Raw genomic sequence first — 53420 nt, 5'->3', positions numbered from 1 at the left:
TCGGCGAGCATCAGCAGATGCTCGATCACGAGATCCGTCGCCGCCTGCCCCGGGTAGATCGCCGCGGCGATCAGCTCCGGCACCAGCTCGCACCGGCCCAGAGGGTCCGTCGCCGTCGTCCACAACCCGACCGCGGTCGGTTTCGCCTCGTGCGGTGCGCGCAGGTACCCCGGCCACCGCATATCCTCCGCGCTGATCCGCCGCTGCACGCTCCTCGTTGACACCCTGATCGCTTCCCTTCGCGAATCCCTCGAACACCAGATCGATCGCGAGCTGTAGGTGCTCGTCGTCGACCTCGAAACACTCCGTCCACCCGCGGCCCTGGAACAGGATCTGGCGGGCCTCGATCTCGGAGCGGAACGCCTGCGGGAACCAGCGCCGCAGGATCCGCAGCGCCTCCGTCTCCCACGACGCGTCCGTGCCCCGCGCGAGAACGACCACCTGGCCGCCCGAGATCGCCATCTCCTGCACGCGGGCGAACCGCCAGGCGCGGCCGACCTTCAGCACGTGACGGCCCTCGCCGCGCTCATCCGCCCAGACGACGACATACGTCATCGCGAACTTCGGCATCGCGCTCATGCGAGCGCCTCCTCGTCCACGAGCAGCTCGCGGATATTCCCGAGGAGCTCCATGACCTCAGCGTTCGTCCACTTCAGGTCAGGTCGGTTGTCTTCGTTCGCATAGACGGTCTGATCGATGAAGCCGATCGTCGCGTCGCGCTGCGCGTCGGCGCGGCCCTTTGACCCGGCCCAGTCGACGACGGATGCCGCGATATCGGCAATGCGGACGACGACGCCGATTGGATGAACATCCTCGTGCTCGACTCCGACACGGTCGGCCTGCCGCTTGATCGCCACGCACAGGTTCACGAGATCGCCGTAGTCGCTCATCGCATGCCTCCGAACAGCGCGTGTGCGCGCCACTTCATCCACTCGTCGCCGTACACCGCGCAACCCATCTCCATCGCGACCGCCGACGAGATCCGCACGCGCAGCATCCCCTCGAACCGGTACCAGGAGAACTCGTGCGGGAAGTACACCGGCACCCGGTCCGGCGAGGTCACCCACTTGCGGACCTTCCAGCCGTAAGCGAGCGCACGGTCCTGCAGCTCGCGCTCGCACGCCTCGTTGCAGACCAAACACAGAGTCAGGCCATCGACCGGCGACGGAACGAGCTTCGACCCGCCCATGCCCACAGCGCGGCGATGCTGGAACGACAGCCCCTCGACCGCCGCGCACGCTGCGCACCGGTAGCCGTCACGCAGGTAGACGCCGCGGCGCGTGGTCTCGGTCGGGCCGGTCATGCTGCCACCTCGCACCCCTGATTAGCCGCCGAATTCGCGCCTAGCGTTGGATCAGCGAGGCGAACCACGCCTCCAACTGAAGGAGTAGGAATGCCCCGATTCATCCGAACACCCGACGCAGGACTCAATGACCAGTCGCACTCTTGGCTGCACTCAGACGGGTCGATCACGCCTGCGACAGACGAAGAGATCGATCGCATCATCGGCGACGAGCCCACGCTCGGCTGATCCGTCCGCCCGGTCACGCCGCCACCGCCAACAGGAACTCAGCGACCGCGTGACCGAGGTCGCGCGCGGCGGGCGGCGTGACCGCGTTCCCGGCCTGCTTGACCTTGTCGCGCTTCGAGCCGAGCAGCAGGTAGTCACTGGCGAAGCCCATACCCGCCTGGATCTCGTGCGGCTCGAGCATCCGGAACCCGGCGTCATCGACGTCGAGGCTGATCGGCTCCGACGGCTCGATGAGCGACTGATGCCCGGCCGTCGTGAGCGCGCGGATCGGCTCGGTCACCGGCGTCGACATCTGCCCCTGATCGCCGCGAGCGGTGTTGTTCCGCATCACGAGCGCGTGGTGGTTGCCCTCCGCGCTGACCGTGTCGATCGGGTGCGATGCCGGCTTCGCGACGCCGTGATTCCGCAGGGGCACCAGCAGCCCGGTCTCGTTGCGTGTCGACTGCGTGCGCATCGGGTCGGCGACGGATGCCGCGCTCTTCCCCTCGCGCCCTTCGACGGGGATCAGCAGAGACGCGTGGTTGCCGCCTGCGACCAGCGACGGCAGCGCATCGGACACCGGCCGCGACCGGGAGTCGTCCGCGCCGCTGAGGTTGTTCACGATGAGCGCGTGGTTCGCGCCGTCTGCGACGACCGTCGGGAGCGCCTCGTCGAGCGTCTGGGTGCGCTCGCGCTGTCGGAACTGCGCGAGGAACGCGGGCGGCATCGCCAGCCCGTGCTCGGCGGAGCCCAACTGCACCGGGAGCGGTTCGTCGGTGCCGCCCACGCGCAGGTAGTTCGATCCCGTCGTGACGCCGTCGTACGTATTCCCGGCGGCCTTCGCGATGATCGGCGCCCAGTACCGTTCGATGCCGCGACGGATCCGCTCGCGCGTCTTCTCGGCGAGCGGCTTCGCCCGGTCTCCGATGCGCGGCGCGGGGAGCGACCAGTCGATGATCGACTCAGCGGCGAGCCAGCCCGGCTCGATGACATGGAAGCACTTCGGGCACCGGTAGAGGTACTGCGCCCGGTAGCGGCCCCACTGCTCGGCCTTCTTGAACGCCTGGACCGCCTGCACCTCGCCGTGCTCGGGGCACACCGCCATCGGGCGGGTCCACTTCCCGACGTTCGGGCCGGGCAGATCCTTCGTCGCGAGATCCTCCCGCCACATCACGATGTACATGCGGTCGCGGGACTGCGGCGCGGGGAGGCCGCCGATCTGCGCGTGCATGCTGTTCAGCCAGACGAACTGCATCCGGTAGCCGAGGGACTTCATCGCCATCTGCCACGCCTCGAACTGGTCCCACCGGTACGCGTCGACGACGTTCTCGAGGATGATCGCCATGTACCGGTGGTGCTCAGCGAACCGCGGGATGTCCCACATCGTCGCGCGTGACCGGTTCGCGGCCTCATCCGGGAGCGGGCGGGTGCCGTCGATCTCGAACAGCGCCTGATCCTGCTGACGCTGCCGCTTGATGCCCTTCGCGATCGAGTGGTTCGTGCACTCCGGCGACCCCCAGAGCACGTGAGTGCGCGGGAAGTACGCCGGGTTCACCTGCGAGATGTCCGCCTGCGAGTGATCCGTCTCGGGGTGATTCACCTGGTGCGACTCGATCGCGAGCGCCCAGTGATTCGCCGCGATGACGACGCGGTATCCGGCCTCGACAAGACCGCTGCTCGATCCGCCTGCACCGCAGAACAGGTCGGTGACGGTGAGCCCGTTCCACGGCACCTCCGGGTGCTTGTAGCCCGAGGCTGCATCCACGCTCATGCCGACACCTCCTCGTGCCAGAGGAAGTCTCCGAGAGGCCGGTTTGACCAGACGACCTCGACGACGTCGCGATCGATAGCGTTGTCCGATCTCGCCGAGATCTGGACCTGGTACCAGTCGGCGAACAGCTCGTCGTAGAGCTCGGAGGCGTAGCCTGAGAGCATCACGGTCGCAGCGCACGCGCGCAGCGATCCCGCCATGTCACGGTGGTCGCTCTCTGTCATCTCGTGCGTGTATCGCGCGCCCCGACGTGAGGAATGCACGTAGGGCGGATCGACGTACAGCAGGTTGTCCTCGTGCGCGCCGTACTTGTCGATCACCTCGAGCGCGGGACGGCACTCGAGCGAGACGTTCTGCAACCGCTCCGCGGCGGGAAGGAGCCGGCTCCGGTAGGCGCGCATATAGGTCGAGAACGATCCGTTCGTGCCGCGCGGATCGACGTAGAACCGCCATCCTGTTCGCTTCATCGTCCGCGAGCGTCCCTGAGTGAGAAGCACCCACACCTGACGAGCGAGCTCGAGGTCGGTCTCGCCGTCCAAAGCGGCCGCTCCTTCGAGCTCGGCACGGCTGTGTGGCGTGAACTCGGCGACGTGGAGCAGCTCCTCCGGGCTGTCGCGCAGCACACGCCAGAAAGTCATCAGGCGGCTGTCGAGGTCGTTGACCACTTCGATCTTCGACTCCGGCTTCGCGAGCAGAACCGACAGCGACCCGGCGTAAGGCTCGATGTATCCCATGTGCGAGGGCATCAACGCGACCAGCTGCTCCGCGATCTGCTGCTTCGCACCGAAGTACTGAACCGGCGACTTCATCGGACGTCCTCCTCATCGTTCGACGCGGAGGGCTGAATGACGGCGGTCGCCCGGAGCACACTCGACTCCCAGAAGTCGATGAGCACCGGGCCCGGGCGGCCCGTGGTCTCCGAGACCGTGTACGCGATCGTGGGGGTCTCGGTGTGCGCGGTCTGCAGGGCGCGGGCGTCGGCGATGAAGTCGAGCACCAGCGGCGACGGCTCGCCGACGGGCGCCATGCGGATGCCGTCGACGACGCGCGACGTGCTCGGGTATGCGTCCGCGATCAGCGGGGCGTCGAAGCGGGCCGAGGGTGCGTTGTCGTCGTCCCACTCGCGGTAGATCACCGACACCCAGCCGGCGTGCGGGCTGTCCTCGCGGATCGCGGGGACGGTGAACTCGAGGATCGCGACCGGTTCGATCAGCGAGTCCTTCTTCGGCACGAACGTGCGGACGTTCTTCTTCGCCCAGACGAGCGCGTCGTGCGGGATGACGACGTCGACCGGATCGATCGGCGCGCGCAGCGCGAGGTGCATCTGGTGGATGCGGTACTTGTCGGTGGCCTCGGCGATCGCCGAGAGCCCGTCGGCGGCGAGGTGCGCATGGCAGATGACGCCATACGCCTCGTTCGTCGCGGTCGCGGCGAGGAGTCCCTCGGCGAGCCACCGCATATCGGGCACCGAGATCTTCAGCTCACGGGTGACCGTGAGATCCTCGGCGTTGATCGTGATCGTGCTCATCGGTTCTCTCCTCCCACGCGCTTGGCGATCGACTGCAGCAGGGACACGTCCCGCTCGATCGCCTCGGCGAAGTCCTTCGCGTATTCGAATGCGAGCCAGGCGTCGTCGTGCGCGTCCATGGCGTCGATGAGACGCTGGTCGGTGCCGTACGCGAGCTCGCGGAGTTCGGTCATGGTGTAGCGGGGTCCGTACTCGTCGCGGAGCTTCTTCAGCGCCATGCCGAGTGCGACCTTCTTCGACCGCTCGGCGCGCTGCAGCTTGCGCCGGTAGTCGTCGAGGGCGGCGGGTGCCGAGAGGTTCTTCGCGCGGGCCATGGCGAGCGCACCGGCGATCTGCACCGGTGTCGGCGCCCACTGCGCGAGCAGCTCCTCGTCGAGCATCGCGATGTCCAGGGGGACGATGTCGAACCCGGGCGCGGTGTGCACGACCGTGCCCGTCATCGGGTCGGCGTGGATCGTGTCGTCGGTCATCGCTTCCCGCCCTTCTTGCGTGCGGCCTTGCGGCGCGCGGCACGGTTCCCGGCGGGCGCGAGGAAGTCGTTCGGCTGGGCAGGCTTCGCTTCGGTGCTGCGGATCGCGCCGGTCGCAGTGCGCGGTGCGGGCGCGACATCCGCGCCCGGTTCGTCGACCGGCTCCCAGGCGCCCGCCTCGATCTCGGCGAGCCGGGTCCGCAGGGCACGCTCGCGCGGCACCGTGACCGCGCGGGCCGTCTTCATCTCTGCGTGCAGCTCGTGCACGGCATCCGTGGTCGCGGCCGCCGCGATCTCGGCCTCCCATTCGCGCTGCAGCGCGGGTGCCATGGGCGCGTCGATCTGCTCGTCGGGTTCGCGGCGGTCGCCGATCGCGTCGCGGTAAGCGCGGCGCAGCACAGAGCGGTCGGCGTACGCGCCGAAAAGCTTCGTCGGCTTCGCCATCCACAGCGCACGCCAGGAGTCCTCGGCGGGCAGGGACTCCGCCCACACGACGTAGCGTTCAGTCGGGATGCCGTCGCGGAGCACGGTCGCGCGGGCGATCGCGGGCGGGTGCTCATCGATCCAGAACTTCACCCACGTCTCGCCGTCGGCCGAGAACTCGGTCGGGAGGATCTGCACGGTCGCGCCGGTGCTGATCGCGAGGCGCTCGTACTCGGCGAGGGTCTGCGCGACGTCGTCGATGTTCGGGGTGCTCATGGCTGGTCCTTCACGGGGATGAGTTCGAAGTCGTGGGAGTCGGTGGGCACGACGCGGTACCGGCCGCGCTCGAGGGGCTCGCCGTCGGCGAGGTGCTGGTGCACGTCGCAGTCGAAGAGGTCGCCGGTGAGGCGCTCGACGAGCGGATGCTGCAGGGTGAACGTGTCGCCCTCGGCGCGCACGATGTGATCGTGACCGTCGGTCAGGTCGACGAGCACGGCGATCGCGACCGCCGCGGAGTCCTTCGCGATCGCGGTGCGCTCCGCGGGTGAGATGTACTTCCGGTTCGCGGTGAGGTTCTTCCGCATGCCCTCGGCGAGCAGCGCCTCGATGACGTCGAGCTTGCTCATGACGCTGCACCCTTCGTCGCGGTGATCGTGAGACGCACCTGGTCGCGGTGGTACAGGGCCGCGGCGGCCTTCTCCGCGGCCTTCACCCGGGTGCGCATGTCGACGACCTCGGCGTACGACGCGGGCTCGGCATCCGCCCACGCGGCCTCGTCGAGCACCGGCAGCTTCGTGAGGGCGAACGCGGCCCGCTGACCGGCGCCCTTCGCGCCGCGCTCGTCGGCCTCGTCGAGCGCGTATGCGCGGATGATCTTGTCTGCGGCGGCCTCCGCGGCGGCGGCCGCGGTCTTCATCGCCCGGGCACGCGCCCAGTCAGCGAGGGCGTCGTCGACGTCGGCGGGCAGGTCGTCGATCTCCGGGGCGCCGGCCTCACGCCATGCCATGAACTTCTCCGCCTCGCCGATCAGCACTCCGATGCGGTGCTCGTCACGCGGCACCCACACGAAGCGGGGATCGTCGAGCGTCGGGGTTCCGTCCTCGCCCATGACCTCCCACACGTACAGCCACCAGTTCGTCTCGGTGACGGCCATGCCGATCTGCATCTGGTCGTAGTGCTCGGCGGGGATGTCGTCGCGGCCGCCCCACGTGTGGTCGTGGGACTTCACCTCGACACCGAACGGGCCGTGCGCCATGTCCCATCCGAGACCGTCCGGCGTCGCGAGCAGCCACGTCAGCTCGGGGTGGCCGATGAGCGCGATGTTCGCCGCGCACAGGGCGACGTTCTCCGACGCCCAGTCGATGAGGAAGTCCTCGCGCTCGTGGCCGCGGCGCGTGTGGGCGTTGCCCCGGAACGTCGCGCCGTTGAGCTTGTCGTCGAGGATCCGCAGCTGTGCGCCGCGACCGGCGTGCGCGATCGTGTGCGCCTCGGATGCGGTGACGCCGGCGGCGCGGGCGGCGCGGCCCTCGTCGGAGCCGAGCGAGTCCTCGGCGACGATGCGCAGCGGGCGGTCGATGATCTCGAGCATGGTCAATCCCTCCCAGGGGTGAACGCGGCGACGAAGATCGCCAGGCTGATGAGGACGGCGAGGTCCGCGCCGTTCCAGACGGGTGCGGCGGCGGGGATGCCGCAGGTGATCGCGAGGCCGACGCCCACGAGCAGCAGCACCCACCTCCATGGCGCGAGCGGCCAGATGCCGCGCCGCGCCGGGATCACGCGGATGCTGTCGGTGATGACGCTGACGTGCGTCGATGCCGTGCGCGGTTCGGGAACTTCCACCACATCTGCGGTGTCGTCGGTATCCTGTGTCTGAGGCATGTGCTTGCCTTTCTCTTGATGGGGCGTCCGGTGCAACGGACGCCCCTCTTCTCGTTGTGGGGGTCAGACGAGCGCGCCGAGGCGCACCCGAAGTCGTTCGATGCCGTGGATCGTGACGCGCACCTGCGGGGCATCGAGCACCAGCTCCCCTGTGCGGGGGTGGTGGTGAGACTGCGGCTTCTCCGCGAGATAGCCGGAGTCGACCGCGGACTGCTTCGCCTTCCACTTCCCGGCCGGGCTGCGGAAGATCCAGCCGAGGTCGGCGAGCTGCGCGAACAAGCGCTGGCGGCCGGTCTCGACGCCGGCACGGGCGAGGATCTTCGCAGCATCCGCGACCTCGTAATCCCCCGCGGCCGACGCGAGCTCGTCCCACGCCTCCGCGCGCGGCGTCAGCGCCTCGATCTCCTGATGCGCCTCAGCGATCGCGGTGTTCGCCTCGATCACCGCACGGGCGAGCAGCTGCTCCCGCGTCTCCGGCACGACGTACGAACCAGTGCGGCGGATGCTCGGCAGCACCTCGTGCGTCACCCACCGCTGGAACTGCTTGATCGCATCCCGATACGTCGGGGCCACCCGGCCGGACTGGCGCTGGATGATGACGCGGAACACGCCTCCCTCGGAGATCACGCGCATCATCTGCTCGCCGCCAGGGGTACGCACCAGATGCGTACCCGTCTCGTCCTCGTCGAGCGTGCGCACCATGTCGTGCGCATCGCGATAACCGAGCACCTCGGCGACGTCCGAGGCGACGAACCAGGGCTCGCCGTTGATCACGACAGTGCGGATGTCGCGGCCCTCGTACCGGAACACCTCGAGCGCGCTCATCGATCGCGCCCCACGCCGTCGAGGTGGTCAAGGCGAGACAGCCCGTTCGGGTGATCCTCGCCGATCTCCTGCGCGAGGTTGCCGAACATCGGTCGCCGCTTCGGTGCGTCCGGCGCGGCGGGGGGAACCGCACCGGACGCGGCACCCGGCGCGCCGAAGGAGGTCACACCGGGCGCGGCTCCTACGATCGGGGCAGAGTTCGCATGCGTTGCAGCGCATGCGGCACCGACCGAAGGAGAGACATGAACGCGCTGCCCAGCAACAGCAGCATCACCATCGACGGCATCACCATCACGTCGAACGCATCCGCGATTCTCATCTGGGAGCACGTCATCCGCCGGGCGATCAACGCCGGCCACTCCAAGTGGCTCCGCTTCCGCGACGGAGACGGCAATCGCGGCGTGCTGATCCACGCCAGGTCCGCGGTCTCTTCGTACATCAGCTACGCGGACGCGGTTGTCGATGGCGAGAATTTCCTGAGCGACGATCTTCCCGACTGGAACCTCGCATCCTGGGTCGACGAGTACATCGACCCGACCGATCGCCTGTGGTCGCTCATCCAGTCGATCGGCATTGACCAGCAGATCGCCGCGAGGAAAGCCGCCAGCGAACGCCCGGACTGACATCGGCTCGGTCGGGGCATCCGTCCCCGTGGTGCCCCGACCCGCCATGCCCGATTCCCCAGCGGACTTCCCGGCACCCCATCGACCGGAACCGTCCAGTGCGCGATCGCACAGCATCCACACGATCAACCCGGATACTCCGGCTGCCGTGATCCAGTCCATATGTCCGCCAGCGGTCCACCCGAAAGCGAACGCCGCAACGACCAGTCCAACCCACTTCGCGATGACGACGATGTGCTTCATGACTGCTCCCTCGTCGTGACGAGCGTCGAGCGCACGTAGGCGTCGACATCTGAGCGGGCGTACACGACCGTCTTCGCTGACGGCTTCGCGTAGCGCGGTCCCTTCCCTGCGTCGCGCATGCGCTGCAACAGCGTGACCGTCATCCCGGGGATGACCTCGCACACCTGAGCTGGCGAGAGCCATTCGGCGGGCGACACCGTGGCTCGGGTCTTCATCGGCGTCACGTTGCTCATGACGCCACCGCCAGAACTTCTCGCGTCGCACGGTTTAGCAGCTCGGTGTAGCTCAGGCCGAGGAACGCCGATGTGATGATCAGTTCCACCGTGTTGAACGGCGTCTCACCGTTCAGGCGGCGTCCCACCGTTCCCTGTGATAGACCAAGCGCTCCGGCGAGATCGGTCGCAGAAAGCCGCTTCCTTGCCAGTTCGGCGCGAACTTCATCCGCGAGGTTTCGTACAACCGCCGCGGCACGCTGCTCGACTGCTTGAATTTCCATGCAGTTAACGTCGCATGAAGATCCATGCACTGTCAACTTTCACAGACAACTTGTGCAAAATTCATGCAGACGACAGAATGGTGCCCGTGTCAGAAATTGAGTTCGCAGAACGGTTCGCCGATGCCCTCGTCTCCGAGATCAAGGCCGAGATGGGGCGACAGTCTCTCTCCTCGCGCGCTCTCGGCCGCCTGATCGGGAAGTCCTCCCAGTACATGTCCGACCGCCTCGACGGCGGAAACGTCAAGACCGGACGACGCGTCACACTGAACATCTGGGATCTCGCGGCGATCTCGGGCGCGCTCGGTCTCACTGAGGTGGAGCTCATCAGCCGCGCTGAAGCCGTCGCCAACGGTAGCGACAACGTGATCACCGGAAAGTTCGGTGTCGGTGCTACCACGGAAGATAGGCGAGCGGTCGCGAAGAAGAAGTCGCGCGACCCCGGAGGGGATGAGGGGGACTTCTGATGCAGTCCAAGATTCTGAAGCTGTACGAGATGCTCGATGCTCTCGGCGTGAGCGTGGAGTTCGTCGACCTGCCGCCTGACGATGACGGCGAGTACGACCACGACACACGCGTGCTGAAGGTCCAGCATGATCTGCTATTTCGTCGGTACGTCAGCACTCTCGCGCACGAGACGTGCCACGCCATCTACGGGGATGTGAAATCGAAGTTCGGCCCGGTGAACGCCAAGCAGGAGCGCCGCGCGGACGAGTGGGCGGCTCTGTTCCTGATCGGACTCGACGACTACCGGCGGGAGGAAGGCCGACACGATGGGCATGTCGATGCGATGGCGATCGCGCTCAACGTCACTGTCGACCTCATCGACGCGTTCCGCCGGATCCTGCTGCGCGTCGGAGACACCGTGTATGTCGCCCCGAAGATGGGCGCCGGCGAGTTCCACGCCCGCGTCGAGGTCGCGTGATGGCGGGTTCCATCACGGCGTACGAGACCGCCGCGGGGAAGCGCTACAGGGTCCGCTACCGCAAGCCCGACAAGTCCCAGACCGACAAGCGCGGATTCCGCACGAAGAAGGAAGCCGAGCTCTTCCTCGCCGACGTCACCATCTCGAAAGCCAAGGGCGAGTACATCGACCCCATCGAGAGCCGCAAGACGCTCGGCGCGTTCGAATCGAAATGGCGGGCCGAGCGACTGGCACCGCTGAAGCCCTCATCCCGGCATGCGATGGACACCGCCTGGCGCGTCCACGTGCAGCCGAAGTGGGGCACACGCACGATCTCGACGATCAAGCAGTCCGAGATCGCCGAGTGGGTCGCCGAGCTCAACAAGACGAAGAAGCCGCAGACCGTCCGACGAATCGTGTTCGTCCTCTCAGGCGTGCTCGCGATCGCCGCGCGCGAGAAGGCGATCCCGCGAAATCCTGCAGCCGGAGTCGCGCTACCCGCAAAACGACCGAAGGCGCCACGGTACCTCTCGCACGCTCAGGTGGCCGCGCTCGTCGAACACGCCGGCGACCATGCTCTCCTGCTCGACTTCCTCGCCTACTCGGGCCTCCGGTGGGGTGAAGCCGTCGCCCTGCGAGTCCGACACCTGAATATGCTGCGAAAGCGCGTCAACGTCGAAGACAACGCCGTGATCGTGAAGGGCGTCTATGAGATTGGCACACCCAAGTCGGGTCAGTCTCGCGTCGTGCCTATGCCTCCGCACCTGGTGAAGCAGATCGCGAAGGCGTGCGAAGGGAAGGGTCCAGACGGTTTCGTGTTCGGCGATGGCATCGTGGCGATGCCGCACCCGCACGCGACCAGCGGGTGGTTCGCGCGCGCCGTGAAAGCTGCGCAGGCCGTCGACAACTCGATCCCGACCGTTACGCCCCACGACCTCCGCCACACGGCAGCGTCCCTCGCGGTGTCGTCGGGCGCGAACGTGAAAGTCGTGCAGCGGATGCTCGGTCATGCGTCCGCTGCGATGACCCTCGACGTCTATGCCGACCTCTTCGACGGAGATCTCGACGCCGTCGCGCAGGCGATGAGCGCCGCACGGAAGGCAGCCATCTCCTAGCAAGTGTGGGCAAAACGTGGGCAGACATAGAGAAGACCCCCGGCGAACCGCTCGAGATGAGCGATCCGCCGGGGGTCTTTCCGTTTCGAGAATTGCGCCTCTGACCAGCTATTTCTAGAAGTCCCAGTCGTCGTCTTCCGTGGCCTCGGCCTTGCCGATCACGTACGACGAGCCCGACCCCGAGAAGAAGTCGTGGTTCTCGTCGGCGTTCGGCGAGAGCGCCGACAGGATCGCCGGGTTCACGTTGGTGACCGTCGACGGGAACATCGCCTCGTAGCCGAGGTTCATCAGAGCCTTGTTGGCGTTGTAGTGCAGGAACTTCTTGACGTCCTCGGTGAGGCCGACGCCGTCGTAGAGGTCCTGCGTGTACTGCACCTCGTTCTCGTACAGTTCGTACAGCAGCGAGAAGGTGTAGTCCTTCAGCTCGTCGCGCTTGGCCTGGTCGAGAGTCTCGAGCCCGCGCTGGAACTTGTAGCCGATGTAGTAGCCGTGCACAGCCTCATCGCGGATGATGAGGCGGATGAGGTCGGCGGTGTTGGTGAGCTTGGCGCGGCTCGACCAGTGCATCGGCAGGTAGAAGCCCGAGTAGAACAGGAAGCTCTCCAGCAGGGTCGAGGCGACCTTGCGCTTGAGCGGCTCGTCTCCGCGGTAGTAGTCCATGACGATCTGAGCCTTCTTCTGAAGGTTCGGGTTCTCCACGGACCAGCGGAACGCCTCGTCGATCTCCTTGGTCGAGCACAGCGTCGAGAAGATCGACGAGTAGCTCTTCGCGTGCACCGACTCCATGAACGCGATGTTCGTGTAGACCGCCTCCTCGTGCGGGGTGATCGCATCGGGGATGAGCGACACGGCGCCGACGGTTCCCTGGATGGTGTCGAGGAGCGTCAGGCCCGTGAACACGCGCATCGTGAGCGTCTGCTCGTCAGGGGTGAGCGTGTTCCACGACTGGATGTCGTTCGACAGCGGCACCTTCTCGGGCAGCCAGAAGTTGTTCACCAGACGGTTCCAGACCTCGAGGTCCTTGTCGTCCTGAATGCGGTTCCAGTTGATCGCCTGCACGCTGTCGACCAGCTTGAGGGGTTCGTGAGGTGTCATTCTTCGTCGTTTCTCGGGGAGGGAAAGGTCACAGCATGCAGGAGACGCACTCGGTCATGTCGGTGCCCTCCAGTGCCAGCTGACGCAGACGGATGTAGTAGATCGTCTTGATGCCCTTGCGCCATGCGTAGATCTGCGCCTTGTTGATGTCGCGCGTGGTGGCGGTGTCCTTGAAGAACAGCGTCAGCGACAGGCCCTGGTCGACGTGCTGCGTCGCCGCGGCATAGGTGTCGATGACCTTCTCGTAGCCGATCTCGTACGCGTCCTGGTAGTACTCCAGGTTGTCGTTCGTCATGAACGCCGCCGGGTAGTAGACGCGGCCGAGCTTGCCTTCCTTGCGGATCTCGATCTTCGACGCGATCGGGTGAATCGACGACGTCGAGTTGTTGATGTACGAGATCGAGCCGGTCGGGGGGACCGCCTGCAGGTTCTGGTTGTAGATGCCGTGCTTCTGGACGGACTCCTTCAGCTCGACCCAGTCGGCCTGCGTCGGGATGAAGTGACCGGCGAACATCTCCTTGACCTTGTCGGTCGCGGGAGCCCACTCCTGCTCGATGTACTTGTCGAAGAACGCACCCGACGCGTAGGTGGAGTCCTCGAAGCCGTCGAAGGCCACTCCGCGCTCGATCGCGAGCTTGTTCGACGCGCGCAGCGCGTGGAACAGCACGGTGTAGAAGTAGATGTTCGTGAAGTCGATGCCCTCTTCGGAGCCGTAGTAGACGTGCTCGCGAGCGAGGTAGCCGTGCAGGTTCATCTGGCCGAGGCCGATCGCGTGCGAGCGGTCGTTGCCGTCCTCGATCGACCGCACCGACGAGATGTGGCTCTGGTTGCTCACCGCGGTGAGTCCGCGGATCGCCGTCTCGACCGTGGCGCCCAGGTTCCCGCCGTCCATCGCCAGCGCGATGTTCATCGAGCCGAGGTTGCAGGAGATGTCCTTGCCGATCTCCTTGTACGAGAGGTCCTCGTTGTACGTGGTCGGCGTGTTCACCTGCAGGATCTCGCTGCAGAGGTTGGACATGTTGATGCGGCCCTTGATCGGGTTGGCCTTGTTCACCGTGTCCTCGAACATGATGTACGGGTAGCCCGACTCGAACTGGATCTCGGCGATGGTCTGGAAGAACTCGCGCGCGTTGATCTTGGTCTTCTTGATGCGCGGGTCGTCGACCATCTCGCGGTACTTCTCGGTGACCGAGATGTCGCCGAACGGCACGCCGTAGACCTTCTCGACGTCGTACGGCGAGAACAGGTACATGTCCTCGTCGTTCTTGGCGAGCTCGAACGTGATGTCAGGCACCACGACGCCCAGCGACAGGGTCTTGATGCGGATCTTCTCGTCGGCGTTCTCGCGCTTGGTATCGAGGAAGCGCATGATGTCGGGGTGGTGGGCGTTGAGGTACACCGCGCCGGCGCCCTGACGCGCACCCAGCTGGTTCGCGTAGCTGAAGCTGTCTTCGAGCAGCTTCATCACGGGGATGATGCCGCTGGACTGGTTCTCGATCTGCTTGATCGGAGCGCCCGACTCGCGGATGTTCGACAGCAGCAGGGCCACGCCGCCGCCGCGCTTGGAGAGCTGCAGGGCGGAGTTGATGCCGCGGGCGATCGACTCCATGTTGTCTTCGATGCGCAGGAGGAAGCAGCTGACGAGCTCGCCGCGCTGCGCCTTGCCTGCGTTGAGGAAGGTCGGCGTCGCGGGCTGGAAGCGACCGGAGATGATCTCGTCGACGAGGTTGATCGCGACCTGCTCATCGCCATCGGCGAGCGCCAGGGCGGTCATCACGACGCGGTCCTCGAAGCGCTCCAGGTAGCGCTTGCCGTCGAAGGTCTTCAGCGTGTAGCTGGTGTAGTACTTGAACGCGCCGAGGAAGGTCTCGAAGCGGAACTTCTTCGAGTACGCCAGGTCGTTGAGCTTCTGGATGAAGTCGAACGAGTACTTCTCGAGGACGGCGCCCTCGTAGTACTCCTTCTCGACGAGGTAGTCCAGGCGCTCCTTGAGCGAGTGGAAGAACACCGTGTTCTGGTTCACGTGCTGCAGGAAGTACTCCCGCGCCGCCCGCTTGTCTGCGTCGAACTGGATCTTGCCGTTCGCGTCGTACAGGTTGAGCATCGCGTTGAGGGCGTGATAATCCATGCCTTCGTACGCGGGGTTCGCCTTGAACGCCACCGTCTCGGTCACTGAAGCTGCCACCGTCTTTCCAATCCGTCGGTCACGCGATCGACATCGTCCTGTGTGCCGAAGATCTCGAGCCGATACAAGTGAGGCACGTGGCACTTGCGGCTGATGATGTCACCGGCGAGACAGAACGACTCGCCGAAGTTGGTGTTGCCCGCGGAGATGACCCCGCGGATGTGACGCCGGTTGTTCTCGTCGTTGAGGAACCGGATCACCTGCTTGGGCACGGCGCCGCGTTCGACACCGCGCCCCTCACCCCCGCCATAGGTGGGAGTGACGAGCACGAAGGGCTCGTCTATGACGAGGGGCCCTTCTTGAGAGTGGAGCGGGATGCGACGGGCGGGAAGCCCGAGCTTCTCGACGAAGCGCGCCGTGTTGCCCGACACGCTCGAGAAGTAGACCAGGAGCGGCGCTGCGGTCGCGACCGCGCTCATAGCTCTCTCCTTGGGTTCCTGAGCCTTCCGAAGGGCCTTAGGCGAGGCGGGAAGCCAGCTCGGCGATCTTGTCGGGACGGAAGCCCGACCAGTGGTCCTCGTCGGTGACGACGACCGGCGCCTGCATGTAGCCCAGCGCCTTGACCTGCTCGAGGGCCGTCGGGTCCTCCGACAGGTCGTGGATCTCGTACTCGATGCCCTTGGCATCCAGCGCACGATAGGTCGCGTTGCACTGAACGCAGGAAGGCTTCGTGTAGACCGTGATCGACATCGTGATTCCCCTCAGATCTCTGGCTCGATCCCTTGATCGAGCGGGTTTCTCCGGCAGACCCCCGCCGGGAGTTCAATACTACATATAGGTACGGACATTGGAAGTGACCACAAGGGGTAGTAGTTACATCCGTGTAGTTTTCCACCGCTCTCCACTGTTACAACACAGGTTCTCCACCGTTTCTTCCACAGGTCGACGGCAGTCGAACCGACCGTCGAAACGCGGAATGACGCGGCTCGGAACACCCCTTCCCTGATCCATCCACAGGGTGCACGCTACGCCCGGCATCCGACATCGGATTTTCTGTGGAATCGCACCTTCGGCGTGTCGCGGCGTGTCGTCCACGAGCCGCCTGGGCGACTGTCGCGGCCTCCCGGTAGCGTGGTCTCGTGGCGGGATACAGAGAGCTTCTTCGCACGCCGGGAGTCGGGCGCATGATCGCCGCACAGCTGACCGCGCGATTCCCCAACGGCATGAGTTCGCTCGCCATCCTGCTGCACGTCGAGCAGCAGACGGGGTCGTACGCCGCAGCCGGTCTCGTGCTGGCCGCGACCAGCGTCGGCCAGGCCGTCGCCGGCCCGCTCACGAGCCGCTGGATGGGCGCCTGGGGCATGCGCCGCGTGCTCACCCTCACCCTCAGCGTGTGCGTGATCGCCGTGCTGGGTCTGGCCCTGCTTCCGCTGACGCTTCCGGGTTACATGGTCCTGGGATGCGTCGCCGGTCTCTCCACTCCCCCGATCCAGGCCGCGGTGCGCACGATCTATCCCAAGCTCGTGAACTCCTCCCAGCTCACTCCGCTCTTCTCGCTCGACGCGTCGCTGCAGGAGATCATCTGGATCCTGGCGCCGGTGCTGATCACTCTGGTCTCCACGCAGATCGGCACGGTGGAGGGTCTGCTGCTGGTGGCGATCATCCTCGTCGCGGGAGGGGCGTGGTTCATCCTCTCCCCGGAGGTCGGCAGGGTCCGCATCCCGCGCAGCCGCAACGCGCTCGGCAAGGTCGTGCTCAAGCCGCCGGTGCTGCTGGCCACCGTGATCGGCTTCCTGCTCATCGGAGCCTGCGCGGCCGTCGAGGTCGGCGTCGTCGCGTCCTTCGAGCACGGCAGCCTCGCGGCAGGCCTCGTGCTCGCTGTCTTCTCAGTAGGCAGCCTCGCCGGCGGCCTGGCGTTCGGGCACATCCCGATCGGGCCGTGGGCGATGGCGCGGCGCCTGGTGATCGTGACGGTGGGCCTCGCCCTGACGATGGTCATGCTGAACGCGTACTGGCTGGGCGGCACGCTCGTGCTCGCCGGCATCGGCATCGCCCCTGCTCTTGCCGTGCTGTTCGCGATCACCTCCGCGAGCGTGAAGTTCAGCGAGACCGCCGAGGCGTTCGGCTGGGCCGGCACAGGGCAGCTCATCGGCGCCGCCGCGGGATCCGCCGTCGCCGGCTTCCTCGTCGACGTCGGCGACTGGCGCGGCGCGTACCTCGCCGCGACCGTCTTCGCAGGCGTCGGACTCATCGTCTCGATCGTGTTCGTCCGGGCGTTCCCCGATCTTCGAGGTCGCGATGCGAGCCCCACGCCCGACACCGAGCCGCTCGCCGTCACCCCGTCATAGGCTGAGCACATGCCTGCGCCGCTCACGCTCCCCCGTCTGTCCTGGGGCGACCCCGCATCCGCTCGCCACGCACTCCTCGTGCACGGCCTCGGCTCCTCAGCCGCACTGATGTGGCGCCTGGGCGACGCACTCGCGAGTGCGGGATGGCATGCGACCGCGATCGACCTGCGCGGCCATGGCGATGCCCCGCGCGCGCTCGACTACACGCTCGCCGCATACGGCGCAGACCTGGCCGCGACCCTTCCCGACGCCGGCGGCACCTGGGATGCGGTGATCGGTCATTCGCTGGGCGGCGCCTCCAGCATCCTCGCGGCAGCCTCCGTCCACGAGTGGACGAAGAAGCTCGTGCTCATCGATCCCGCGATCGTGCTCGAAGGGCGCGACGCGAAGGCGATCCGCAGAAGTCAGCAGCGCGCCTTCGACGACAACCGCCTCGAGGTGATCCGCGAGGAGCATCCGCACTGGCACCCGCAGGACATCGAGCTCAAGGCGGATGCCGTGCACCGCACGAGCCGGTGGGCCGTCGAGCAGACGAGCGCGCAGAACCAGTCGTGGGACGTGCGAGCCGAGGCGGCACGACTCACCGTCCCCACCCATGTGATCGGCGCCGATCCTGCGATCTTCAGCCTGTTCACCGGAGAGACGGCGGCCGAGATCGTCGAGGGCAACCCGCGCATCACGATGAGCGTGGTCGAGGGCGCGGGGCATTCGGTTCACCGCGACCGCCCGGATGAGTCCATCCGTCACCTGCTGGAGGCCCTGTCGTGAGCGATTTCGATCCCGCTCTGTTCCTTCCGGATGAGCTGCTCGGGCGCATCCGCGATCGCGCTCCGGTGCACGACCGAGAGAACACCTTCCCGCAGCAGGACCTCGACGAGCTCCGAGAGGCCGGGTACCTGTCGATCCTGGTTCCGAAGGAGCGCGGAGGGGCGGGACTCGGGCTCGAGCAGGCCGCGATCCTGCAGCAGCGTCTGGCCACGGCCGCACCCGCGACCGCACTGGCCATCAACATGCACCTGGTCTGGACCGGGGTCGCGAAGGTCTTCTCCGACCGCGGCGTTCCCGGCCTGGAGTTCGTGCAGGACGGCGCCGTGGCCGGCGAGGTGTTCGCCTTCGGCATCAGCGAGGGCGGCAATGACCTGGTGCTCTTCGGCAGCGACACCTCGGCTGTGCCGACCGGAGACGGCGGATACGCCTTCACCGGCACCAAGATCTTCACCTCGCTCGCGCCCGTCTGGACGAAGCTCGGTCTGCACGGGCTCGACACGACGAGTGCGGATGCTCCGAAGCTCGTGTTCGCGTTCATCGAGCGGACGGATGCCGTCGTCACGGGTGTCGACTGGGACACGCTCGGCATGAGGGCCACGCAGTCTCGCACCACGCGGCTGAACGGCGCGGTGGCGGAGGCCGCGCACGTCGTGCGCCGGATCGATCCGGGGCCCAATCCCGACCCGATCGTGTTCGGCATCTTCAGCGTGTTCGAGATTCTCCTCGCCTCCGTCTACACGGGCATCGCTCGTCGCGCTCTCGACCTCGCAGTGCAGACCGTCCGCCAGCGCACCTCCAAGAAGACGGGACTCGCATACAGCCAGGACCCCGACATCCGCTGGCGGATCGCCGACATGGCCCTCGCCTATGACGCGCTTCCTCCGCAGATCGCGGCACTCGCGCGCGACGTCGACGATCAGGCCGACAACGGGCCGCGCTGGTTCACGCTGCTCTCCGGCGTCAAGCACCGCGCGATCACGATGGCGAAGCACGTCGTCGACCAGGCCATGCTGACGGCCGGCGGCGGGTCCTACTTCTCGGCCAACGAGCTCTCGCGCCTGTATCGCGACGTGCTCGCGGGCGCCTTCCACCCTTCGGATCCGGAGTCGGCGCACGCGACGGCGGCGAGCGCCTGGCTCGGTCCGCTCGACTCCTGACGGCTGCGCTCGGCCATCACTTCGAGTCGAAGTCGAAGGCCTTCAGCAGTTCGAGCACTGCCTTGTCGCGCTCCTCGCCACCCTCTTCGAACATGTGCGTGACGTGCGTGCGCAGGTGATTCTCCAGCAGGAGCCGGTTCAGAGACTCGAGTGAGCGCTGGATCGCGCGGGACTGCGTGATGATGTCCATGCAGTACTCCTCGTTCTCGATCATCCGCGCGACGCCGCGCATCTGACCCTCGAGGATGCTCGTGCGGTGCAGCGCGCGCTTCTTGATGTCTTCGATCACGATTCCGAGCGTAGTCCCGCGTCGTCGACCGAGCGCCGAACTGCGATACCGCGCGTCATGGCCGGCTGCTCTTGGCGATCCCGGCGCTTCTCTCGTCTACATCGTTGGAGAATATCTCTTGCCCCATTGTTCTACATCGTTGTAGATTCGCTGTGACGGCTCGATGTCGAGCCGCGATCTCCGTCCGATGTCGAACAGGAGCACCATGCCCCGCACGGCCCGCATCTCGATCGCCCTGGCAGCAGCCGCAGCACTGACCATGGGATGCCTGACAGCATCCCCCGCCTGGGCGAAGCCCCCGTCCTCCGCACCCGCACCGCCCGACTTCAACGACGTCTCGGTGCACGACCCCTCGATCGTCACCTCGGGCGACACCATCTGGGCGTTCGGCTCTCACGGCGCCTCGGCCCACACCACCGACCTCATCGACTGGCAGCAGTACACCGTCGATCTGTCGCAGAACCCCGACAACGCGCTCTTCGACGACATCTACACCGAACTCGCCGACACCTTCGACTGGGCGCAGACCTCGACCCTGTGGGCGGCCGACGTCATCCAGCTCCCCGACGGCCGCTACGCGATGTACTACAACGCGTGCGAGGGCTCCTCACCGCGCTCGGCCCTCGGCATCGCCACCAGTGATGCCGTCGACGGTCCCTACGAGAACCAGGGCATCCTGCTCAAGAGCGGAATGTCCGGCGAGTCGGAGAACTCGGGCGAGGTGTACGACGCGCACGTCCATCCGAACACCGTCGACCCCGACGCCTTCTACGACGCCGACGGCAACATGTGGATGGTCTACGGCTCCTACTCCGGCGGCATCTTCATCCTGAAGCTCGACCCGACCACTGGTGAGCCGCTCCCGGGTCAGGGATACGGAAAGCACCTCGTCGGCGGCAACCACAGCCGCATCGAAGCGCCCACCATCCAGTACAACCCCGCGACCGGCTACTACTACCTCTATCTGTCGTTCGGGGGCCTCGACGCCTCGGGCGGATACAACGTACGCGTCGCCCGGTCCACCTCGCCCGACGGCCCCTACCTCGACGCCGACGGCAACGATATGGCCGATGTCAAGGCCGACCCCTCGCTTCCGCTCTTCGACGACGCCTCCGTGCAGCCCTACGGCGTCAAGCTCATGGGCAGCTATCTCTTCGATCGTGAGCTGGGCGACCCGGGAACAGGCACCGGAATCGGCTACAACTCCCCCGGTCATAATTCCTGGTACCAGGACCCCGAGACCGGGCGCATGTTCCTCGTCTTCCACGCCCGCTTCCCCGGCAGCGGCGAGCACCACGAGGTCCGCGTGCACCAGATCTACATGAATGCGGACGGCTGGCCCGTGATCTCTCCGCAGCGCTACGCGGGAGAGACCGCCGGCAAGATCGTGCGCGACGACGTGGTCGGATCGTGGCAGCTCGTGAACATGGGCAAGGACATCACCGCCGTGCCCGCGGCATCCACCGATATCTCCTTGACCCGCAACGGCCGGATCACGGGAGACTCCACCGGCACGTGGAAGCTCACCGGCCAGCACGACGCGACGCTCACGATCGACGGCGAGACGTACAAGGGCGAGTTCGTGCCGGTCTGGGACCTGGCTCTCGAGAAGTGGTCGACCGGCTTCACCGCCCTCTCCCCGCATGGCGTCGCGGTGTGGGGCCGGCTGGTCCCGACGATCAGCCCAGCGGATGCCGTCACCGCCGTCGCTTCCGCGATCGATCTCGGTGACACCTCCGCGGTCACCGCCGACCTGAACCTCCCCACCGAGGGGACCAGCGGCACCACGATCTCCTGGGCGACGTCGGATGCCGGCGTCGTCACCTCCGCAGGGGTCGTCACCCGCCCCGCCATCGGATCCTCGGATGCCCATGCCACGCTCACCGCGACGATACGCAACGCCGATGCCACGAAGTCACTCGCGTTCGACGTGACCGTTCTCGCGCGCGCACCCGGGGTGATCTCGGGTACCTGGTCGTTCGAGAACGACCTGTCCGATGCGACAGGTCAGCACCCTGCCGCCACCGCGACCGGCCCCAGGCTCGACGCCGCCGGCGGCACGATCTCCTACGCCGACGACGGAGTGAGGGGCAGCGCTCTTCACCTCGACGGTTCGTCGGGCGTCCGCTTGCCGAACGAGCTCATCCACGGCTCCGAGTACACCGTGAGCGTGTGGTTGCGCCCTGAGCACCTGACCGCCTACACGAGCGCGTTCTTCGGCGCCGCCGGCCCCGAGTCGTGGGTGAGTCTCGTGCCACAGGGCCACAGCGGGGTCGGCGGGTCGACCATGGTCTGGTCGGGGACCGCCTGGTACGACGCGGGGACGGGCATGTCCATGCCCCTCGACCGGTGGTCGCACGTCGCATTCGTCGTCGACCACGGCGCCGTGTCGGTGTTCATCGACGGTGTCAAGAAGTTCCAGGGCAGCGGCTTCCCCGATGTGCTCAGTGCTCCCGGCGCGCAGTTCGGCATCGGCGTGAACTGGTGGGACACGCCGTTCCAGGGCGACGTCGATGAGCTGAGCGTGTGGAGCTCCGCGCTCTCACCGGAGGACATCGCCGGTCTGGCCGCCCGCTGACGGCGACCCCGGTGGCCCGCGCACGCCGCGCGCGCCACCGGGACGCGGCACCCGGCGTGAAAGGATGTCCCCATGCCGCGAACGCCCACGACGCTGCTCTCCCCCGCCGACCAGGAGCGCCGACGCGCACTCCGGCGCATGAAGGCGGTCGCCCTCGGCGCCCTGATCTTCATGGCACTCGCATTCGTCACCGCCTTCGCACTGCAGCAGCGCGTCGAGTGGCTGGCCTATGTGCGGGCGGCAGCCGAGGGCGGCATGGTCGGGGCGCTGGCCGACTGGTTCGCGGTGACCGCGCTGTTCCGGCATCCGCTCGGCATCCCGATCCCGCACACCGCGATCATCCCGACCCGCAAGGACGAGATCGGCCGCACCCTCGGCGAGTTCGTGGAGACCAACTTCCTCGAAGCCTCGGTCGTGCGCACGAAGCTGTCGAGCACTCCGATCGCCCAGCGCGCCGGCGAGTGGCTGAAGCAGCCTGCCCATGCCGAGCGCGTCGGAAGCGAAGGGGCGACGATCGCCACCGCCGTGCTCAACGCGCTCAGCGACGACGACGTGCAGGGCCTCATCACCGACCTCGCGCGCGAGCACCTGGTCGCCCCCGAGTGGGGAACGCCAGCCGGAGTCTGGCTCGAGCGGATCGTGCAGGCCGACGCGCATCACGGTGCGGTCGATCTCGCCGTCGACAGCATCGCGACGTGGTTGGATGCCAATGCCGTCGCCTTCTCCGGCCTCATCTCCCGCCGCCTGCCGTCGTGGGTGCCCAAGCTCGCGCACCGCTTCGTCGACGACACCGCCTACAACGAGGCCGTGCGCTTCATCCGCGCCGTGCAGTCCGACCCCCGCCATCCGGCCCGCCTCGCGATCGACGGCTACCTCGCCCGCCTGGCCGACAACCTGCAGCACGACCCCGCCACGCGCGCCAAGCTCGAGAACGCCAAGGCGACGCTGTTCGACAGCCCGCGAGTCGGAGCCCTCGCCGCCGAGGCATGGAACACGGCGAAGAACGGGCTGCTGACAGCCCTCGCCGACCCGCAGAGCGGGTTGCGCCGACGCATGGCACAGGCCCTCCAGGAGGTCGGCGAAAGGCTGACGACGGATGCCGCGCTGCAGCACCGCGTCGACACCTGGGTGTCGGATGCCGCGGTCTTCGTGGTCGACCGCTACCGCCACGACATCGCGTCGATCATCACAGACACGGTCGAGCGCTGGGATCCCGCCGAGACCACCGAGAAGATCGAGCTCATGGTCGGCCGCGATCTGCAGTACATCCGTCTGAACGGCACCGTGGTGGGCGCTCTGGCCGGGCTCGCGATCTTCACGATCGCACATGCGCTGATCCCCGGCGTCTAGAACGTGAGCCGATCCGTCGGCGGCACCGTGGCGGCGTCAGGCGGAACCTGCCCCGCGAGCCACCGCGCCAGGACCCCCTGAGGGACGTCCTCCTTGGTGAGCGCGAACGCGTAGTGGTCGCGCCAATCACCGTCGATGTGGATGTACCGCCGCCGCAGGCCCTCGTAGCGGAAACCGAGCTTCTGCACGACCCGCAGGCTCGCGGCGTTCTCGGGGCGGATGCAGATCTCCATGCGGTGCAGACCGTACTCCACGAAGCAGGCGTCGGTGGCGAGGGCCACAGCGGTCGGCGTGATGCCCTTTCCGGCGAACCGCTCGCTCACCCAGTACCCGATCGTCGCCGAGCACAGAGAGCCGCGCGCGACTCCCCACACGTTCAGCTGCCCCGCCACTTCGCCGTCGTACTCCATCACGAACGGGTAGCCGGCGCCCTCACGGTACTGCTGAAGGAGACGGCGGATGCTGACCCTCATGTCGAAGGAGACCGTGCCATAGGGAACCGTTGCCTCCCACGGCTGCAGCCATGAGCGGTTGGCGAGAAGCTCCGTCTGCAGCGCGCGCGCATCGCGCGTGCGCACCAGCCGCAGCTCGATCGGCCCGTGTCGCATTCCCGTCTGATCCATCGCGGTGACTCCGACCTCCGCGTCCGCCTAGAGGCGCTCCGCGAACTCCTTCAGCCAGGGACGCAGCTCAGGGCCGAGATCATCCCGGTCGGTCGCGAGCTGCACGATCGCCTTGATGTAGTCGACGCGGTCTCCGGTGTCGTAGCGGCGACCGCGGAAGATCACGCCCATCACACCGGGGCCGTCCTCGGACTCGGCCAGAACCTGCAGCGCGTCGGTCAGCTGGATCTCGCCGCCCTTGCCGGGTCCGGTCTGCTCGAGCACCTCGAAGATCGACGGCGGCAGCACGTAGCGGCCGATCACGGCGAGGTTGGAGGGCGCGTCCTCAGGGGCGGGCTTCTCGACGAGGCCGGTCACGCGCACGGCATCCGATCCCTCGATCGCCTCCACGGCGGCGGCACCGTACATCTGGATGCTGGCAGGGTCGACCTCCATGAGGGCGATCACCGCCGCGCCGGTCTCCTCGTGCACCGCGATCATCTCGGTCAGCAGCGGATCGCGCTCGTCGATCAGGTCGTCTCCGAGCAGCACGGCGAAGGACCCGTCTCCGACGTGCGCCTTCGCGCGCAGCACGGCGTGGCCGAGCCCCTTGGGCTCGCCTTGGCGAACGAAGTGGATGTCGGCGAGATCACTCGACTTCACGACCCGCTCGAGCTTTCCGGTGTCGCCCTTCTCCATCAGCTTCACCTCGAGCTCCGGCACCGAGTCGAAGTGATTCGAGATCGCGTTCTTGTTGCGGCCCAGGATCACCAGGATGTCGTGGATGCCGGCATCGGCCGCCTCCTCGACCACGTACTGGATGGCCGGCTTGTCGACGACGGGCAGCATCTCCTTCGGCATGGCCTTGGTCGCAGGAAGGAATCTCGTGCCGAGGCCTGCGGCGGGGATCACGGCCTTGATACGGTGCGCACCCATGAACTCAGCCTAGTGCGCGGCTCCCCCGTAGACTCGGAACCATGTCGAACGACGTCGAGCACGCGAAACGGGCGCTGCGCGCCGAGCTGCGCGAGCGCCGGCAGCTGCTGAGCGATGCCCAGCGCGAGACCGCGGCGGCGGCGATCGGAGCTCGCCTGGATGCACTCGTCGACTCGATCGGCGCGCGGTCCATCTCGTGCTTCCTGTCGACCACGACCGAGCCGGGCACCCGCGACTTCGTCGCGAGAGCGGCGGGCCGCGGCATCCGCGTGCTGCTGCCGATCACCCGCGCCGACGGCCTGCTCGACTGGGCCGTCGCCACCGACGACGGCGAGATCGCCGAGGGCCTTCACGGCCTGCCCGAGCCCACGGGCGAGGTGCTCAGCCCGATGGCCGTGAACGACGTCGACCTCATGATCATCCCGGCCGCTGCCGTCGACCGCACCGGAATGCGCATGGGATGGGGTCGCGGATACTTCGACAAGACCATCGGCTCCATGCAGAAGTGCCCTCCGGTGTACGCGGTGATCTATGATTCCGAGGTACTCGACTCTCTGCCCCGGGAGGTGCACGACCAGCCGGTGACCGGCGTCGTGACCCCGACGCAGACTCTGAACCTGTCGCAGACGCGACACTGACCACGAGGACTCCGATGCCCACCTATGCCTATGCCTGCACATCGTGCGGCCACCAGTTCGACGCCGTTCAGAGCTTCTCCGACGACGCTCTCACCATCTGCCCCGAATGCGGCGGCGCCCTGCGCAAGCAGTACGGCTCGATCGGGGTGACCTTCAACGGCTCCGGCTTCTATCGCACCGACTCGCGCGCGAGAACTGGCGGATCGGCGGATGCTTCGGCATCATCGAAGTCGGAATCGTCGACAGGAGCCAAAAAGGCCCCCGCCTCGGCTCCGGCCTCTTCCTGAGGTCTCGATCTGTTTGGGGGAGTTTCTGTGATTCAGGGATTCAAAGAGTTCATTCTCAAAGGCAACGTCATCGACCTGGCCGTCGCGGTCGTCATCGGCGGTGCGTTCACCGCCATCGTCAACGCCGTGGTCGCCAGCATCATCAACCCGCTGGTCGCCCTGTTCTTCCAGGCCGACGCGGCCGGCAAGTTCGGCCCGACCATCACCGGCATCTACGGGCAGAAGGTGACGTTCCCGCTCGGCGACCTCATCACCGCGATCATCAGCTTCCTCGCTGTCGCGCTCGTCGTGTATTTCGCCTTCGTGATGCCGATGAACGCCTACAAGGCGCGCAAGGCCGCCAAGAACCCGATCGCCGAGGAGGCCGCCGAGGCCACCGAGGGCGAACTGCTCGCGGAGATCCGCGATCTGCTGAAGCAGCAGCGCAGCGCCTGATCTGCGATGCAGAACGCCCGCCCTCTCGCGAGAGGGCGGGCGTTCTGCGTCGGTGGGGCAAGTCAGTAGTGGGGCGGGACATCCTGCCGCAGCCGGTCGTCGTTGGGCCCCTTCTCCCCCGATGCCGGGGCAGCCCGGTCCGGCTTGTCCATGGTCTCGGGTTCGGGGTCCGTGCCCGGCACAGCCGTGAGACGGGCTCTCCGCGAGCCCGGCACGCGCACGATGCGCTGCTCGCCCTTGTCGGTCATCTCAGCCGTCGATGGGGTCGATCGGCTGCGTGTCGTTCTCTGCGCGAGGGGCGGATGCCGAGATCCCCAGCACCTCCGCGATGCGGGTGGCCGCCGTCGCAGGGTCGCTGTACAGGTCGAAGGCGTGCACGCGCACGTAGTGCCAGCCCAGCCGGCGCAGCACATGCGGACGCAGCCGCAGGGTCTCGCGCAGCGATTCGCCCCGTGACTCCGGATCGGACTCGATCACCACGGCCTTGCCCCTGTGCTGAGCGACCAGCGGAAGCAGCCCGCGGTAGTCCACATCGACCGAGGCGCCGAGGCGCCGCAGCTCACGGGCGAGCGCGAGGGTGAGCGGATCGGCCAGATCCTCGAGACGTGCCTCGCGACTGCGTGTGGCGAGTCCGCCGAGGATCGACATCAGCGTGGCCGCGCCGAACTCCAGTCGACCGTCATCGAACGCAGAGGGCCGGATCGACGACACGATCACCATCGATCGACGGGCGCGGGTCATCCCCACCGTGAGCAGCCGCTCTCCGTCGGGAGTGGACAGGTCGCCGAAATCGCTGAGCACACGGCCGTGCTTGGTCAGGCCGAAGCCGAGCGAGAAGATGACACGGTCGCGGCTCTCCGCCACCGATTCCTCGAGCGTGAGCACCGCGAAGGGCTCAGCCGTGTCGCGCCCCACGAAGTCCGCGACGTCGGATCGCCCGGCGAACGCCGAAGTCACGGCCGCGCGCACGCGCTCGGCGTGCCTCGCGCTCGCCGTGACGACCATGAGCGACTCGTCGGGGCGATGCACCGCGTGCTCGACGACGAGCGTCACGACGCGGGCCACCTCGGCCTCGGGACTCTCGACCGCTCCCGACACGGGATCGGGCGCCCCTGTGCCGCCCTCCACGTAGTCGACGGTGAGGCTGCCTCGTCCGAGGTACGATCCCGCCCACGGAAGCGAGACGATCTCGCCGCCGTAGAAGGCGTCGTTGATGAGCTCGACGAGATCCTCTCCCCCGGCGCGATAGCTGCGGGTGAGAGTCATGACCGGCAGCAGCTCGGAGAGGCGCTCGAACACGGAGACCTCATCGAAGGGCACCTCGGCTTCCCAGTCCGCACCGGGATCGACCGCGACGTGGAAGGGCTTCGGCTTCTGCGTGACGGGGTCGCCGAAGGCGACCACCTGGCGCGCACGGCGAATGGCCGGCGTCGCCTCGGCGAGGTTGATCGCAGCGGCATCCACCAGAAGCACCGTGTCGAACTCGACCGAATCCGGGATCTCGGGGACCAGATACGGCGAGGAGATCCAGACGGGCGCCAAAGCATTCACGAGAGTCGGGGCGGCGCTGACGATCTCGGCCGTGGTCGTGCCGGCCTGCTTCAGCGCGCGACGGAGGTTCTGCGATTCCTGCGGCTCGTCGACGATCGCGATCTTCCACTGGTTCGCGAGCTGCCATGCGAGCAGCGGACCCGCAGCCGCGGCGTGCGCCTCGTCGACCAGGCGGAAATCGCGCTCCAGGCGATCGACCACCGCGGTGTTCGCGCCGAGCAGCGCGCGATCGTCCTGCAGCGCCCGCTCGAGCAGGGACTGCCACCAGGCGAACTCGAGCTCGTCGCCCACTCGGGCCTCCGACACGTGCCGGACCGAGAGCTCGGCGAGCAGCGGGCCGAGTCCGAGTTCCTCGAGCCGGTCTCGCAGCCGTGCGCGCTCCACGAGGTTGTCGAACACGTCCGACTTCGCTGCGAGGCCTGCGAGAGTGCGCACGAGTCGCGCGACAGGAAGGGAAGAGAGCGGCTCGCGGCGGCCGAGAGCCGCATCGAGCTCGGCGAGTTCCGCATGCACGCGCTGCCATGAGGAGTAGACCTCGGCGAGACCGAGCGGCACCTCGGGAGCGACGCCCGCATCGACGCAGCGCTGCCACTGCGTGCGCTGGGTCTGGATGCGAAGCAGCGCCTCGTGCATCTCCGTCACGTGCACGCCAGGACGCACATACTCCTTCGCGAGCTTGCGAAGGCGCCGGCGGTTCGCGCCCGACATTCCTGGGGCGTCGCGACGGGAGCCGTGGGCCTGGATGAGCTCGCCCAGCGGACGCTCGAAGACCGTGGGGCTGAACCGGTCGAGCGAGTCGCGGATGCCCTGCAGCAGGCGCAGGTACTCGCCCAGCTCGTCGATGGTCGCGAAGGGACGCATGTGCGTCTGTGCGATCAGCGCGTACCCCCGCTCGAGAAGAGCCGGCACGCTCGTGGAATGCAGCCGTCCCGCGAGCTCATGCGCCGAGCGGGCAGCCTCGGTGCTGTCGAAGGTCACTCCGTACCACGGCGAATCGTCCGGACCGAAGCGGAATTCGCCCAGCCGGGCCGCCTGAGCCAGAGCCTCGGATGCTGCCGCGCGGTCGCCCGCGAGTCGGCGAAGCGTGTCCGCGCTCAGACGCGCCGTCGTCGACGGAGGCTGGGGCAGCGAGGCCAGACGCGTCAGGTGACGGGTGGCGTCGAGCACAGAGGCGCCGGTGCCCTGCACCTCGCTCGTGAGCGCCCGCCGGTAGTCCCTCAGCACGGTGCGCAACCGCACCAGAGCATCATCGACGTCGCTGACCTTGGGCGCTGTCGCCTTCTCGTTGCGGCCGATCGCGCGCACCAGATCACGGCGGACGCCGGAGGTCGAGACGGCGAGGCTGTCGAGCCCGATGCCGGAGAGGCGGTGACGGACGCCGTCGAGCGTCGACCTCCTGGCGGAGACCACGAGCACGCGCCGGCCGGCTCGCACGAGCTCGCCGAGAGCGTTGATGACCGTCTGCGTGCCACCCGTGCCGGGAAGCGTGGCGACTGTCAGCGAGTGGCCGGCCGCGATCCGCGCCAGCACGGCCTCCTGTTCGGCATCCGCATCGAGCAGGAGATTGTCGGATGCCGGCGCCCGATCATCGGGGCCGGTGTACGGGGGCGCGGGGCGCGCCGCCGTGATCTGCTCGCGATCGCTCACATGGCCTGCGAGGGCGTTGAGCATGACGTTGTCGAGGTTGCGGCTGTCACGCGACATCGCTCCGCCGACGTCGGCGAAGACCGACACGACGAGCCGCGGCTGCACCGAGAAGGTCTCGATCGACCGCGTGGTTGCGCGAAGGCTGTCGATCACAGGCTGCGGCTTGAAGATGCCGCCGTCGTAGGCGAGTGCGGCGAGCGCTCCCGCGTCGATCGTGATGCCGAAATGCTCGCGCGCGATCCGCACGAGTTCGGGATTGACGTCGAACGCCCCTTGGAGCTTGAGCTCGAAATCCGAGTGGTGCCGGCGAATCGCGAGCGGACGCAGCAGCACAGGAGCGGCGAAGTCGGCGCCGCCGATCTTCCACCCGGCCACGCCGACGGCCAGATGAACGGCTTCGATTCCCCGCACAGTGCGCAGCTCGGTGTTCTTCGCAGTGATCCGCTCAGCTGCGAGCCGGGCGGTGCGCAGACCGACCTCGTCGCGGAAGAGGTTCGACAGCAGCGTGGACTTGCCGGTGATGAACTGAGGAAGGCTGCCGGGGTGGGCCTTCGAGATGTCGATCCCCGAAGAGGCGGTATCGCGGAAGGATACGAGCGGTGAGGGACCGCCCAGGTCCGCGGCCTCGGCTCTCAAACGGGTCCGCTCCGCCTCGGCCGCATGCGCGACCTCGATTCCGGTGGCGGACCCCTTCAGCTCTCCGAGGGTCACTGAGGCGTCCGTCGCCGCTTCTTCCGCAGCCTTGCCATCACGTCGCCACACCCTCTCACCCTACGCGCGACACGCCGCGAGCAACGGTATCCCCGGCGGGTTTCACCGGAATCACGGCCTGATCGGCCCCGCGACAGAGTCTCTCGACTCCTCCTGCACGGATCACCCTCCCGAGCGGCTCGTCCACTGATCGCGTGATCCGGCCGCCACCCGGGGCGACGCGCACGTCAGGATAGGTGGCATGACCTACCGCTATGACTTCGCGCCGACGCCGTTCGGCGACGCACTCGCGGTCTTCTCCGACGAGGGCATCGTCAGCTTCGACCTCTCCGAGACCGCCGATCCATCCGTGCCCTGGCTGCTCGAGGGCATCTCCTCCCGGCTGCACGCGACGCCGGAACCCGACCCCGGCGCCGCAGACGAGCTCGCGCATCTGCTCGACTCGTACTTCGACGGCGAGCGCGTGCAGTTCGACGAGCACCTCCGGTTCGACTGGCGCCTGGCCGAGGGGTTTGCGCTGATGGCTCTGAAGACGATCTGCACCATCGAGTGGGGTGAGACCCTCAGCTACGGCGAGGTCGCCGTGCTCGCGGGGCACCCTGGCGCGGCTCGCGCCGTGGGCACCGCGTGCCGGCTCACCCCGTTCTCGATCATCGTGCCCGTGCATCGCGTCGTGCGCTCCGACGGCACACCGGGGCACTACGGGGCCCATCCCGAGCGCAAGAGGTACCTGCTCGATCTCGAGGCCCAGCGCCGCTAGACGACGCGGACCCCGGCGTGTAGGCCGCCGGGGTCCGCGTGGCTCGTCCTGGGCGCTGGTGCGGCGCTAGTGGTCCACCGCCTTCTCGGCGCCGAACCCGGTCAGCGAGCGCACCTCCATCTCCGCCGCGAGCTGCCTGGACTCCTGGGACGAACTGGTGATGGTGCCCAGCCAGCCCAGCAGGAAGCCCAGCGGGATCGACACGATCCCCGGGTTGTTCAGCGGCCACACCGCGATGTCGATCCCGGGGATCATCGCCGTCGGCGATCCGGAGAAGACCGGAGACAGCACGATCAGGATGATGGCTGCTCCCAGACCGCCGTACATGCTCCACACGGCGCCCTGGGTGTTGAAGCGCCGCCAGAAGAGCGAGTACAGGATCGTCGGGAGGTTGGCGGATGCCGCGACGGCGAACGCCAGCGCCACCAGGAAGGCGATGTTCTGCCCCTGAGCGCCGATTCCGCCGATGATCGCCAGGATGCCGATCACGACCACGGTACGCCGCGCGACGCGGACCTCTCCGTTCGGGTCTGCGGCCACCGGGTTGCCTGCGGCATCCCTGCGCCCCTTCTGGATGACGTTCGCATAGATGTCGTGCGCGAACGACGCGGCCGCGGTGATCGTGAGCCCCGCGACGACCGCGAGGATCGTCGCGAAGGCCACGGCCGAGATGAAGCCCAGCAGAATCGGCCCACCGAGCTTCAGGGCGAGCAGCGGAGCTGCGGAGTTCGGCCCGCCGGGCGCAGCCGCGATGACATCGGCTCCGACCAGCGCACCCGCACCGTACCCGAGCACGAGTGTGAGCAGGTAGAAGCCGCCGATGAGCCAGATCGCCCACACGACAGAGCGCCGTGCCTCCTTCGCCGTCGGAACGGTGTAGAAGCGCATGAGGACGTGCGGCAGGCCCGCGGTGCCGAGCACGAGCGCCATGCCCAGCGACAGGAAGTCGAGCGGATTGGCGCCGTACTGCAGTCCCGGGCCGAGGATCGCGTCGCCCTTGGGCGAGTTCGCCACCGCCGACTCGAGCAGCCCGTTGAGGCTGAAGCCGTTGAGGGCCAGAACCCACAGCGTCATCGCCACGGCACCCGCGATCAGGAGGATCGCCTTCACGATCTGCACCCAGGTCGTGCCCTTCATGCCGCCGATCAGGACGTAGACGATCATGAGCACGCCGACCACGGCGATCACGATCGACTGTCCCACTCGGCCGTCGATGCCGAGCAGCAGCGAGACCAGGCCGCCCGCACCGGCCATCTGGGCAAGCAGATAGAAGAAGCACACGGCGAGGGTCGTGATCGCCGCAGCCATCCGCACTGGCCGCTGCTTGAGCCGGAACGACAGCACATCGGCCATGGTGAACTTGCCGGTGTTGCGCATCAGCTCGGCGACGAGGAGCAGCGCGACGAGCCACGCCACCAGGAATCCGATCGAGTACAGGAAACCGTCGTAGCCGTTGATCGCGATGGCGCCGCAGATGCCCAGGAAGGACGCAGCCGACAGGTAGTCTCCGGCGATCGCGAACCCGTTCTGAGGCCCGGTGAAAGAGCGGCCGGCCGCGTAATAGTCAGCCGCCGTCTTGTTGTTGCGGCTGGCCCTGATCACGATGAAGAGGGTCACCGCGACGAACGCGACGAAGATCGAGATGTTCAGAACCGGGTTGATCTCGAGGTCGACCGCTTCGGCGGCGTGCACGATGCTCATGACTGCACCTGCGCCTTCTCGAGCTCTTCACGGATCTCGGTCGCGATCGGATCGAGTCTTCTGTTCGCGAACGACACGTACCACATGGTGATGGCGAATGTCGTGACGAACTGGCCGAGGCCGAATAGCAGCCCGACGGTGATATCTCCCCACACTCGCTGCGCCATGAAATCATGCGCGAATGCGGCCAGAAGCACGTACGCGAAATACCAGATGAGGAAGAATGCTGCCAGTGGGAAGATGAATGATCTCTGCGTGCGTTTGAGCGTGCGGAAGCGCGAGGATTCCTCGATCGCGATGTAGTCGATCGATCCCGCATCCGCTGAGGGATTCTGTTCGTTCATGGGGCCTCCTTGCCACATGTGCCTGCATCTCTCGCGAGTGACTCGCGAGTGGTAGGGTCGACGCTACGAAATGGGGACACGATGCCGTCACCCCCGAAAGTAGGTAGTCGTGAACAGTCCGCAGGCCTGGGAATCCGAGGACGAACTCATCGCCCGCGCCGTGCGCGAGCTTGCGCAGCGCACTCGCTTCCCCGTCGCTTTCGGCGGCCTTGTCGACGAGGGCGTGGTGAGCGTCACGAGCATCATCGGAAACCGCACGCGGGCCCTGGACGGCCTGAGGGTTCGACCTGAGCGCGGCCTGGGCGGACGCGCGATGATGGAGCAGCGCCCTCGCATGACGAGCGACTACGGGTCCTCCCGACAGATCACGCACGACTACGACAACTTCGTTCTGGGAGAGGGCCTGCGGACTCTGCTCGCGCTCCCGATCCTGGTCGCGGGTCGTCCGCGCGGCGTGCTCTATGCGGGAGCGTGGGAGCATGCGCCGGTGGGCGGCGTGACGACGGCGCCGGCGATGCAGGTCGCACAGGCCGTCGCCGACGAGCTTCGCATCCGCGACGAGGTCGACCGCCGGCTGCGGTCGGTCGCGCCCCCGACGGATGCTGTCGCCCCACCACAGCGCGAAGAGCTGCGCGAGAGCTTCGCCGAGCTGCGCAGCATCGCCGCATCCGTCGACGACGCCGAGCTGCGCGCTCGCATCGCCAGAGTCGAGTCACGACTGGTGGCACTCGCCGGCGACGCGAGTCCGACGGCGACCGGGCCCATCCCGACCGTTCACCTTTCGCGACGAGAGACAGACGTCCTCGCGTGCGCAGCGCTCGGCGCGACCAACGCCGAGATCGCAGCGCAGCTCGGACTCAGGGAGGGCACGGTCAAGGCGTATCTCGGCACGGCGATGTCGAAGCTCGACGCCTCGACGCGGCACTCGGCCGTGGCGAAGGCTCGCCGCGCCGGCCTGCTGCCCTGACCCGATCGCTACCATGGGCACAGGCCGTACACCCCGGCCCCGGACGAGGCGGACCAGTACCCGGTGAGCGCAAAGACTGGCCCGAAGGGACCATCATGTCGTGGATCGTTCTCGTCGCATCCGGCATCCTCGAGGCCGTCTGGGCGACGGCCCTGGGCAAGTCGGAGGGCCTGACCAGGCTCTGGCCGACCGTCGTCTTCTTCATCGGCCTCACCGCCTCCATGTTCGGCCTCGCATTCGCGATGCGTGATATCGCCACGGGAACCGCATACGCCGTGTGGGTCGGAATCGGTGCGGCCCTCACGATCGTCTGGGCGATGATCACGGGCGACACCGAGATCTCCTGGCTGCGAATTCTTCTGCTGATGGGACTCGTCGGCTGCATCGTCGGGCTCAAACTGATAGAGCCGGGTCTCGAATAGAATTCTTGCCGCAATTGCGCACCCCGGCTAATGTCGGGTTCATGGCAAGAAGAATTGTGCACCAGTTGGTCGACGATATCGATGGCAGCGTTCTCGAAGCGGGTGAGGGCGAGACCGTTCGATTCTCGCTCAACGGCACTTCGTACGAGATCGATCTGAATGACGCGCACGCGGCAGAATTGCGTGCCGCATTCGAGCCGTACATCTCCGCAGGACGCCGCGCGGGTTCGACGGCATCCGCCTCCCGCGCCGCCGCGCCGCGCAAGCGCGCCTCGCGAAACCCCGAGGTCGCGGCGATCCGAGCCTGGGCGAACGACAACGGCTACACCCTCTCGGAGCGCGGACGCATTCCCGCTCCTGTCGTCGAGGCGTACAACGCCGCGCACTGATTCAGACGTCGCGCTCGCCGGCCTCCGCCCACGGCTGGTCGGTGAGCGCGATCTCTGCCGCCATGTCATCCAGGAAGCGGATGACGACGTCGCGCTCCTCGCGAGAAAGACGCGCCGCCGCATGGAATCTCTTCGCATGCTGACGCCCCACGGTCTCCATGGCCGCCCGACGGGATTCGGGCGTGATCGTGATGGCAAGAGCTCGACGGTCCGAAGGATGCGCTGAGCGAACGATATGACCACCGCGCTCGAGCCGGTCGAGCAGCTTCGTCGTCGACGCGGTCGAGATGCGGAGATGAGCCGCGAGAGCCCCCGGCGTCGCGACTACCCCCTGGTTGTCGCACACGATGAGGAAGTGCAGGGCGCGCATGTCCGTGCCGTTCAGCTTCATGTAGCGCAGTGATGCCTCTGAGAGCTTGTCCTCGGCCTCCCGCAGCCCTCCCAGAGCTCGCATGAGCGCGCTCACCTGGACGACGTCATCGGGGTCCATGCCCGCACGGTCGACGAGCTCGCTGCGGGGGTCGCTCGCCTCGACGTCGTACACCGCCTTGCCGGACACCACCACACGATCGCGGTCGACCGCGGCTTCGTCTGGGCTCATGACTCGATGATATCCCGGCAATAGTTTCATGCTAGGTTCTTTACTTGCCAGGCTAGGTAAACGCGCGGCAGGAGAGACTCATGGACGACCGGACCCGAACCCGAGAACCCCGAAGAGCGCGCACGCGGCGCCGCCCCTGGGCGAGGATCCTGCTGCCCGCCCTGCTGATACTCGCGTGGCTGGTGGGAGCCGGCCTCGGTGGCCCGCTGTTCGGCAAGGTCGACGAGGTCTCCTCGAACGATCGCACCGCCTACCTTCCGGAGTCGGCGGATGCGACGAAGGTGCAGGCGCTGCTCGGGGAGTTCACCGACAGCGATGCGATTCCCGCGGTCGCGGTCTTCGTCGGCGATGACGCGCTGACGGAGGCGGACACGGATGCGCTCACCGACGCTGTCGCGACCGCCCCCGAGGTCGAGGGCGTCGCCGACGACGTCTCGCCCGCGATCATCAGCGACGACGAGATGGCCGCTCAGGCATTCATCCCGATCCACAGCGACGCCGAGCTCGCCGACACCGTGCAGGCCCTCGCATCCCATCTCCGATCCGCCGTGCCCGACGGCGTCACGGTCTACATCACGGGACCTGCCGGATTCTCCGCCGACCTCGTCGCCGGGTTCGCAGGCATCGATGGCATCCTCCTCGGAGTCGCCCTGCTCGCGGTGCTCGTGATCCTCGTGCTCGTCTACCGCTCCCTGCTGCTGCCGGTGGTGGTGCTGTCGACCAGCCTGTTCGCACTCTGCGTCGCTCTTCTCGCCGTGTGGTGGCTCGCGAAGGCCGGCGTTCTCCTGCTGAGCGGCCAGACGCAGGGCATCCTCTTCATCCTCGTGATCGGTGCGGCCACCGACTACGCCCTGCTGCTGGTCTCGCGGTTCCGGGAGGAGCTGCGCGTGACGCAGGACAAGGGCGCTGCCCTCGCGGCCGCCTGGAAGGGCTCGTTCGAGCCGATCGTCGCGTCCGGCGGCACGGTGATCGCCGGCCTGCTGTGCCTGCTGCTGAGCGACCTCAAGTCCAACAGCACTCTCGGACCCGTCGCGGCCATCGGCATCCTGTTCGCGATGCTCTCAGCGCTCACGCTGCTGCCGGCGCTGCTCATGCTGTTCGGGCGGGCCGCGTTCTGGCCCCGCCGGCCGACGTTCGAGCCCCAGCGCCTCGAGGCCGAAGACGGCCGGGCCACGACGGGCATCTGGGCGCGCCTGTCCGGCATGATCGCCCGCCGCCCGCGCGCGATCTGGATCGGCACGACCGCACTGCTGCTCATCGGCGCCGCCGGCCTCACGCAGCTGAACGCCTCCGGTGCGCCGCAATCCGACCTCGTTCTGGGCGCATCCGAAGCGCGAGACGGCCAGGCGGCGCTCGGGGAGCACTTCCCCGGCGGATCGGGCAGTCCCGTCTACGTGATCATCGACGAGAACCGCCTCCAGGATGCCGCCGACGTTCTGCTCTCCGCCGAAGGCGTCGACGCAGTGACTGTGGCCTCGGCAGAGTCGCCGAGCGGCTCCGCACCGGTCACCGCAGATGGCATCGGCGCCGTGGGCGCACCGGGCGCCCCCGCGCCGGAGCCGACCATCGCGCACGGCGACGTGCTGCTGCAGGCAACGCTGGCCGATGCCGCCGATTCGGATGCCGCGGCTTCCGTCGTCCGCGCGCTGCGAACCGATCTCGATCCCCTGGGCGGACTCGTCGGAGGGGTGACGGCGACCTCCATCGACACGAACGACGCTTCGATCCATGATCGGAACCTCATCATCCCCGTGATACTCGCGGTGATCATGGTGATCCTGATGCTGCTGCTGCGCTCGCTCCTCGCGCCGGTCCTGCTGATCCTGACCACGGTGCTGTCGTTCGGAACCGCTCTCGGCATCTCCGCTCTCGTGTTCGACGGCGTCTTCCGCTTCCCCGGCGCCGATCCCGCCGTGCCCCTCTACGGGTTCGTCTTCCTCGTGGCGCTCGGCATCGACTACAACATCTTCCTGATGACGCGGGTCCGCGAGGAGTCACGCCGCAACGGCACGCGCGACGGCATCCTCCGCGGCCTGTCCATCACCGGCGGGGTGATCACCTCGGCAGGGCTCGTGCTGGCAGCGACATTCGCCGCCCTGTCGGTGATACCGATCCTGTTCCTCGTGCAGCTGGCGTTCATCGTCGCCTTCGGCGTGCTGCTCGACACGTTCATCGTCCGCTCGCTGCTCGTGCCCGCTCTGTCCTACGACATCGGCCGGCGGATATGGTGGCCGTCGACGCTGTGGCGCACTGGAGACGACTGAGCTCAGACAGCGAGCCGCCGTCGCGCCCTCGCGCTCCAGCGCCCCGCTTCGCGCGCCACATCGATCGGATGCCGGAAGGCCTCGCTGATGGTCTCCGAGGTGACGACGTCTGAGACCTCTCCCGCCGCGACCACTGCGCCTTCGGAGATGATCATGGCGTGGGTCGTGCTCTCGGGCAGCTCCTCGAGATGATGGGTCACGAGCACCGACGCGAGCTCCGGCTCGTTCCGGGAGAGGTCATCGATCGTCTCGAGCAGCTGCTCGCGCGCGGCGACGTCGAGACCCGTCGTGGGCTCGTCGAGCAGCAACAGCGCCGGGGAGGGGGCGAGCGCCCTGGCGATGAGCGATCGTCCGCGCTCGCCCTGCGACATCGTCGGCCAGCGCGCATCGTCGCGATCGGCGAGGCCCACCAGGGCGACCAGTGCCGCAGCTCTGAGACGCTGCTGCTCGCTCGGCTCCCAGCGCAGCATCCGCTCTATCGTGCCGGTGAATCCCGTGAGAACGACGTCGAGCACGGTGAGATCCGAGCGGATCGGATGCCGAGGGTTCACGTGCCCGATGTGACGGCGCAGTTCCTGGAGGTCGACCCGCCCCAGCCTCTCGCCCAGGACGTCGACGGTTCCCGAGGTGGGGTGGGTCTGTGCGCCGCAGAAGCCCAGGATCGTGCTCTTGCCGGCGCCGTTCGGGCCGAGGAGCGCCCAGTGCTCGCCCCGCGCGACCCGCAGGTCGATGCCGTGGAGGATCTCGTTGCCGCTCCGCCGGAAGGTGACCTCGTCGAGCCGCAGCAGGTCGACGCTCACGCGAGCGCCGCCTTGAGCTCCCGCAGATGGCTGCGGCTCTCCGCCGCCGCAGCCTCCGCGTCATGCCCGACGATCGTGTCCGTGAGGCGCACATGGCGCCCGTGGTCCTCCGCCCCGCCGAAGCTCGCACGGATGCGGAGCATCTCGACCATCGTCTGCCGCAGGCGAGGGGTCAGGCCGTCGAAGAGGTCGAGCAGGATCGGATTGTGGGCGGCCGCGACGATCGTGCGGTGGAACGCGGTATCGGCGTCGACGTGGTCTTCGATCGTCGACACGGCGGCGCGGCGATGCTCCAGTGCGCGGCGGATGGCCCGCACATCGGCAGCTGTGCGGCGCTCTGCCGCAAGAGAAGCGGCCTCGGATTCGATCGCGATGCGCGCCTCGATCACGCTGACGATGTCGGCACGGCGGAGCACGGCATCCCAGTCCTCCGGTGCATCCAGGGCCGTCACGAAGACGCCGGCACCCTGGCGGGTCGCGAGCACCCCGCGCCCGGCCAGCTGCCGGATCGCCTCGCGTACGGTCGACCGCCCCACCCCGAGCTGCGGGGCGAGGGTCGTCTCTCCTGGCAGTTTCTGGCCGAGCTGCCACTCTCCCGCGCGGATGCGGCGGAGAAGCAGCTCTGCCGCCTGATCGGCGAGCGGAGTGCGCTGGATCTGTGCCATGAATCGAGTATAACTTGTCAACTTGTCTGAGGAGTTGCTACCTTCTTCAGGCATGACCTCCCGCACTTTCCCCACGCTCTCCACACCCTCGGGCCCCGTACCCGCCGACGCCGCTCCCTGGAACCGTCAGCGCGGCTCGCAGATGCCCTCGCACCGCTACCTCTCCGCCCACGAACGCGTGCCGCTCCCCCTCACCGACCGCCTCTGGCCCTCGCGCCGTCTGACGCAAGCGCCCCTGTGGGTGCCGGTCGACCTCCGAGACGGGAACCAGGCGCTCGCGGAGCCGATGGATCCCGCCAGGAAGCGACGCTTCTTCGAGCTCATGATCGCGATGGGATACAAGGAGATCGAGGTCGGGTATCCCTCCGCATCGCAGACAGACTTCGATTTCGTCCGCCTCATCGCCCGGGGCGACCTCGCCCCGGAAGATGTGACGATCGTCGTGTTCACGGCTGCGCGGCGTGACCTCATCGAACGCACGGTCGCCTCGATCGAGGGCATCCGCAATCCCGTCGTCATCCACGTGTACACCGCGACCGCGCCGACGTGGCGGGACGTCGTGCTCGGCCGCACGAGGCAGGAGCTGAAGGAGCTGATCGTCACCGCGGGTCAGGACGTACTCGCCCTGGCCGGCGACAGACCGAACGTGCGCTTCGAGTTCTCGCCCGAGGTCTTCAACCTCACCGAACCCGACTACGCGCTCGACGTCTGCGATGCGATGACCGAGCTGTGGGATGCGGAGCCCGCCCGCCCCGTCATCCTGAACCTGCCCGCCACGGTCGAGATCGCGACGCCCAACGTCTACGCCGATCAGATCGAGTACATGCACCGCAACCTGGCCCGCCGCGACGGCGTGATCCTGTCCGTGCATCCGCACAACGACCGCGGCACCGGCATCGCGTGTGCCGAATTGGCGGTGCTGGCGGGAGCGCAGCGCGTCGAGGGCTGCATCTTCGGAAACGGCGAGCGCACCGGCAACGTCGACATCGCGACCCTGGCTCTCAATCTGCATGCGCAGGGCATCGATCCCATGATCGACTTCTCGGACATCGACGAGATCCGCCGCACCGTCGAGTTCTGCAACGGCATCGAGGTGCATCCGCGGCACCCCTACGTCGGCGACCTCGTGCACACCGCCTTCAGCGGCACCCACCAGGATGCGATCCGCAAGGGCTTCGCCGAGCACAGGGCACGCGCAGCGGCCGAGGGCGTGGACGAACGCGATCTGGCCTGGCGAGTGCCGTACCTGCCGATCGACCCCGCGGATCTCGGGCGCGGCTATGAGGCGGTCATCCGCGTGAACTCGCAGTCGGGCAAAGGCGGGATCGCCTACCTTCTCGAGACCGAGTTCGGTGTCGAGCTGCCCCGACGACTGCAGATCGACTTCGCCCATCGGGTACAGGAGCACGCGGATGCCGTCGGCGACGAGCTGACGGCCGGCGAGCTGTGGACGCTGTTCGAGGCGAGCTATCTGCTGCGCGAGCCTTCGGAGCCCGAGCTCGTGCGCTACCGCCTCGATGGCGAGCAGACGGAGATCGCGCTGCGGATCGGCGGCGAAGAACGCTCGCACCGGACCTCAGCGGTCGGCCCCGTCGAGAGCCTGGTGTCGGCGCTCGAGGCCGCAGGGATCGGGATCGAGGTGCTCTCGCTGCACCAGACGAGTGTCGGCACCGGCGCCGACAGCGACGCGCTCTCGCTGGTGGAGTACCGGCGCGGGGCCGACGTGCGATGGGCCGCGGGGCGGGCGCGGTCGGTGCTGGAGGCGAGCTTCGCGGCGGTGATGGGCGCGAGTGGGCGGGCGGGCGCTTAGAGGGGTGAGAGCAGGGGCGCCTTCGGCGGCCCCCACTGGGACGTCGTGCCCTCGCGTCGCCATCGGCCACTCCACACGCCGCTTGATCGCGAGGCGGGGAACGGTGGGAGCAGAGGGCGGCGTGCGGAGCCTCCGGCCGATGGGGCCCCGCTGTCGAGGGAGACTAGACGTCCCGGTTGGGGGCGGCCTTCGGCGGCCCCCAACCGGGACGTCGTGCCCTCGACAGGATTCGAACCTGCGACCTGCCCTTTAGGAGAGGGCTGCTCTATCCTGCTGAGCTACGAGGGCCTGCGACAAGCTTAGAGGAATCCCGACGACGTTCCGCGGCCACCCTGGGCTCGCTCCGCAGCATCCGGTATCTTCGGGTTCGTCGGCGGCATCCGCTGTTCCGACGATGACCAGGAGGACGACGATGACTGATCCGTCGAGGCCGGAAGACCACAACCCCTACGCCCCGCCGCCTGCCGGCGAACCCGTCATGCCACCCGTACCGGCGCCGCAGGATGCGCCGCCCGCATACCAGCCGCCGGCCGCGCAGCCGCCGCTGACTCCAGGAGTTCAGCCGCCCGCGGCGCAGCCGCCGCAGTACCCGGGCGCTGCGTACCCCGGCGCGCCGGTGGCCGGCCCGCAGTCGACGCCTCCCGCGGCGAAGAACTCGGCGAAGACGTCCAGCATCATCTCGCTCGTCGCCGGGATCGTCTCGATCTTCCTGATCCCCTACATCGCCGGAATCGTGGGCATCGGCACGGGCGTGACAGCCATCCGCATGAACAACGCGGCAAAGAACTCGGGTGCCGGATTCAACAGCGCGTACACGGGCATGGCGATCGGCGGCATCGTGCTGGGCGCGATCGGAATCGTCTTGAAGCTGGTACTCGACATCGCCCTGCGCTGAGAATTCGGCTCACGCCGCGAGAGCGAGATACGGCTCCCACCGCGGATCGCTGCGCTCGCTCCCCCGCACCGTCCACGACGTCCCGTGCGGGGGGCGCGGCGTGAACCGCAGCTCCCAGTGCATCTCCTGCGGGGTGCGATTGCTCTTGATGTTGTTGCAGCGCAGGCAGCAGGCGACCAGGTTCTCCCAGGAGTCCGCTCCCCCGCGCGATCGCGGCAGCACATGGTCGATCGTCGAGGCCGCCTTGCCGCAGTAGCCGCAACGGTGGTTGTCGCGGCGCAGCACCCCGCGCCTGGTGACAGGGACCCGCCGGCTGAGCGGGACTCGCACGTATCTGGAGAGGATGATCACCGCGGGCCGGTCGTAGACGCCATGGCTTCCCCAGACGGGATCGTCTTCGACCCGCTCGATCACCGTCGCCTTGTCATTCATGACCAGGACCAGGGCTCTCTTGAAAGACACGATCGCGAGCGGTTCGTATCCGGCGTTCAGGACCAGTGTGCGCATTCGTCATCCTCTCGATCCGCCGGGACGGCTTCCCGGCACTCTCGACTCACACGAGGCCGCGCAGCCGGCAGAGCGGACGCGGGGACGAAAAAAGGCGCTGTCTTTACAGACAGCGCCTTCTGCGCACGGCAGCACCGTGGCGTCCCTGCGGCCGATGCTGAAGGACGTGACGACCGAGGGCATCCATGGTGCGGATGCTCGGTATCTGTTCCATCAGCCTCTCCCGTCAGTGCGACAACGGGAACAGGCTAACCCATTCCCCTGAGGACTGGGCGAAACTCCGAGTGAACGCCCGAAGGCGTGTCAATGACGGATGACGGCTATCAGCCGGCGTTGGCGGCGAGCCAGCCGATCGGCTCGACCAGGGTGCCGTTGATCTTCACCTCGAAGTGGAGGTGGTTGGCGGTCGAGTGCCCCGTGCTGCCGACGAGCCCGATGAGCTGCCCCGCCTCGACCGTCTGGCCCACCTCGACCTGGCGAGTGCCGTAGGTCATGTGGCCGTAGGTGGTCGAGACGCGCTGACCGCCCACGACACTGTCGATCACGACGCCGACGCCGTAGCCGTAGTAGCTCTCGGAGGAGACGCGGACCACGCCGGCCGCAGCCGCGTAGATCGGGGTCAGCGCCGGGCAGACCATGTCGGCGCCGTTGTGACCGCTGCCGAGGGTGCGGCTCACGTTGTAAGAGCCCTGCGGGAGCGGATAGCGCACCTCACCGGAACCGGGCGAGACGAGAGCGTACTTGCTGATATCGAAGCCCGAGGACGAGGCGGTGGATGCCGCGGCCGCTGCACGAGCTGCGGCGGCCTCTTCGGCCTTCTTCTTCTCGATCTCTTCGGGGGTGGTCGCCGTGAAGGCGCCATGCACGAGCGGGGCGGCGGTCGCCTCGGATGCGACGATGAGCGACTGAGCATCGACCGCGGCGAGCTGCTGCAGGGTCGTCGCCTCTTCTGCAGGCTTCGACGAGGCGTAAGCGGGAAGCGCGATGGCGGCGACGAGAGCACCCACTGCGCCGAAGATCGCGACCGAACGGAGCGGCTTCATGACGTTGCGTGCCGGCTTGGCTGCACCCGTGCGACGGGCGAGTGCGCGGTCTTCGGTTGTCTTCGCGGGCGGTTCGATGTCTGCGGCCAAAACTATGTCCTCCAGGGCCTGCACGCTCGGGTAGCGCTGGCTCGTCGGCACTCTGCTTCTCGTGGCACGTATGTAACTCGGGGTACTTTGTGCGATTTCACCGCGAAGACGACGAGCCTGAAAGGCGACCATCGCGGGTAACCACCAGCGGGCTTCTTCGCTGGCGACCTGTCCGAGGTTACCGGAAGATAACGATCGTGTCACCCTGTAAAGCTGTTAATCCCCGGGGAGCAGGTTCGGGGTGCGAGCCGCGATCGGGCGTCAGACGGGTTCGCCGACGAGGAAGATGTGCGAGGCGAGCTCAACCGGGAGCTCGAGCCCCTCGTCTTTGCCGTCCATCTGGATCAGGACATAGCCCTCGTTGAAGCGGTAGTCGCCCTTCGCTCCGGGCACCACGCCCGCATCGCGCAGCTGCTCCAGCAGCTCGGGATCGACCTGAGCAGGCTCGGCGAGACGACGCACGGTGCCCTCGATGGGCTCTCCCGCGGCGGTCAGCTTCTGCACGAGGCCGATGACGCCTTCGTCGAAGGTGCGCACGGGGAGATCGCCGAGCTGATCGAGACCCGGGATCGGGTTGCCGTAGGGCGACTCCGTCGGGTGGCCGAGGAGCTCCACGAGCCGTCGTTCGACCTGCTCGCTCATCACGTGCTCCCAGCGGCATGCCTCTTCGTGCACATACGCCCAGTCGAGGCCGATCACATCGGAGAGCAGGCGCTCGGCGAGACGGTGCTTGCGCATCACGTCGACCGCCTTGCGCCTACCGGCGTCGGTGAGCTCGAGCGTGCGATCTTCGGACACGACGACGAGGCCGTCGCGCTCCATCCGCCCCACGGTCTGCGACACCGTCGGACCCGAGTGTCCGAGTCGCTCGGAGATGCGCGCGCGCAGCGGCACGATGTTCTCCTCCTCGAGTTCGAGGATTGTGCGGAGGTACATCTCCGTGGTGTCGATCAAGTCCGTCATCTGGCCCTCCGGGTCTTCTTAGGCAAGCCTACATTCCTGCGACGATGTCGGCGCGTCACGCGGCGAAACGGCGCGGGTCGCGCAACATAGAATCGACCCATGGCGATCGAGATTCCCCGTGACCTCCTGCCCGCTGACGGCCGCTTCGGGTGCGGCCCCTCGAAGGTGCGGCCGGAGCAGCTCGATGCGCTGCTCGCCGCGGGAGCGAGCGTGCTCGGCACGTCGCACCGCCAGGCGCCCGTGAAGAATCTGGTCGGAAGCGTGCGCGAGCAGCTCGCGGCGCTCTTCCGCATTCCCGAGGGCTACGAGGTCATCACCGGAAACGGCGGCTCCACCGCGTTCTGGGATGCGGCAGCCTTCGGCCTCATCGAGAACCGCAGCCAGAACCTCGTCTTCGGCGAGTTCGGCGGCAAGTTCGCGGCCGCCGCCGCTGCTCCCTGGCTGCAGGCCCCCGATGTCCGCAAGGCCGAGCCCGGGTCGCGCATCGCCGCCGAGATCGTCGACGGCGTCGACGTGTACGCCTGGCCGCACAACGAGACCTCCACCGGCGTGTCCGCGCCGGTCGAGCGCGTCGCCGCGGAGGGCGCACTGACCGTGATCGACGCGACCAGCGCGGCCGGCGGAATCGACTTCGACGCCGCGCAAGCCGACGTCTACTACTTCGCGCCGCAGAAGAACCTCGGCTCGGACGGCGGCCTGTGGTTCGCGGTCGTGTCGCCTGCGGCGATCGACCGGATCGAGCGGATCGCGGCATCCGGTCGCTACATCCCCGAGTTCCTCAGTCTGAAGAACGCGGTCGACAACTCGCGTCTGAACCAGACCCTGAACACTCCGGCGCTCACGACCCTGCACCTGCTCGACAGCCAGCTGCGCTGGATCCTCGCAGGCGGCGGGCTCGAGTGGGCCGCTGCTCGCACGGCGGAGTCCTCCGGAGTTCTCTACGACTGGGCCGAGGCCAGCTCGGTCGCCACGCCCTTCGTCGCGGACGCCGCGCACCGCTCCCCTGTCGTCGTCACGATCGACTTCGACGACACCGTGGATGCTGCGGCGATCGCGAAGACGCTGCGCGCCAACGGCATCGTCGACACCGAGCCGTACCGCAAGCTCGGCCGCAACCAGCTGCGCGTCGCGACCTTCGTCTCGATCGAGCCCGACGACGTGCGCCAGCTCACCCGCTCCCTCGACTACGTCCTCGAGAACACAGGCGCCTGAGCCACGAGCGGATCCCGGGGCGCCTCCGTGCGCCTCGGGACGCCGCAGCGATGGGCCTGCTCGCTGTCACCTGACGAACGAGGGCTCACTCCTCGTCGTCGGAGCCCGTCTCGGCCGCGGCCTCTGATTCGGAGTCGACGGGCTGATCGTCGACTGCGCCGCCATCGCCATCGGAGTCATCGGCGAGGTCGTCGTCGAAGCCCTCGTCAGACTCGTCGTCGTCGAAGCCCTCGTCAGACTCGTCATCGTCATCATCGTCCGACTCGTCATCGTCATCATCGTCCGACTCGTCGTCGAGGACGACCGAGTCGTCGAGCTCATCGATGTCGACCCCGTCGAGATCACCGGCGTGCAGAGCGCGCGGCTCGTCGCCGTCGAGCACGTCCTCGTCATCATCGTCGTCGTCATCGTCGTCGAGCACGTCGTCCAGGCCCTCAGCCTCGGCGGCCGCGAGCACGTCGAGCTCATCCGCCGCCGCTGCCGCCGCCTGCTCGGCGAGCTCCACCTGATGTGCGCGGTACTCGGCCAGACGCTCGGCCCACGGCACCCACTCGGGTGCCAGCAGCGCACCGTCGCCGGGGAGCAGCTCCACCTCGAGCACGGTGGGCTCCTCGTCATCGACGCGAGCCACCGTGACGGTCCAGTACCAGCCCGGATAGCCGGGGAGGCGGTTCGCGAAGCGCAGAGACACGGAGCCGTCGTCTTCGACGAGATATCCGGCCGCGGGGCCGACTGTCGACGCCGGTGTGATCTCGCGCAGCGCGTTCAGCGCGAGATCATGTGCGTCGAGGAGACGCTGGTCTGCCTCAGGCGTCGAGGTCATCAGCGACCTTGCGCAGAACGGCCGCGATCTTGCGGCTGTGGCCGGACGAGGGGTAACGGCCGCGGCGCAGATCGGCGCCCATGCCGTCGAGAAGCTTCACGAGATCTTCGACGATGATCGCCATATCGTCGGCCGGCTTGCGCTTCGCCTTGGCGAGGCTCGGCGGCGCCTCGAGCACGCGCACCGACAGCGCCTGCAGGCCGCGCTTGCCGTCTGCGACGCCGAACTCCACACGCGAACCCGCCTTCACAGCCGTACCCGCAGGCATGGCTGATGCGTGCAGGAAGACATCCTGACCGTCATCGGTGGCGATGAAGCCGAAACCCTTGTCTTCGTCGTAGAACCTGACCTTGCCGGTGGGCATGGGAGAAACCTCGCTGAGTCGGTGTGGAGATATGGCGCGCTCGAACAGAGCGCCCTCCCCCAGCCTACCGGTCGGGGACGCACTAGGCTGAGACGGATGAGTACGCCGACTTCCGAGCCCGAGATCCGCAGAGTGGACCGCTTCCTCGCATTCGCCGCGCTCGGCCTCATCGCCGCCTCGATCCTCGGATTCATCTCGATCATGATCGGCACGGCCAATGGCATGGATGAAGCAGCCTTCGCAGAGGGCGTCTGGCCGTTCGTCGCCAGCATCCTCTATTGGGGTCCGCCGCTCGCCTTCGTGCTGATCATCACGCTGCTCGTGATGAGCTTCATCCGGAAGGGCCGCGCGGCATCGCGTTCCTGAGGAATCACTTATGAGCACGCATGCGCGACCGCTGGCCGAATGGCTGGCCGCGTCGAGCGATGACGTGCTGGTCGCCCTGTTCCGCGCGCGCGGTGTGCGTCCGGACGCCGGATGGCAGGACTTCTTCGACGCCGCCGAAGCACTCCTCGACCCCGTGGCGCTGAACCGCGTGCTGCCGACTCTGACATCCGCAGAGGCATCGGCGCTCAGCGCGGCGGCGTCGGGCGCGGATGCCGGAGAGCAGCGAACCGCGCTGACCGCGCTCGGTCTCCTCCAGGTCGACGGAGCCCCGTTCCCACCCGTGACGACTGCGGTGCGGGACCGCCCCGCTCCAGCCGCGATGCAGAGGACCGATCCCGTTCCTTCGGAGACGCATGCCGCAGCGCTCGCGGCCGAGCGCGCGCTGACGACGGTGTCGGCAGTCGCCGATCTGCTGCTGCGCGCCCGCGAACGCCCGCTGGGACTGCTCTCCGGCGGCACTGTGAGCGCAGGCGAGAAGAAGCAGCTGGCCGAGAACGGAATACCGGCGGAGGCCGTCGACCCGCTCATTCAGCTCGCGGTCGATGCCGGTCTCGCAGCCGCCGACGGGAAGCGCATGGGCGCCACCGACGATGCCGAGCGCTGGCTGCGGTTCTCGGTGGCCGAACGATGGAGCGCCCTGGCCACAGGCTTCCGCGATGCCCTGCCCCGCGGCATCCGCACGCCGTCGGGCGGGTGGCTCGCACCCGCCATGTGGCCGTCCGCGTATCCGTGGGATCCGACATGGTCCGGGCGCAGCGCGGCGCTGCGCGAGCGAGCCCGCCTGCTCGCGCTCCTCGCAGATGACGGATCGGAACCTGCGTGGAGCGCGCCCATGCGCGCAGGCGCAGGTCCCGCCGCGCACGAGCTCACCGCGCTGCTGCCGGCCGAGGTCGACCGCATCTTCCTGCAGAACGATCTCACCGCGATCTCGCCCGGGCCGCTCGAACCGGCCCTCGACGTGCGACTACGGACCATGGCCGATCGCGAATCCGCGGCCCAGGCGTCGTCGTACCGCTTCACCACGGAGTCGATCGCGCGCGCAGTGGCTTCCGGCGAGACCGAGACGTCGATCCTCGAGTTCCTCGGAGGGATCTCCCTCACCGGCATCCCCCAGCCCCTGCAGTATCTGGTCGCGCAGACCGCGCAGCGCCACGGACTGGTGCGCGTGTCCTCGGATGCCGAGACCGGCCGCACGCGCATCGAGAGCGTCGATCAGAACCTTCTCGAGGCGATCGCGGTCGACCAGGCGCTTCGTCCTCTGGGGCTGACGAAGCATGTCGGCTCGATCACGTCGCGGGTCGGCCGCGACACGGTGTACTGGGCTCTCGCCGATGCACGCTATCCCGCGATCCTCGTCGACGAGCACGGTCGTCCGATCGCCGGCGACCGGCATCCGCTCGTCCGCACCACGGCTCCCGCCCCTGACTACTCGGCTCTCATCCGCGCTCTCCGATCCCACCAGGGACCGGACGCCGATGCCGCCTGGCTCGATCGCGAGCTCGACGCGGCCGTGCGCGCTCGTGCAGTGCTCAGGGTGGTCGTGGGGATGCCGGACGGATCGACCAGAGAGCTGATCATGGAGGCCACGGGACTCGGCGGCGGACGACTGCGCGGACGTGACCGCGCAGCGGACGTGGAGCGAACCCTTCCCGTGTCCAGCATCCGATCCGCCACCGTGATCCCGCAGTAAACTGGACAGCTATGTCTGATGGCCCTCTGATCGTGCAGAGCGATCGCACCGTCCTGCTCGAGGTCGCTCATGCGGATGCCGAGGCGGCCCGCCACGAGCTCGCGATCTTCGCCGAGCTCGAGCGCGCCCCCGAGCACATCCACACGTACCGGATCACGCGCCTGGGCCTGTGGAACGCGCGTGCGGCGGGACACACCGCTGAGGACATGCTGGAGACGCTCGACCGCTGGTCGCGTTTTCCGGTACCGCCCTCGGTGTCCGTCGACCTGCGCGAGACTGTGAACCGCTACGGGCGCCTCGTGATCGAGCGCGACGGCGAAGGCACGTTGATCCTGCGCTCGAACGACCCCGCCGTCCTCACGCAGGTCGCGAACAACAAGCGCATCCAGCCGCTGCTGATCGGGCATCCCACGCCCGACACGTTCGTCGTCGATGCCTGGGCTCGCGGCCAGATCAAGCAGGAGCTGCTGAAGATCGGCTGGCCCGCCGAAGACCTCGCCGGCTACACGCCGGGAACGCCGCACGACATCGAGCTCGCCGAGGACGGCTGGCAGATCCGCCCGTATCAGCAGGATGCCGTCGACGCGTTCTCGAAGGACGGCTCAGGCGTCGTGGTTCTCCCCTGCGGCGCGGGCAAGACGATCGTCGGCGCCGGCGCCATGGCCGCGACCAAGACGACCACGCTGATCCTCGTGACGAACACGGTCTCCGCCCGCCAATGGCGCGACGAGCTGCTCAAGCGCACGAGCCTCACGCCGGAGGAGATCGGCGAGTACTCGGGTCAGGCCAAGGAGGTCAAGCCCGTCACGATCGCGACGTACCAGATCCTCACGGCCAAGCGGAAGGGAGAGTACGCCCACCTCGCCCTTCTCGACGCGCTCGACTGGGGCCTGATCGTCTACGACGAGGTGCACCTGCTCCCCGCTCCCGTGTTCAAGCTGACCGCAGATCTACAGGCCCGCCGTCGCATCGGCCTCACCGCGACCCTCGTGCGCGAGGACGGCCGCGAGGGCGACGTGTTCAGCCTGATCGGGCCCAAGCGCTTCGACGCTCCGTGGAAGCAGATCGAGGCGCAGGGATTCATCTCCCCCGCCGTCTGCTACGAGGTGCGCGTGGACCTTCCGCCGAGCGATCGGCTCGAGTATGCCGCCGCCACCGACGATGAGAGGTATCGTCTGGCCGCCTCCGCGCCGGCGAAGATCGACGCCGTGAAGGAGCTCATCGCGAAGCATCCGGACGAGCAGATCCTCGTCATCGGCCAGTATCTCGACCAGCTCGACACGCTCGCCGATGCGCTGGATGCTCCGCAGATCACTGGCGCGACGCCCGTCGATGAGCGCGAGGAGCTGTACCGGCAGTTCCGCGAGGGCGAGATCCAGCTGCTCGTGGTGTCGAAGGTCGCGAACTTCTCGATCGATCTGCCGGAGGCCTCGGTCGCGATCCAGGTGTCGGGGTCGTTCGGCTCACGGCAGGAGGAGGCCCAGCGCCTCGGGCGCCTGCTGCGACCCAAGCAGTCCGGCCACACGGCGAGCTTCTACACGCTGGTCGCCCGCGACACCATCGATCAGGATTACGCGCAGAACCGTCAGCGCTTCCTCGCCGAGCAGGGCTACAGCTACACGATCATGGACGCCGACGCGCTCGACGCCGCCTGAGCGGGAGTGGCCGGCGCGGGCGGGCGGCGGTGCGTCAGCCGGCCCGCTCGAACCAGTCCAGGATCAGCGCCGTGACGGCTTCCGGCGCGTCATCCGTGAGGAAGTGGGCCGCATCGTCGACGAAGGCGAGCTCGAAGCGGTCGGCCCGCCGCTCGTGGTCCCGGCAGATGTGCCGTGCGATCGGCTCCGCGAACGGCCCGTCCTGCCGACCGAACACCGCGAGTGTGCGTGGCTGCAGACGCATCCGCCGGTAGTGGCCGCTCATGAGGCGCAACGACACCGGGATGACCATTCCGCGGTACAGCGCGGTCACGGCGTTCTCCACCTCCGCGCGATCGTGCACGCGCAGGTAGCCGTCAATCGTCGCGTCCGACAGCTGCCTCGTCGCGTATCGCGGGCTGAAGAGCCCCTTGAGCGATCTGCCCCGCCGGTGCAGGAGCAGCGCCGGCATGTGCGCGAACGCGGGCACGACCTTCGGCGTGAAGAGCATGAACCCCGGTGGCACGGAGAGCTGGACCATCGTGCGCACCCGCTGCGGCTGCAGATAGGAGATCTGCATGCCGGAGATCGCGCCCATGTCGTGGCAGACGAAGTGCGCGCGACGGATGCCGAGGGCGTCGAGCACCGCGATGACATCGTCGCGCTGCGAATCGGGGCCGAAGCTCGGATCTGCGGCCTCCGTCCACCCGGAGCCGCGCAGATCCGGGCAGATCACCCGGTATCCGCGCGCCGCGATCGCCGGCGCGATCGCGCGCCACTGCCACCAGTGCTCGGGGAAGCCGTGCAGCATGACAACAGGCTCGCCCTCCCCGATCTCGGCGACGTGCGTGCGAAGACCGCGCGTCTGCACCATCGAATGCCGGAAGCCCTCCGCTTCGGGGAGGGCGGGCGACCACGCACCCTGAACGGATCCCTGCGGGATCGCCGGTGTGTCCATGATGAGACCTCCACGTCGCTGCACGCCTCGGGTCGAACCGGCCCTGCTCGAACTGTACTACGTTCATAGTGTTTTGTCACTATGAACGTAGTTGCCTATGCTCGGGTCATGAGCAGCACCCGCATCCGCGCCCTCGAGGCCGCCATCGACCTGATCGGCACGGAGGGGATCCGCGCACTGACGCACGGGAGAGTGGATGCCGCGGCAGACCTTCCGCCAGGGTCGACCTCCAATCATTTCCGCACGAGGGCGGCACTGCTCTCCGGGGTCATCGACTGGATCGCCGAGAGTGAGCGCGGGGAGGGAGGATTCCCCTCGCTCCCCTCCACGGAGGCCGCCCTCACCGAGATGCTCATACACGTGATGGAGCTCGAGTCCGGCCCGAGAGCCGCGCGTACCCGTGCTCGGTACGCGCTCTTCCTCGAGGCCGTCGATGACGAGGCGGTCACTCCCCTTCGGCGTCAGCGCCGGGTGTTCGAGGAGTGGGTGCGCTCCCTGCTCGGGACGATCGCCGGCCCGGATGCCGCAGACCGCGCTCCCATGTTGATGGCGGCCTGCGATGGCCTTCTGCTGCACCGGATCACGGTCGATCCCGACGCCCCGGTCGAGGCGTCGATCACCCTCGCGGTCGCCGTGGCGGTGCACGGACCCGCGACGTGACTTCGCCGCTCCGGCCGATAATCAGCATCTGCATGCGCGAAGTCACCATAATGGGGTCATGACTGCTGCGCGCATCCTGGTCGTCGACGACGAGCCGAACATCCGCGACCTGCTCTCCACAGGTCTGAGCTTCGCCGGGTTCCAGGTGAAGACGGTCGCCAACGGCGCCGCCACCATCTCGGCCGTCCTCGAGGAGGAGCCCGATCTCATCATCCTCGATGTGATGCTGCCCGACATGAACGGCTTCAGCGTCACCAAGCGACTGCGCGGTGCCGGCTTCACGGCACCCATCCTCTTCCTGACCGCGAAGGACGGCACAGAGGACAAGATCGAAGGTCTCAACGCGGGCGGCGACGACTACGTCACCAAGCCATTCAGCCTCGACGAGATCGTGGCCCGCGCACAGGCGATCCTGCGCCGCACGATGCAGGCCGACGAGGAGTCGATCATCCGCGCCGGCGAGCTGTCGATGGATCAGGACACCCACGACGTCCACGTCGGCAAGGAGTCGATCGAGCTCAGTCCCACCGAGTTCAAGCTGCTGCGCTACCTCATGCTGAATCCGAACCGGGTGCTGTCGAAGGCGCAGATCCTCGACCATGTCTGGGAGTACGACTTCAACGGCGACGCCGGGATCGTGGAGAGCTACATCTCCTACCTGCGCCGCAAGATCGATCCGCACACGGAAGAGTCGGTCATCCAGACCAAGCGCGGATTCGGTTACATGCTCAAGGTCGGCAAGTAGATCAGGCCACCTGCTGACGCCGACGACGGGAGGACCGCATGGCGCACAAGCCTGACGCGGTCACCCGCTGGTGGCGGGCCATCAGCCTGCGCGCCAAGGTCACCGGCGTCACCGTCGGCGTGCTCGCGCTCGGACTCCTCGTCGCCGGGCTCGGTACCGCGCCGATCCTGCGCAACGCGCTGATCGACAACATCGACTCGCAGCTGCCCGCTCTCGTCTCCGCCGATCTGGTGTCGACCTACTTCGACGTGACGACGGCCGACGGCGAGACCGTCTACACGCCCAAGGCCACGCCTCGGGACTTCTCCTTCGCCGTCTATGACCCCATCAGCGGCGTCCTCCAGGCGACCGCAGGGAGCGGAAACGGCCGTGACACGCCCCTCTTCCCCGCCAGCTACTCGCTCCAGGAGGCGCTGGCGAAGCAGGA

62 protein-coding genes, 1 tRNA gene and 1 riboswitch (2 of these 64 running past the window's edge) are annotated in these 53420 nt (G+C 67.7%); of the genes, 27 read left to right on the top strand and 36 right to left on the bottom strand.

What is annotated here, in order from left to right:
• From RS84_RS01110 to RS84_RS01100, 3 genes are all read right to left on the bottom strand, one after another.
• Positions 1–209, bottom strand: the 5' end (the start) of a protein-coding gene (locus RS84_RS01110) for a hypothetical protein (protein ID WP_200891946.1). Its footprint begins 445 nt before the window's first position; only the first 209 of its 654 coding nucleotides appear in the window; the start codon lies at positions 207–209; its stop codon lies beyond the left edge, outside the window.
• A gap of 366 nt (positions 210–575) precedes the next feature.
• Complete coding sequence (locus RS84_RS01105) at positions 576–890, bottom strand: hypothetical protein (RefSeq protein ID WP_045255907.1); 315 nt, start codon at positions 888–890, stop codon at positions 576–578.
• Entirely contained in the window at positions 887–1303 is a 417-nt protein-coding gene (locus RS84_RS01100; RefSeq protein ID WP_045255906.1) for a hypothetical protein, read from the bottom strand. Before RS84_RS01100 ends, RS84_RS01105 begins: the two co-directional genes overlap by 4 nt.
• A 90-nt stretch (positions 1304–1393) precedes the next feature.
• Here RS84_RS01100 and RS84_RS19265 point away from each other — a divergent pair, with 90 nt between their 5' ends.
• Positions 1394–1531: a hypothetical protein gene (locus RS84_RS19265; protein WP_160298155.1), complete on the top strand. Its 138-nt coding sequence runs from the start codon at positions 1394–1396 to the stop codon at positions 1529–1531.
• Between the two features lie 13 nt (positions 1532–1544).
• Here RS84_RS19265 and RS84_RS01095 read toward each other — a convergent pair whose 3' ends face one another.
• From RS84_RS01095 to RS84_RS19255, 10 genes are all read right to left on the bottom strand, one after another.
• Positions 1545–3281, bottom strand: a complete 1737-nt coding sequence (locus tag RS84_RS01095) for a DNA cytosine methyltransferase (protein WP_045255905.1) — start codon at positions 3279–3281, stop codon at positions 1545–1547.
• The gene (locus RS84_RS01090) at positions 3278–4090 is read right to left on the bottom strand and encodes a DNA adenine methylase (protein ID WP_045255904.1); all 813 of its coding nucleotides are present in this window, start codon (positions 4088–4090) and stop codon (positions 3278–3280) included. Before RS84_RS01090 ends, RS84_RS01095 begins: the two co-directional genes overlap by 4 nt.
• Positions 4087–4809 carry a hypothetical protein gene (locus tag RS84_RS01085; RefSeq protein WP_045255903.1) on the bottom strand — a complete coding sequence of 241 codons (723 nt, stop codon included), beginning with the start codon at positions 4807–4809 and terminating at the stop codon, positions 4087–4089. The genes RS84_RS01090 and RS84_RS01085 overlap by 4 nt, the downstream gene beginning before the upstream one ends.
• Positions 4806–5279, bottom strand: a complete 474-nt coding sequence (locus RS84_RS01080) for a hypothetical protein (RefSeq protein WP_052676156.1) — start codon at positions 5277–5279, stop codon at positions 4806–4808. The genes RS84_RS01085 and RS84_RS01080 overlap by 4 nt, the downstream gene beginning before the upstream one ends.
• The gene (locus RS84_RS01075; protein WP_045255902.1) at positions 5276–5977 is read right to left on the bottom strand and encodes a hypothetical protein; all 702 of its coding nucleotides are present in this window, start codon (positions 5975–5977) and stop codon (positions 5276–5278) included. Before RS84_RS01075 ends, RS84_RS01080 begins: the two co-directional genes overlap by 4 nt.
• A complete protein-coding gene (locus RS84_RS01070) occupies positions 5974–6327 on the bottom strand; it encodes a DUF6085 family protein (RefSeq protein ID WP_052676155.1) in 354 nt (117 codons plus the stop codon). Before RS84_RS01070 ends, RS84_RS01075 begins: the two co-directional genes overlap by 4 nt.
• The gene (locus tag RS84_RS18840; RefSeq protein ID WP_160298154.1) at positions 6324–7289 is read right to left on the bottom strand and encodes a YqaJ viral recombinase family protein; all 966 of its coding nucleotides are present in this window, start codon (positions 7287–7289) and stop codon (positions 6324–6326) included. Before RS84_RS18840 ends, RS84_RS01070 begins: the two co-directional genes overlap by 4 nt.
• A 2-nt stretch (positions 7290–7291) precedes the next feature.
• Positions 7292–7579: a hypothetical protein gene (locus RS84_RS19260; RefSeq protein ID WP_052676154.1), complete on the bottom strand. Its 288-nt coding sequence runs from the start codon at positions 7577–7579 to the stop codon at positions 7292–7294.
• Positions 7580–7642: 63 nt separating this feature from the next.
• Complete coding sequence (locus tag RS84_RS01055) at positions 7643–8404, bottom strand: phage antirepressor KilAC domain-containing protein (protein ID WP_045255901.1); 762 nt, start codon at positions 8402–8404, stop codon at positions 7643–7645.
• Positions 8401–8571, bottom strand: coding sequence for a hypothetical protein (locus RS84_RS19255; protein WP_160298153.1), 171 nt, complete (start codon positions 8569–8571; stop codon positions 8401–8403). Before RS84_RS19255 ends, RS84_RS01055 begins: the two co-directional genes overlap by 4 nt.
• Positions 8572–8646: 75 nt before the next feature.
• Between RS84_RS19255 and RS84_RS01050 the strand changes: the two genes are divergently transcribed.
• The gene (locus tag RS84_RS01050) at positions 8647–9027 is read left to right on the top strand and encodes a hypothetical protein (RefSeq protein WP_045255900.1); all 381 of its coding nucleotides are present in this window, start codon (positions 8647–8649) and stop codon (positions 9025–9027) included.
• 239 nt (positions 9028–9266) lie between these two features.
• Here the strand turns inward: RS84_RS01050 and RS84_RS01045 are convergent, their stop codons facing one another.
• Both RS84_RS01045 and RS84_RS19050 read right to left on the bottom strand, forming a co-directional pair.
• Positions 9267–9503, bottom strand: a complete 237-nt coding sequence (locus RS84_RS01045; protein ID WP_045255899.1) for a helix-turn-helix transcriptional regulator — start codon at positions 9501–9503, stop codon at positions 9267–9269.
• Positions 9500–9766: a helix-turn-helix domain-containing protein gene (locus tag RS84_RS19050; RefSeq protein WP_152641709.1), complete on the bottom strand. Its 267-nt coding sequence runs from the start codon at positions 9764–9766 to the stop codon at positions 9500–9502. Before RS84_RS19050 ends, RS84_RS01045 begins: the two co-directional genes overlap by 4 nt.
• Positions 9767–9780: 14 nt before the next feature.
• On the opposite strand from RS84_RS19050, the gene RS84_RS01040 reads away from it, so the two are divergent.
• Genes RS84_RS01040 through RS84_RS01030 form a run of 3 tightly spaced genes read left to right on the top strand, consistent with a single transcriptional unit; the run spans position 9781 to position 11782 of the window.
• Positions 9781–10230, top strand: a complete 450-nt coding sequence (locus RS84_RS01040; protein ID WP_152641708.1) for a hypothetical protein — start codon at positions 9781–9783, stop codon at positions 10228–10230.
• Complete coding sequence (locus RS84_RS01035) at positions 10230–10688, top strand: ImmA/IrrE family metallo-endopeptidase (protein WP_045255897.1); 459 nt, start codon at positions 10230–10232, stop codon at positions 10686–10688. Before RS84_RS01040 ends, RS84_RS01035 begins: the two co-directional genes overlap by 1 nt.
• Positions 10688–11782, top strand: coding sequence for a site-specific integrase (locus RS84_RS01030; RefSeq protein WP_045255896.1), 1095 nt, complete (start codon positions 10688–10690; stop codon positions 11780–11782). Before RS84_RS01035 ends, RS84_RS01030 begins: the two co-directional genes overlap by 1 nt.
• A gap of 114 nt (positions 11783–11896) precedes the next feature.
• Here RS84_RS01030 and nrdF read toward each other — a convergent pair whose 3' ends face one another.
• Genes nrdF through nrdH form a run of 4 tightly spaced genes read right to left on the bottom strand, consistent with a single transcriptional unit; the run spans position 11897 to position 15752 of the window.
• The gene (gene nrdF, locus RS84_RS01025; protein ID WP_045255895.1) at positions 11897–12877 is read right to left on the bottom strand and encodes a class 1b ribonucleoside-diphosphate reductase subunit beta; all 981 of its coding nucleotides are present in this window, start codon (positions 12875–12877) and stop codon (positions 11897–11899) included.
• A 28-nt stretch (positions 12878–12905) separates the two neighbouring features.
• Positions 12906–15005, bottom strand: a complete 2100-nt coding sequence (gene nrdE / locus RS84_RS01020) for a class 1b ribonucleoside-diphosphate reductase subunit alpha (RefSeq protein WP_045255935.1) — start codon at positions 15003–15005, stop codon at positions 12906–12908.
• A gap of 41 nt (positions 15006–15046) precedes the next feature.
• A complete protein-coding gene (gene nrdI / locus RS84_RS01015) occupies positions 15047–15481 on the bottom strand; it encodes a class Ib ribonucleoside-diphosphate reductase assembly flavoprotein NrdI (protein WP_045255894.1) in 435 nt (144 codons plus the stop codon).
• A gap of 37 nt (positions 15482–15518) precedes the next feature.
• Positions 15519–15752, bottom strand: coding sequence for a glutaredoxin-like protein NrdH (gene nrdH, locus RS84_RS01010; protein ID WP_045255893.1), 234 nt, complete (start codon positions 15750–15752; stop codon positions 15519–15521).
• A gap of 389 nt (positions 15753–16141) precedes the next feature.
• On the opposite strand from nrdH, the gene RS84_RS01005 reads away from it, so the two are divergent.
• From RS84_RS01005 to RS84_RS00995, 3 genes are read left to right on the top strand one after another with little or no spacing between them, the layout of a single operon-like run.
• A complete protein-coding gene (locus tag RS84_RS01005; protein ID WP_200891945.1) occupies positions 16142–17350 on the top strand; it encodes an MFS transporter in 1209 nt (402 codons plus the stop codon).
• Between the two features lie 9 nt (positions 17351–17359).
• On the top strand, positions 17360–18118 hold the full coding sequence (locus RS84_RS01000; protein WP_045255891.1) for an alpha/beta fold hydrolase: 759 nt from the start codon (positions 17360–17362) through the stop codon (positions 18116–18118).
• Positions 18115–19275: an acyl-CoA dehydrogenase family protein gene (locus RS84_RS00995; protein ID WP_045255890.1), complete on the top strand. Its 1161-nt coding sequence runs from the start codon at positions 18115–18117 to the stop codon at positions 19273–19275. The genes RS84_RS01000 and RS84_RS00995 overlap by 4 nt, the downstream gene beginning before the upstream one ends.
• A gap of 16 nt (positions 19276–19291) precedes the next feature.
• Here the strand turns inward: RS84_RS00995 and RS84_RS00990 are convergent, their stop codons facing one another.
• Positions 19292–19564 carry a metal-sensitive transcriptional regulator gene (locus RS84_RS00990; RefSeq protein ID WP_045255889.1) on the bottom strand — a complete coding sequence of 91 codons (273 nt, stop codon included), beginning with the start codon at positions 19562–19564 and terminating at the stop codon, positions 19292–19294.
• 205 nt (positions 19565–19769) lie between these two features.
• Between RS84_RS00990 and RS84_RS00985 the strand changes: the two genes are divergently transcribed.
• A complete protein-coding gene (locus tag RS84_RS00985) occupies positions 19770–22142 on the top strand; it encodes a LamG-like jellyroll fold domain-containing protein (RefSeq protein ID WP_152641707.1) in 2373 nt (790 codons plus the stop codon).
• 72 nt (positions 22143–22214) lie between these two features.
• Positions 22215–23492: a DUF445 domain-containing protein gene (locus RS84_RS00980; protein ID WP_045255887.1), complete on the top strand. Its 1278-nt coding sequence runs from the start codon at positions 22215–22217 to the stop codon at positions 23490–23492.
• On the opposite strand, the gene RS84_RS00975 is transcribed toward RS84_RS00980, so the two are convergent.
• Complete coding sequence (locus RS84_RS00975; protein WP_045255886.1) at positions 23489–24100, bottom strand: GNAT family N-acetyltransferase; 612 nt, start codon at positions 24098–24100, stop codon at positions 23489–23491. The two genes, RS84_RS00980 and RS84_RS00975, sit on opposite strands and share 4 nt — an antisense overlap.
• Before the next feature lie 42 nt (positions 24101–24142).
• Positions 24143–25030 carry a UTP--glucose-1-phosphate uridylyltransferase GalU gene (gene galU / locus RS84_RS00970; protein ID WP_045255885.1) on the bottom strand — a complete coding sequence of 296 codons (888 nt, stop codon included), beginning with the start codon at positions 25028–25030 and terminating at the stop codon, positions 24143–24145.
• A 41-nt stretch (positions 25031–25071) separates the two neighbouring features.
• On the opposite strand from galU, the gene RS84_RS00965 reads away from it, so the two are divergent.
• From RS84_RS00965 to mscL, 3 genes are read left to right on the top strand one after another with little or no spacing between them, the layout of a single operon-like run.
• Positions 25072–25668, top strand: a complete 597-nt coding sequence (locus tag RS84_RS00965; RefSeq protein ID WP_045255884.1) for a 5-formyltetrahydrofolate cyclo-ligase — start codon at positions 25072–25074, stop codon at positions 25666–25668.
• 14 nt (positions 25669–25682) lie between these two features.
• Positions 25683–25955, top strand: a complete 273-nt coding sequence (locus RS84_RS00960; RefSeq protein ID WP_045255883.1) for an FmdB family zinc ribbon protein — start codon at positions 25683–25685, stop codon at positions 25953–25955.
• A 27-nt stretch (positions 25956–25982) separates the two neighbouring features.
• Entirely contained in the window at positions 25983–26390 is a 408-nt protein-coding gene (gene mscL, locus RS84_RS00955) for a large conductance mechanosensitive channel protein MscL (RefSeq protein WP_045255882.1), read from the top strand.
• A 62-nt stretch (positions 26391–26452) separates the two neighbouring features.
• Here the strand turns inward: mscL and RS84_RS00950 are convergent, their stop codons facing one another.
• Both RS84_RS00950 and RS84_RS00945 read right to left on the bottom strand, forming a co-directional pair.
• Positions 26453–26638, bottom strand: coding sequence for a hypothetical protein (locus tag RS84_RS00950; RefSeq protein ID WP_045255881.1), 186 nt, complete (start codon positions 26636–26638; stop codon positions 26453–26455).
• A gap of 1 nt (position 26639) precedes the next feature.
• Positions 26640–30350, bottom strand: coding sequence for an ATP-binding protein (locus RS84_RS00945; RefSeq protein ID WP_045255880.1), 3711 nt, complete (start codon positions 30348–30350; stop codon positions 26640–26642).
• Positions 30351–30540: 190 nt separating this feature from the next.
• On the opposite strand from RS84_RS00945, the gene RS84_RS00940 reads away from it, so the two are divergent.
• Positions 30541–31059: a methylated-DNA--[protein]-cysteine S-methyltransferase gene (locus tag RS84_RS00940; protein ID WP_045255879.1), complete on the top strand. Its 519-nt coding sequence runs from the start codon at positions 30541–30543 to the stop codon at positions 31057–31059.
• 66 nt (positions 31060–31125) lie between these two features.
• Here the strand turns inward: RS84_RS00940 and RS84_RS00935 are convergent, their stop codons facing one another.
• Positions 31126–32760: a cation acetate symporter gene (locus RS84_RS00935; RefSeq protein WP_045255878.1), complete on the bottom strand. Its 1635-nt coding sequence runs from the start codon at positions 32758–32760 to the stop codon at positions 31126–31128.
• A complete protein-coding gene (locus tag RS84_RS00930; RefSeq protein WP_045255877.1) occupies positions 32757–33104 on the bottom strand; it encodes a DUF485 domain-containing protein in 348 nt (115 codons plus the stop codon). Before RS84_RS00930 ends, RS84_RS00935 begins: the two co-directional genes overlap by 4 nt.
• 109 nt (positions 33105–33213) lie before the next feature.
• Between RS84_RS00930 and RS84_RS00925 the strand changes: the two genes are divergently transcribed.
• The 3 genes from RS84_RS00925 to RS84_RS00915 all read left to right on the top strand — a co-directional run bounded on the left by RS84_RS00925 (position 33214) and on the right by RS84_RS00915 (position 34882).
• Positions 33214–34071, top strand: coding sequence for a LuxR C-terminal-related transcriptional regulator (locus RS84_RS00925; protein WP_045255876.1), 858 nt, complete (start codon positions 33214–33216; stop codon positions 34069–34071).
• 17 nt (positions 34072–34088) lie between these two features.
• Positions 34089–34156: riboswitch (guanidine-III (ykkC-III) riboswitch) on the top strand.
• A 10-nt stretch (positions 34157–34166) separates the two neighbouring features.
• A complete protein-coding gene (locus RS84_RS00920) occupies positions 34167–34493 on the top strand; it encodes a DMT family transporter (RefSeq protein ID WP_045255875.1) in 327 nt (108 codons plus the stop codon).
• A gap of 41 nt (positions 34494–34534) precedes the next feature.
• Complete coding sequence (locus RS84_RS00915; protein ID WP_045255874.1) at positions 34535–34882, top strand: histone-like nucleoid-structuring protein Lsr2; 348 nt, start codon at positions 34535–34537, stop codon at positions 34880–34882.
• Position 34883: 1 nt separating this feature from the next.
• Here RS84_RS00915 and RS84_RS00910 read toward each other — a convergent pair whose 3' ends face one another.
• The gene (locus tag RS84_RS00910; RefSeq protein ID WP_082061983.1) at positions 34884–35483 is read right to left on the bottom strand and encodes a MarR family winged helix-turn-helix transcriptional regulator; all 600 of its coding nucleotides are present in this window, start codon (positions 35481–35483) and stop codon (positions 34884–34886) included.
• A gap of 80 nt (positions 35484–35563) precedes the next feature.
• On the opposite strand from RS84_RS00910, the gene RS84_RS00905 reads away from it, so the two are divergent.
• Entirely contained in the window at positions 35564–37747 is a 2184-nt protein-coding gene (locus RS84_RS00905) for an MMPL family transporter (RefSeq protein WP_045255872.1), read from the top strand.
• A gap of 2 nt (positions 37748–37749) precedes the next feature.
• Here RS84_RS00905 and RS84_RS00900 read toward each other — a convergent pair whose 3' ends face one another.
• Both RS84_RS00900 and RS84_RS00895 read right to left on the bottom strand, forming a co-directional pair.
• On the bottom strand, positions 37750–38547 hold the full coding sequence (locus tag RS84_RS00900) for an ABC transporter ATP-binding protein (protein ID WP_045255871.1): 798 nt from the start codon (positions 38545–38547) through the stop codon (positions 37750–37752).
• Positions 38544–39212, bottom strand: coding sequence for a FadR/GntR family transcriptional regulator (locus RS84_RS00895; protein ID WP_045255870.1), 669 nt, complete (start codon positions 39210–39212; stop codon positions 38544–38546). The genes RS84_RS00900 and RS84_RS00895 overlap by 4 nt, the downstream gene beginning before the upstream one ends.
• 52 nt (positions 39213–39264) lie before the next feature.
• On the opposite strand from RS84_RS00895, the gene RS84_RS00890 reads away from it, so the two are divergent.
• A complete protein-coding gene (locus RS84_RS00890) occupies positions 39265–41022 on the top strand; it encodes a 2-isopropylmalate synthase (protein WP_045255869.1) in 1758 nt (585 codons plus the stop codon).
• A gap of 214 nt (positions 41023–41236) precedes the next feature.
• Here the strand turns inward: RS84_RS00890 and RS84_RS00885 are convergent.
• Positions 41237–41310, bottom strand: a tRNA-Arg gene (locus RS84_RS00885).
• Between the two features lie 124 nt (positions 41311–41434).
• Here RS84_RS00885 and RS84_RS18535 point away from each other — a divergent pair.
• Positions 41435–41917, top strand: a complete 483-nt coding sequence (locus tag RS84_RS18535; protein WP_052676153.1) for a DUF4190 domain-containing protein — start codon at positions 41435–41437, stop codon at positions 41915–41917.
• Between the two features lie 9 nt (positions 41918–41926).
• On the opposite strand, the gene RS84_RS00875 is transcribed toward RS84_RS18535, so the two are convergent.
• The 3 genes from RS84_RS00875 to RS84_RS00865 all read right to left on the bottom strand — a co-directional run bounded on the left by RS84_RS00875 (position 41927) and on the right by RS84_RS00865 (position 44520).
• Positions 41927–42424 carry an HNH endonuclease gene (locus RS84_RS00875; protein WP_045255868.1) on the bottom strand — a complete coding sequence of 166 codons (498 nt, stop codon included), beginning with the start codon at positions 42422–42424 and terminating at the stop codon, positions 41927–41929.
• A gap of 323 nt (positions 42425–42747) precedes the next feature.
• Positions 42748–43608 (bottom strand): M23 family metallopeptidase, encoded by an 861-nt coding sequence (locus RS84_RS00870; protein ID WP_235281353.1) that lies wholly within the window; start codon positions 43606–43608, stop codon positions 42748–42750.
• A gap of 210 nt (positions 43609–43818) precedes the next feature.
• Entirely contained in the window at positions 43819–44520 is a 702-nt protein-coding gene (locus tag RS84_RS00865; RefSeq protein WP_045255867.1) for a metal-dependent transcriptional regulator, read from the bottom strand.
• A 99-nt stretch (positions 44521–44619) separates the two neighbouring features.
• On the opposite strand from RS84_RS00865, the gene serC reads away from it, so the two are divergent.
• Positions 44620–45732, top strand: a complete 1113-nt coding sequence (gene serC / locus RS84_RS00860; protein ID WP_045255866.1) for a phosphoserine transaminase — start codon at positions 44620–44622, stop codon at positions 45730–45732.
• Positions 45733–45817: 85 nt separating this feature from the next.
• Here the strand turns inward: serC and RS84_RS00855 are convergent, their stop codons facing one another.
• Together RS84_RS00855 and RS84_RS00850 are read right to left on the bottom strand one after the other, a co-directional pair.
• Positions 45818–46555: a DUF3027 domain-containing protein gene (locus RS84_RS00855; protein ID WP_045255865.1), complete on the bottom strand. Its 738-nt coding sequence runs from the start codon at positions 46553–46555 to the stop codon at positions 45818–45820.
• Entirely contained in the window at positions 46539–46919 is a 381-nt protein-coding gene (locus RS84_RS00850) for a cold-shock protein (protein ID WP_045255864.1), read from the bottom strand. Before RS84_RS00850 ends, RS84_RS00855 begins: the two co-directional genes overlap by 17 nt.
• 96 nt (positions 46920–47015) lie before the next feature.
• Between RS84_RS00850 and RS84_RS00845 the strand changes: the two genes are divergently transcribed.
• From RS84_RS00845 to RS84_RS00835, 3 genes are read left to right on the top strand one after another with little or no spacing between them, the layout of a single operon-like run.
• Entirely contained in the window at positions 47016–47285 is a 270-nt protein-coding gene (locus tag RS84_RS00845) for a hypothetical protein (protein WP_045255863.1), read from the top strand.
• Positions 47286–47295: 10 nt separating this feature from the next.
• Positions 47296–48996, top strand: coding sequence for a helicase-associated domain-containing protein (locus RS84_RS00840; protein ID WP_045255862.1), 1701 nt, complete (start codon positions 47296–47298; stop codon positions 48994–48996).
• A gap of 11 nt (positions 48997–49007) precedes the next feature.
• Positions 49008–50651 carry a DNA repair helicase XPB gene (locus tag RS84_RS00835; RefSeq protein ID WP_045255861.1) on the top strand — a complete coding sequence of 548 codons (1644 nt, stop codon included), beginning with the start codon at positions 49008–49010 and terminating at the stop codon, positions 50649–50651.
• Positions 50652–50685: 34 nt separating this feature from the next.
• On the opposite strand, the gene RS84_RS00830 is transcribed toward RS84_RS00835, so the two are convergent.
• Positions 50686–51588 (bottom strand): alpha/beta fold hydrolase, encoded by a 903-nt coding sequence (locus RS84_RS00830; RefSeq protein ID WP_045255860.1) that lies wholly within the window; start codon positions 51586–51588, stop codon positions 50686–50688.
• Positions 51589–51696: 108 nt separating this feature from the next.
• Here RS84_RS00830 and RS84_RS00825 point away from each other — a divergent pair, with 108 nt between their 5' ends.
• The 3 genes in view from RS84_RS00825 to RS84_RS00815 are tightly spaced (at most 58 nt apart) and all read left to right on the top strand, a layout consistent with a single transcriptional unit that may run on beyond the window.
• The gene (locus RS84_RS00825; RefSeq protein WP_045255859.1) at positions 51697–52248 is read left to right on the top strand and encodes a TetR/AcrR family transcriptional regulator; all 552 of its coding nucleotides are present in this window, start codon (positions 51697–51699) and stop codon (positions 52246–52248) included.
• A 58-nt stretch (positions 52249–52306) separates the two neighbouring features.
• Positions 52307–52993, top strand: a complete 687-nt coding sequence (locus RS84_RS00820) for a response regulator transcription factor (protein WP_045255858.1) — start codon at positions 52307–52309, stop codon at positions 52991–52993.
• A gap of 38 nt (positions 52994–53031) precedes the next feature.
• Positions 53032–53420: the 5' portion of a sensor histidine kinase gene (locus RS84_RS00815; RefSeq protein ID WP_045255857.1), read on the top strand. The gene runs 1309 nt beyond the window's last position; 389 of the gene's 1698 nt are visible here — the first part of the coding sequence; the start codon lies at positions 53032–53034; the stop codon falls past the right edge of the window.

It is taken from the genome of Microbacterium hydrocarbonoxydans (genome assembly GCF_000956475.1).
GTDB lineage: Bacteria > Actinomycetota > Actinomycetes > Actinomycetales > Microbacteriaceae > Microbacterium > Microbacterium hydrocarbonoxydans_A.
Note: the sequence above shows the minus strand (reverse complement) of the source record. Positions and strands in the feature narration are given on the sequence as shown.

Coding starts and splice junctions, on each gene's coding strand:
- RS84_RS01030 (WP_045255896.1), top strand. CDS start 10,688: ATGGCGGGTTCCATCACGGCGTACGAGACCGCCGCGGGGAAGCGCTAC.
- RS84_RS01055 (WP_045255901.1), bottom strand. CDS start 8,404: ATGAGCGCGCTCGAGGTGTTCCGGTACGAGGGCCGCGACATCCGCACT.
- RS84_RS00830 (WP_045255860.1), bottom strand. CDS start 51,588: ATGGACACACCGGCGATCCCGCAGGGATCCGTTCAGGGTGCGTGGTCG.
- RS84_RS01050 (WP_045255900.1), top strand. CDS start 8,647: ATGAACGCGCTGCCCAGCAACAGCAGCATCACCATCGACGGCATCACC.
- RS84_RS01075 (WP_045255902.1), bottom strand. CDS start 5,977: ATGAGCACCCCGAACATCGACGACGTCGCGCAGACCCTCGCCGAGTAC.
- RS84_RS00850 (WP_045255864.1), bottom strand. CDS start 46,919: ATGCCCACCGGCAAGGTCAGGTTCTACGACGAAGACAAGGGTTTCGGC.
- RS84_RS00875 (WP_045255868.1), bottom strand. CDS start 42,424: ATGCGCACACTGGTCCTGAACGCCGGATACGAACCGCTCGCGATCGTG.
- RS84_RS00985 (WP_152641707.1), top strand. CDS start 19,770: ATGCCCCGCACGGCCCGCATCTCGATCGCCCTGGCAGCAGCCGCAGCA.
- RS84_RS01080 (WP_052676156.1), bottom strand. CDS start 5,279: ATGACCGACGACACGATCCACGCCGACCCGATGACGGGCACGGTCGTG.
- RS84_RS01100 (WP_045255906.1), bottom strand. CDS start 1,303: ATGACCGGCCCGACCGAGACCACGCGCCGCGGCGTCTACCTGCGTGAC.
- nrdI (WP_045255894.1), bottom strand. CDS start 15,481: ATGAGCGCGGTCGCGACCGCAGCGCCGCTCCTGGTCTACTTCTCGAGC.
- RS84_RS19260 (WP_052676154.1), bottom strand. CDS start 7,579: ATGCCTCAGACACAGGATACCGACGACACCGCAGATGTGGTGGAAGTT.
- RS84_RS01105 (WP_045255907.1), bottom strand. CDS start 890: ATGAGCGACTACGGCGATCTCGTGAACCTGTGCGTGGCGATCAAGCGG.
- RS84_RS00835 (WP_045255861.1), top strand. CDS start 49,008: ATGTCTGATGGCCCTCTGATCGTGCAGAGCGATCGCACCGTCCTGCTC.
- RS84_RS01000 (WP_045255891.1), top strand. CDS start 17,360: ATGCCTGCGCCGCTCACGCTCCCCCGTCTGTCCTGGGGCGACCCCGCA.
- RS84_RS01035 (WP_045255897.1), top strand. CDS start 10,230: ATGCAGTCCAAGATTCTGAAGCTGTACGAGATGCTCGATGCTCTCGGC.
- nrdF (WP_045255895.1), bottom strand. CDS start 12,877: ATGACACCTCACGAACCCCTCAAGCTGGTCGACAGCGTGCAGGCGATC.
- nrdE (WP_045255935.1), bottom strand. CDS start 15,005: ATGGATTATCACGCCCTCAACGCGATGCTCAACCTGTACGACGCGAAC.
- RS84_RS00845 (WP_045255863.1), top strand. CDS start 47,016: ATGAGTACGCCGACTTCCGAGCCCGAGATCCGCAGAGTGGACCGCTTC.
- RS84_RS01090 (WP_045255904.1), bottom strand. CDS start 4,090: ATGAAGTCGCCGGTTCAGTACTTCGGTGCGAAGCAGCAGATCGCGGAG.
- RS84_RS00960 (WP_045255883.1), top strand. CDS start 25,683: ATGCCCACCTATGCCTATGCCTGCACATCGTGCGGCCACCAGTTCGAC.
- serC (WP_045255866.1), top strand. CDS start 44,620: ATGGCGATCGAGATTCCCCGTGACCTCCTGCCCGCTGACGGCCGCTTC.
- RS84_RS01040 (WP_152641708.1), top strand. CDS start 9,781: ATGAAGATCCATGCACTGTCAACTTTCACAGACAACTTGTGCAAAATT.
- RS84_RS00855 (WP_045255865.1), bottom strand. CDS start 46,555: ATGACCTCGACGCCTGAGGCAGACCAGCGTCTCCTCGACGCACATGAT.
- RS84_RS01085 (WP_045255903.1), bottom strand. CDS start 4,809: ATGAGCACGATCACGATCAACGCCGAGGATCTCACGGTCACCCGTGAG.
- RS84_RS00825 (WP_045255859.1), top strand. CDS start 51,697: ATGAGCAGCACCCGCATCCGCGCCCTCGAGGCCGCCATCGACCTGATC.
- RS84_RS00840 (WP_045255862.1), top strand. CDS start 47,296: ATGAGCACGCATGCGCGACCGCTGGCCGAATGGCTGGCCGCGTCGAGC.
- RS84_RS00820 (WP_045255858.1), top strand. CDS start 52,307: ATGACTGCTGCGCGCATCCTGGTCGTCGACGACGAGCCGAACATCCGC.
- RS84_RS00950 (WP_045255881.1), bottom strand. CDS start 26,638: ATGACCGACAAGGGCGAGCAGCGCATCGTGCGCGTGCCGGGCTCGCGG.
- RS84_RS00975 (WP_045255886.1), bottom strand. CDS start 24,100: ATGCGACACGGGCCGATCGAGCTGCGGCTGGTGCGCACGCGCGATGCG.
- RS84_RS00915 (WP_045255874.1), top strand. CDS start 34,535: ATGGCAAGAAGAATTGTGCACCAGTTGGTCGACGATATCGATGGCAGC.
- galU (WP_045255885.1), bottom strand. CDS start 25,030: ATGGGTGCGCACCGTATCAAGGCCGTGATCCCCGCCGCAGGCCTCGGC.
- RS84_RS01045 (WP_045255899.1), bottom strand. CDS start 9,503: ATGAGCAACGTGACGCCGATGAAGACCCGAGCCACGGTGTCGCCCGCC.
- RS84_RS18535 (WP_052676153.1), top strand. CDS start 41,435: ATGACTGATCCGTCGAGGCCGGAAGACCACAACCCCTACGCCCCGCCG.
- RS84_RS01070 (WP_052676155.1), bottom strand. CDS start 6,327: ATGAGCAAGCTCGACGTCATCGAGGCGCTGCTCGCCGAGGGCATGCGG.
- RS84_RS00940 (WP_045255879.1), top strand. CDS start 30,541: ATGACCTACCGCTATGACTTCGCGCCGACGCCGTTCGGCGACGCACTC.
- RS84_RS00910 (WP_082061983.1), bottom strand. CDS start 35,483: ATGAGCCCAGACGAAGCCGCGGTCGACCGCGATCGTGTGGTGGTGTCC.
- RS84_RS00865 (WP_045255867.1), bottom strand. CDS start 44,520: ATGACGGACTTGATCGACACCACGGAGATGTACCTCCGCACAATCCTC.
- RS84_RS00965 (WP_045255884.1), top strand. CDS start 25,072: ATGTCGAACGACGTCGAGCACGCGAAACGGGCGCTGCGCGCCGAGCTG.
- RS84_RS00890 (WP_045255869.1), top strand. CDS start 39,265: ATGACCTCCCGCACTTTCCCCACGCTCTCCACACCCTCGGGCCCCGTA.
- RS84_RS00905 (WP_045255872.1), top strand. CDS start 35,564: ATGGACGACCGGACCCGAACCCGAGAACCCCGAAGAGCGCGCACGCGG.
- RS84_RS00895 (WP_045255870.1), bottom strand. CDS start 39,212: ATGGCACAGATCCAGCGCACTCCGCTCGCCGATCAGGCGGCAGAGCTG.
- RS84_RS19265 (WP_160298155.1), top strand. CDS start 1,394: ATGCCCCGATTCATCCGAACACCCGACGCAGGACTCAATGACCAGTCG.
- RS84_RS18840 (WP_160298154.1), bottom strand. CDS start 7,289: ATGCTCGAGATCATCGACCGCCCGCTGCGCATCGTCGCCGAGGACTCG.
- nrdH (WP_045255893.1), bottom strand. CDS start 15,752: ATGTCGATCACGGTCTACACGAAGCCTTCCTGCGTTCAGTGCAACGCG.
- RS84_RS01095 (WP_045255905.1), bottom strand. CDS start 3,281: ATGAGCGTGGATGCAGCCTCGGGCTACAAGCACCCGGAGGTGCCGTGG.
- RS84_RS00930 (WP_045255877.1), bottom strand. CDS start 33,104: ATGAACGAACAGAATCCCTCAGCGGATGCGGGATCGATCGACTACATC.
- RS84_RS00935 (WP_045255878.1), bottom strand. CDS start 32,760: ATGAGCATCGTGCACGCCGCCGAAGCGGTCGACCTCGAGATCAACCCG.
- RS84_RS00920 (WP_045255875.1), top strand. CDS start 34,167: ATGTCGTGGATCGTTCTCGTCGCATCCGGCATCCTCGAGGCCGTCTGG.
- RS84_RS00980 (WP_045255887.1), top strand. CDS start 22,215: ATGCCGCGAACGCCCACGACGCTGCTCTCCCCCGCCGACCAGGAGCGC.
- RS84_RS19050 (WP_152641709.1), bottom strand. CDS start 9,766: ATGGAAATTCAAGCAGTCGAGCAGCGTGCCGCGGCGGTTGTACGAAAC.